Raw genomic sequence first — 57,671 nt, 5'->3', positions numbered from 1 at the left:
CGTTTGAATTCGGCTCCTTTGCGTCAAGATCATTCCTTATCAGATAATTCAAAGGCCAAAAAACGATGCTAGAATCTAAAGACCGTATTTATGTCAATTTGCATGGTCAGGATGACTGGAAATTGGCAGGTGCTCGTAAACGGGGTGATTGGGATAATACCAAGGCTATTTTAGCTTTGGGACGTGAAAAAATCGTCAAAGAGGTAATTGATTCAGGGTTAAGGGGACGTGGTGGTGCAGGTTTCTCTACAGGTCTAAAATGGTCGTTTATGCCCAAAGGGGATGGTCCCTTACCTCATTATCTGGTAATTAATGGGGATGAATCAGAGCCTGGCACTTGCAAGGACAGGGAAGTTTTACGTCATGAGCCTCATAAAATTGTTGAAGGTGCATTGCTTGCCTCTTTTGCGATAGGCGCGCATGTTGCCTACATATATATTCGTGGTGAATATTACCATGAAGCCAACAGACTGCAAGTTGCCATTGACGAGGCATATGAAGCTGGATTGATCGGTAAAAATGCCTGTGGTAGTGGTTGGGATTTTGATTTTTATATTCATCGCGGTGCAGGCGCATATATTTGTGGTGAGGAAACAGCCCAGCTTGAAAGTCTTGAAGGCAAAAAGGGGCAGCCGCGTCTGAAGCCACCTTTCCCAGCGGGTAAGGGATTATATGGTTGTCCGACCACGATCAATAATGTTGAAAGCATTTCGGTAACCCCTACAATAATGCGTAGAGGAGCCGCTTGGTTTTCAAGTATAGGGCGTAAAAACAATACTGGTCCAAAACTAATGGCGATTTCGGGTCATATTCAAACCCCCTGTGTATTTGAAGAGGCATTGGGATTGCCCTTGAAGGAAATTATTGAACGTCATGGCGGGGGTGTACGTGGTGGATGGGATAACCTTTTAGCTGTTATTCCGGGTGGCACGTCAATGCCTATGCTGAACAAGGAAGTGTGTGATACCGTTATAATGGATTTTGACGGTATGCGTGATGTTGGGTCCGGGTTGGGAACGGCTGGCATAGTTGTGATGGATAAGTCAACGGATCTTATTAGGGCGATTACACGTATTTCTCAGTTCTATAAACATGAAAGCTGTGGTCAGTGCACGCCATGTCGGGAAGGATCCAATTGGGTGCTGAAGGTCATGAAGAGAATGACAGAGGGACGTGCAGAAATAGAAGAAATTGATATGTTGATGGATGTAACTAAACAGATTGAAAACACAACAATCTGTGCAATGGGTATGTCTGTTGCCTGGCCCGTGCAAGCATTAATTCGTAATTTTCGTCCAATGATGGAACAAAGAATTATGGATTATAAGAAAACCCATGGTGGTGCTGTTCAGGTCCAGGTGCCTGTTGGAACGCCGGTATTGGGATAGGAAGGAATTATGGTAAAAGTTATCGTTGATGGTATTCCTGTGGATGTTCCCAATGGTTCTTCAGTATTACAGGCCTGTGAGGCAGCAGGAAAGGAAATCCCTCGTTTTTGTTATCATGAAAAACTTTCTGTGGCTGGAAACTGCAGAATGTGTATGGTTGAGATAACCGGTTCTCGTAAACCTCTGGTTTCATCATGCTCACAGCCAGTAATGAATGGAATGCAGGTTTTGACCGACACAGAAATGGTCAGGGCAGCGCGTCGCAGTACGATGGAACTGTTATTAATCAATCATCCCCTGGATTGTCCTATTTGCGACCAGGGTGGTGAATGTGATTTACAGGACCAGGCAGTAGGTTATGGACGTGAATGTTCACGATTCAGGGACGAAAAAAGAGCAGTTACTGATAAGTATCTCGGACCGTTGGTTCGCACTGTCATGACACGCTGCATTCAATGTACACGTTGTATTCGTTTTATGAATGAAATCGCTGGTACGGCAGAACTTGGCGGAATCAACCGGGGTACCAATCTAGAAATCACCCCTTTTCTTGAAGAGGGTATCAATACAGAACTTTCAGGAAATCTTATTGATGTTTGCCCTGTTGGAGCTTTAACGGCTAAACCAACCGCGTTCCGTTACCGTTCGTGGGAACTGAAAAATACTGATTCAATTGATGTGATGGATTCTGTGGGAACGAATATAACTTTACAAGTGCGAGGAAGTGAGGTTTTGAGAATTCTCCCCCGTCAAAATGATGATGTTAATGAAAGTTGGCTTGCTGATAAGGGTCGTTTCTCTCTGGATGGTTTGAAACGGCGGCGTCTGGATCGACCATGGATAAGGAAAGAAGGCAAACTTGTCGAAACTTCATGGAATGAGGTGGTCCAGGTTGTTTCCCAAAAATTAAAATCTACGAAAAAAGAGCGTATAGGCGTCATTGCAGGGGATTTATGTGATGCAGAAAGCATGTTCACATTAAAAAATTTGATGAACGATCTTGGAGTCAGCAATTTAGATTGTCGTCAAGATGGGGCATATTACGATACCTCTTATCGTGGACATTATGTTTTCAATAGTACGATTGCAGGAATTGAGCAGGCTGATGCTTTATTGATGATAGGTGCTTTTCCACGTCAAGAGGCACCTGTGTTGAATGCCCGTATTCGTAAAAGATGGTTGTCTCTTACCGAACAATTCCCAATTGCATTTATAGGTGAACTTATTGATGATCCTACGTATAAAATTGAGAATTTAGGAGAGGATCCAACTTTAATTGATTCATTGTTACGAAATGAGCTTGCCTTTAACGAAATTTTGAATAATGCGAAACGCCCAATGATTATTATTGGACATGGGGCATTGGTTCGTGAAGATGCAAAATTAATATTTGAAAAAACCTTGGCTTTGGCTCATAAAATTGGTGCCGTAACCGAAAATTGGAATGGATTCAATGTCCTTCATCATGCAGCCGCTCGTGTTGCGGGTCTGGATATGGAATTTTATCCTAAATCGGATTCACAAGATGCACGCTCGATGGTTACGGGTGGCACAGATCTTTTGTGGTTGCTTGATGCAGATGAAATTGATCTTTCAAAATTGGCTGCCGATTGCTTTGTGATTTATCAGGGACATCATGGAGATCAGTCTGCCAAACGTGCTGATATTATTTTACCTGGAGCCGCTTATACAGAAAAATCAGGTATTTATGTTAATACTGAAGGCAGAATTCAGCAGGGTAACAGGGCGATTTTACCTCCTGGAAATGCCAAGGAAGATTGGAAAATTATTTCAGAAATTGCCCAATCAATGAATATTGATCTTCCTTATTCCAATTTATATGAGTTAAGAACTTGCCTGGCACAGGCCTATCCTGTATTTAAGGAAAAGGGAGTAGTTAGAAACCAGATGTGTTCTTCCATAAATATTTCAGAAAAAAACATTGAAAAACAATCTTTTAGGGCGATTATTTCAGATTATTTCTTAACGAATTCAATCAGTAGAGCCAGCCTCACAATGCATGAATGTTCAAAAACACGTGGTGCCAATTCATCGGCAAAAGCTGCGGAGTGATATCATGGAACATTTCATTTTTCATACATTACTCGGATCAGTTATCCTGATTATATTAAAAACACTGGCACTATTGGTTCCAGTGCTTGTCGGTGTCGCTTATCTGACTTGGTTGGAACGTAAAGTTTTGGCTGCAATTATGCTTCGTAAAGGTCCGAATGTTGTTGGTCCTTTCGGTTTGCTGCAACCCTTTGCCGATGCGGTTAAAATGATTTTTAAGGAAACGATCATTCCTGCCAAGGCAAATCGGGTCTTGTTTTTTGTCGCGCCAATTCTAGTCTTTACATTGTCCCTATTCGCATGGGCGGTAATTCCCGTGAATGATGGTTGGGCTGTTGCAAATCTTAATATTGGTATCCTTTACCTATTGGCGATTTCCTCCTTGGGTGTTTACGGAACTTTGTTGGCCGGCTGGGCTTCGAATTCGAAATACTCTTTATTGGGGGCCATGCGTGCCACGGCACAGATGATATCATATGAAGTCTCAATTGGACTTGTTATCGTTTCCGTACTGTTGCTTGTTGGTAGTGCAAATATGAACGATATTGTCCTGGCACAAAAACATGTCTGGTTTTTTCTGCCAATGTTTCCCATGTTCATTATTTTCTTTATTTCATGTTTAGCTGAAACCAATCGTCCACCTTTTGATTTTTCAGTTGGTGAAAGTGAACTGGTGGCAGGTTTTTTTGTGGAATATTCCTCAATGGCCTTCGGATTATTTTTTCTGGCTGAATATGGTAACATGATTTTGATGTCTGCAATTACCAGCATCATATTTTTAGGTGGATGGTTGCCACCCTTTGATTGTGTGCCGTTTACCTGGATACCTGCACCTTTCTGGATGATAATTAAAGTTTTATTTTGTCTATTCTGTTTTATATGGGTAAGAAGCGCGTTTCCAAGATACCGTTATGATCAGTTAATGCGATTAGGCTGGAAAATATTCTTACCCTTTTCATTAATATGGGTTGTGCTTACCGCTGCGTTTGTAATGGTAACCGGCGTAGGGATATATGGAGGAGCTGGTTAATGGGTTTTATTGATAGAACCGCACGGTCTTTTTTATTATCAGAATTGTTGACTGGACTGGGAATAACACTACGTTATTTCTTCAAACCGAAGGCAACAATCAATTATCCTTATGAAAAAAGTCCTCTTTCACCACGGTTTAGAGGGGAGCATGCCTTACGTCGTTATGCCAATGGAGAAGAGCGTTGCATTGCGTGCAAATTGTGTGAGGCAACGTGTCCAGCAGAAGCAATTACCATTGAGGCTGAAGAGCGGAATGATGGTTCGAGAAGAACTACCCGGTATGATATAGATATGACAAAATGCATCTATTGCGGGTTATGTCAGGAAGCATGTCCTGTTGACGCGATTGTTCAAGGACCCAATTACGAATTCGCCACTGAAACCCGGGAAGAGTTGATGTACAACAAAAGCAAATTATTGTCTAATGGGGATCAATGGGAAAGTGCCTTGGCATTAAGACTGGAGCAGGATGCTCCATATCGGTGAGACAGGAAACATTTAAAATGAATAAATTAATTTATATATCGGGTCTTATAAAGATCTTTGATCAGGAATTAGGATAATGACACCGATTATTCTTTTCTATATTTTCGCAATAATTTTGCTACTATCAGCATCGATGGTTGTTTTTGTTCGAAATTCAGTTCATGCAGCCCTATTTCTAATTCTTGCATTCTGTAATGCCGCTGGATTGTTTATGCTGGCCGGTGCCGAATTTTTGGCTATACTTTTGATAGCCATATATGCTGGTGCAGTCATGGTTCTGTTTATGTTTATTGTAATGACAATGCAAATAGAGCTGGTCCAGTTAAAGGAAGGAATGCAACGTTACATGCCTGTGGGTTGTATCATTGCTTTTATTCTTGTCGTTGAATTTATTATGATTGCCATCCATTGGCATGTTGATCCTGAATTGATAAGCAGGGGTCAAAATTCTGCGTTGCATGATATTTCGAATACCAAAGCATTGGGGGATATTTTATATACGCATTATGTTTTGTTATTCCAGATTTGTGGATTAATCCTGCTTGTTGCAATGATCGGTGCAATTGTCTTGACCCTGCATAAAAATCCTAAAAACCGTAGACAGAACATTATGCGCCAACATATGCGCGAACCAAGCCAAACTCTGGAAATTCGTGATGTGCCCTTGAATAAAAGCATTCAGGATATTGGCGGTTTCCTTCGTCCCAAAGAGACTTATTATGGTATTGCACAAGAGGAATCCTTCGGTCCAAAACCTGGTGATAAAACCGATATTACTGAAAAAAGACAACAAAGGGAGCAAATGAAATGAATATTTTAAATTCTGTGGGGCTTGCTCCCTATATGATTGTCAGTGGTATTTTATTTTCAATTGGTCTGTTTGGTATTTTTGCTAATCGGAAGAATTTAATTGTTATATTGATGTCTATTGAATTGATGCTTTTATCTGCAAATCTTAATTTAATTGCATTCTCTTCTTTATATAGCAATTTAACAGGTCAGATTATGGTTATGTTTAGCCTTACAGTCGCCGCTGCAGAATCTGCCATCGGACTTGCCATTATTATGGTATTTTATCGTAATCGTCGGTCGGTGGAAGTGCAAGATACGATGATGATGAAGGGGTAAAGAAATGACATCATCATTATTTATTACAGCTGTTATCTCACCCTTGGCTGGTTTTTTATGCGCAGGGTTAATGGGGCGGATAATCGGTGATTCATTTGCAAAGTTTATTTCTATTCTTGGAATGTCCATATCGGTTACATGTGCATGGCTTGTAACTTGGCAATTTTTTGCCAATCATATGGATAGTCAAGTTGTTCATTTTATGGAGTGGATCAATGCCGGTAATTTTCATATTAACTGGTATTTGAAACTGGACAGTTTGTCTGTTGCCATGTTGACGATGGTATCAAGCATATCCTTGTTAATCCATATCTATAGTATGGGATACATGTCGCATGACACGATGCCAACTTATCGTTTTTTTGCATATTTATCTTTATTTACATTCAGTATGATTGCCTTGATTACCTCTAATAATCTGGTTCAATTGTTTTTTGGCTGGGAAGGGGTAGGTTTATGCAGCTATTTACTTATTGGATACTGGTATATGCGTCCAGAAGCTATATCAGCCGCAATCAAGGCTTTTGTTGTAAATCGTATTGCGGATCTATTTTTTCTCGTAGGCATTAGTTTGCTTTTTATCACGACCGGTTCGGTTTTTTATAATGAAATATTTCAAAAATTACCTGATTTAGTTCAACTGCATTATCATTTATTGGGTTTTGATTTCCAGATATATGAATTTATTGCATTCCTGCTATTTGTCGGGGCCATGGGAAAGTCTGCCCAATTGTTTTTTCATGTATGGTTACCGGATGCAATGGAAGGACCAACGCCAGTTTCCGCACTTATTCATGCCGCAACTATGGTGACAGCAGGTGTATTCTTGATGGCAAGAATGTCACCCCTGGTTGAATTGGCTCCACATGTTAAGATATTCATTATTGTTATAGGATCATTAACAGCATTATTTGCCGGTTCTGTTGCTTTGGTACAATCAGATATTAAGAAATCCATTGCTTATTCAACTTGTTCTCAGCTTGGATATATGTTTGTCGCAGTTGGTGTGGGAACCTATCAAATTGCAGTATTCCATTTAACGACACACGCTTTTTTCAAGGCATTGTTGTTTCTTGGTGCGGGATCAGTGATTGTCGCGCTTCATGATGAACAGGATATGTTCAAAATGGGTGGATTGTATAAAAAATTACCTTTGACTTGCATATTGATGTGGATAGGCTGTCTAGCATTGGGTGGAATATATCCATTTACAGGTTACTGGTCAAAAGATGCCATTCTGGAAGCTGTTTGGACAACCCAATCTTCCTTGGGATATGCGGCTTGGGTTGTATTGTTATTGACTGCGTTTCTTACAAGCCTATATAGCTGGCGGATGTTGTTTCTTGTGTTCCATGGAAAACCAAAACATAAGGAAAATTATGATCATGCAAAAGAATCTCCTTTCTCTATGACTTTACCCATGATCATACTTGGTGTTTTATCAATTATTGGAGGCATTATCCTATATCCTTATTATATAGGTTCTCAACAAGTTATATTTTGGGGAGGTTCAATTGTTAATGTTTCAGATAATTTGCATATGATTATTGAACAACATACACCTGCAATTATTGCATTAATGCCACTTATACTTGGTATACTGGGTATTTTAATTGCTTATTTATGTTATATAGTTAATCCGAATATCCCTATATCATTAGCTCAGTCAATGAAGGGGTTTTACCGTTTTCTATTAAATGCATGGTATTTTGATAAACTTTACGATGTAATAATTATCCGTCCTTATGCAGCTTTGTCTAAGGCATTATGGAAAATTGGTGAAAAAGATATTATCCAGGAATTTCCTGTCATACTGGCGCAATTTACAAATCGTTCTGCCAAAGGGATATCCTGGATTCAAAATGGTTCTTTTGCTTTATATGCTTTTACCATGGCAATTGGGTTGGTGGTTATCGTCGCCACTTTCCTGATCTATCAATGATATTAAGTTAAGTCAGGATAAATCCGATGAATTGGACGCTTGCTATTCCAGAAATTGTATTAACAATTGGTGGTCTTATTATATTGTTATTCGGGGCGCTGCAAAAAAAGGAAAATTCCTTTTTTCCCTCTGCCATTTTTTCTACGGCAATATTTATTGCCGCGGGATTTTTAACGTTAACCAATGCAAATGGGTTGGCATATTACGGGTTATTTGTAAATGATGAATTTTCCCGTTACATGAAATTGCTGGTTCTTATTGCAGGTTTATTAACAATTATTTTGTCTTTGGATTTTAATAAAAAAAATAAAACAACATATTTTGAATTTATAGCGTTGATCATTTTTTCCACGGTCGGTGCAATGGTTATGGTCTCCTCCAATAATCTTATGAGCCTGTATCTTGGACTGGAGTTATCTTCGTTATCTTTATATATTTTATGTGCAATTGATCGTAACAATCCGTTATCAGCTGAATCTGGGATAAAATATTTCATTTTGGGATCAGTCGCGTCTGCAATTTTACTTTATGGTATTTCAATGCTTTATGGCGCAGCTGGAAGTATGGAATATAACAATGTTCATAAAGCCATCGCAGCGGCAAATTATAATAATATGGGTTTTGTCGTGGGACTGGTTTTTGTTTTAATCGGAATATGCTTTAAAATTTCTGCAGTACCTTTTCATATGTGGACACCGGATGTTTACCAAGGTGCTCCAACGCCTGTTACAACCTTTCTTTCGACGTCGCCAAAATTTGCAGCTTTTGCATTATTTTTACGGTTGATGTCGGGGCCTTTTGGAACCCTATCCTATCAATGGCAGTTTTTGATTGAAGTTATATCATTGTTATCCATAATTATTGGAAGTATTGGTGCTATATCTCAATTAAATATTAAAAGAATGATGGCTTATTCTTCAGTTGCACATATGGGATATGCAATGGTTGGATTAGCCGCAGGAAATTCAAATGGCGTTTTGGGAACGATCATTTACTTGACAACTTATCTTTTCATGAATGTCGGAACTTTTGCCGTGATTACATCTATGACGCGAAAAGGTAAGGTTGTAGAAAACATAAATGATTTGGCCGGACTTGGTAAAAGTGATCCGGGCATAGCGGTTGCTATGGCAATTTTCATGTTTAGTATGGCAGGTGTTCCGCCACTTGCAGGATTCTTTGGTAAATTTATGGTTTTTTGGGCAGCTATTCAGGTTCATTTATATGTACTTGCAACAGTTGGAATTGTTGCCAGCGTTTTAAGCGCTTTTTTCTATCTTAGGATTGTCAAGATCATCTTCATGGATAAATCTCATGGACAACTTGATCATCGTTCATTATCAATTTCTTTTATGTCCTTTGGTATGAGCGCGTTAACGGTAATTTTTATCATATTTATGGGCCCAATGATGCATGTTGGACGCATTGCGGCTAAATCTTTGTTTAATTAATCATTTAAGTGTCTAAACGTGGAAAAAAGAAGGTTCTGGAAATTTGAACATTATTCCACGTTATCGTCTACCAATGATCACTGCATTGAGATGGCCAGATCAGGACATAAAACAGATCTGGCTGTTTTGGCTGACTCTCAGTCATCACCACGGGGAAGCCGTGGGCGCAAATGGATCGAGCCTCAGGGTAATTTAGCCTTTTCTTTATTATATTGGCCAAGATCATCGAATATAAAATTGAATTGGATTCCGTTTGTTGCAGCATTATCTCTTTATGATGCTGTAAGATTTTACAGCAAAGTCGATCATGAATTATTTATTAAATGGCCTAATGATCTATTGTATAAAAACAGGAAAATTGGTGGAATTCTAATTGAAAGCAATATTTCCAAGACCAGTCAATTAGAATGGTTGGTTATGGGTTTTGGTGTCAATATCAATAGTTATCCTGATTTGAATAGAAAATTGGGTTGTTTAAAAGATTTTGTAACTAAACCACCCTTAGCAAAAGAGTTATCAGAGAAAATTATATATTATTTTGATTACTGGATAAATTTTTTAACAAATGACCAGGAAAAAATTATACGTGAGGCATGGATAGAGAAATCAATACCTTTAAATTCAAAATTAACTGTAAATTTACAGCAAAATAGTTGGGAAGGAATTTATTGTGGTATTGATGAACATGGGTTACTATTATTACAAACTGTAAAGGAAATGCGAAGTTTCTCTACGGGTGAAGTTTTTTGGTTAGATAATTCTCAGGATTGTTAAAGCGTGTTAATGGTCATTGATGCGGGCAATACCAATGTTGTATTTGCTATACATAATGGTGAAAAATGGGTGGGTTCATGGCGAATGAGTACAATTCCCAACCATACATCAGATGAATACGCCGCGACATTACTTATTTTACTGCAAGCATGTGGGATAAAAACTGATCAGATTGACAACATTATCATTGGTACTGTTGTTCCCCCGATTTTATATCAATTGAGATTATTGTGTCGACAATGGTTTGGCGTCGAACCTCTTATTGCTTCATCTGATCTGGATTGGGGATTCAAAATTTTAATTGATAACCCTCATGAAGTGGGTGTTGATCGTTTGCTAAATGGCCTAGCAGCTCATACTCTATTTGGGGGTCCTTTAATTGTTGTGGATCTAGGGACAGCCACAACATTTGATGTTATTGATGAAAAAGGAAATTATTGCGGAGGAATTATTTCACCCGGCCTTACTTTATCTTTGGAATCTCTACATAAAGCCGCAGCTCGATTACCAAAGATCGGTATAATGAAACCCATTTCCGTGATAGGCAAAGAAACAGTTAACGCAATGCGATCAGGTATATATTGGGGATATATAGGTCTTATTGAGGGTATCATAAAAAGGATTGGAGCCGAAGCTAATTGTTCCTATCGCGTTATAGGAACAGGCGGATTGGCATCCTTATTGGCAGAAGGTACCGATATTTTTGAAAAAATTAGTCTGGAATTGACGTTAGAAGGTTTAAGATTGCTTGCAAATCGTAATAAAACATCATAGTAAAAATAATAAAAAGGATAAACATGAATGAAACTGCAAACGATTTTGCCTTTCTTCCCTTAGGAGGAACAGGTGAAATTGGTATGAATTTTAATTTATATCGTCTTAATGGGTCATGGCTTGCATTTGATTGTGGCATTGGTTTTAGTGGTAATGACATGCCGGAAGCCGATATTCTGGTGCCTGATCCTGAGTTCATCATTCGATATAAAGATAGTTTGTTAGGATTGGTTGTCACTCACGCACATGAAGATCATATCGGTGCGATAACATATCTTTGGGAAGCATTGGAGTGTCCAATCTATGCAACGTCTTTTGCCGCTTCAATTATTAGAAGAAAATTGAGAGAGGCTAACTTACTGAATGATGTCACAATTCATCTGATTGATATTGGAGCCCGTATCAGAATTGGGGAATTTGATCTGGAATTTATACCTGTAACGCATTCTATACCTGAAGCGCAAAGTGTTGTAATTCGCACTCCTTATGGAACAGTATTACATACAGGTGACTGGAAATTCGATCCTGATCCTGTGATAGGTCATCCAACAAATCTTTCAAAATTTGCCGAAATAGGTGATGAAGGTGTTTTGGCAATGATTTGTGATAGTACGAATGCGATTGTCAAACGTGCGCCTGAATCAGAGGGTGCCGTCAGAAAAAGCATGGTTGATCTTATTGCCAATATCAGGGGAAGAGTTGCAGTAACTTGTTTCGCAAGTAATGTCTCAAGGATCGAGACAATTGCTTATGCAGCAAAACAGGCCAATCGCCCTGTGGTAATTATTGGCCGCTCTTTGCAGAATATTGAAATTGCAGCACGTGAAAATGGATATTTTCGGGATATTCCTCCGTTTTATACGGAACAGAATATGAATGAAATTGATCAGGAAAATGTTGTATTCATTATTACGGGAAGTCAAGGGGAGGAAAGATCAGCCTTAACCCGTATTTCCTATGATACACATCAACATATATCTTTTGGTGTTGGAGATACTGTTATTTACAGCAGTCGTACAATTCCCGGTAATGAATTGGCAATCATGCGTGTACAGGATAATCTGGTGCGTCGCGGGGTCAGGGTAATAACATCCGTAGATCATTTGGTTCATGTTTCAGGACATGCCAGTCATGATGAAGTTACAGAATTATATAAACTTGTAAAACCAAAATACGGCATTCCTGTTCATGGTGAGTGGGTTCATTTGAATGCACAGGCGGAAATTGCAAAATCTTGTAACTCTGAACCTATCCTGCTTGAGGATGGAGATATCATTCAATTGGCACCAGGACCAACCAAAATTGTAAATAGTGTACCTTATGGCCGCTTGACGGTTGATGGAAACAGGCTTTTATCCATAGATGGGAACGTATTGGCGGCACGTCGACGCATGCTTTATAACGGTGTTATTGTTGCGAGTTTTGCAGTGGATGATGAGGGTATGTTGTTGAGTGATCCAAATATAAGCGCGCCCGGTTTACTGGATCAGTATGATGATTGTGATCTGATTATTGATAATTTTGCCGATGCAATTGAACAGTTGCCAAGAACAGTTCGGTTGAATGACGAAGAATTAATTGACAAATCGAAATCAATACTAAGACGTATTCTGGGGCGGAAGCTTGGTAAAAAACCGCTTATCGAGGTTCACGTCATACGGTTGTGATATTCTATTGATGTCGAGTAATATTGATCGATTGTAATGTTTCATAAAAATATGGTTTTAATAGGATAAATATGCGTCTATCGTCCAGTTTTCTTCCAACTTTAAAAGAAGATCCAGCTGAAGCTCAAATTATCTCTCATCGTCTCATGTTAAGAACAGGGATGGTTCGGCAAATGTCTTCTGGCATTTATGCATGGCTGCCCTTGGGATTGAGAGTTCTTGACAATATATCGAGAATTGTGAGGGAAGAACAAAATGCTATCAATGCACAGGAAGTTTTGATGCCAACTTTGCAATCGGCGGATTTATGGAAACGTTCTGGGCGTTATGATGCTTATGGACCGGAAATGCTTCGTATTGTTGATCGTCACAAACGTGATCTTTTATATGGTCCCACGAATGAAGAAATGATAACCGATATATTTGGACAATTTATAAAGTCCTATAAAGAACTTCCACAGCTTTTATACCAAATTCAGTGGAAGTTCAGGGATGAAATTCGTCCACGTTTCGGCGTGATGCGCGGGCGGGAATTCTATATGAAAGATGGATACAGTTTTGATCTTAATTATGAAGATGCCGTTGTAACCTATCATAAAATGATGCTTTCATATCTCAGGACATTTCAACGAATTGGTGTAAAAGCAATTCCAATGTTGGCTGATACAGGTCCGATAGGCGGGGACTTAAGCCATGAATTTATTATTCTGGCACCTACGGGTGAAAGCGGGATCTATTTTGATTCTGATTTCACGGAACAGAACTGGCTTGAAATGCCAGTTGATATAAATGATAAGGAATCCTTGGCCGCTTTTTTCCAACGTATGACACGATTTTATGCCGCCACTGATGAAAAACATGATCAGAATGAATGGCAAAAAGTTCCAGAATCCAGACGCTGTGAAGGGCGTGGAATTGAAGTAGGTCAAATCTTCTATTTTGGTACAAAATATACAGAAGCAATGAATGTTTCCGTGATAGGGCCTGATAGTGACAAAATAAATCCTCACATGGGTTCTTACGGTATTGGGGTTTCCCGTCTTGTCGGGGCAATAATTGAATCATCACATGATGATCAGGGGATAATATGGCCAGATGCTATTGCTCCTTTCAAAGCCGTGATTATTAATTTGGGATTGAAGAATCAAGCTTGTAAGGATGCTTGTGAAGCATTGTATAAAATGGATCAAGAACAGTTTTTATATGATGATCGTGATGAACGGGCTGGAGTGAAATTTGCAGATGCTGATTTGATGGGGCACCCTTGGCAAATCATTATCGGTCCAAGAGGGATAGGTAATAATGTTGTCGAAATTAAACGTCGTGAAACCGGCGAAAGAACGGAAGTATCTATAGAACAGGTGATGAATTATATTTCCTCTTATCAAGGGTAATGGATTTATGTTTGGCTCTTTTGAAAGAATGGTTGCAAAACGATATCTTCGTGCTAGAAAAGGCGAGCGTTTTGTTTCAATAATAGCTATTTTTTCATTAATAGGAATAGCCTTGGGTGTTGGAACATTAATAGTCGTCATGGCTGTCATGAATGGTTTCAAGGCTGATTTATTGGGACGTATACTAGGCTTGAATGGAGATTTGAGTGTATACAGTCAATCTTATGATGGGCCAACCTCTTTAAGGGAATATAATAATTTATCCAACAGAATTGAACAAATGCCCCATATTACATCTGCCATTCCCTTTATTGAAGGACAAGTGTTGATAAGTGCTGGAAATTTCAACTCTGGTGGAATGGTTAGGGGAATGACAGCTTCTGGTTTGAAAAAACTCAAGGTCATTAGTAAAACCCTTGATCCAACAGTTTTGAAACAATTTCAAGGCGATGATGTCATCATTATTGGTGAAACTCTTGCTGAGCAAGCAAATCTGGGAGTTGGTTCAAGGTTAACTTTAATTTCACCTAAAGGGTCCGCAACAGTAATGGGTAATATTCCCAGAATCAAATCCTATAGAATTATTGGTATTTTTGATTCTGGTATGCATGAATATAATTCCAGTTATGTTTTTTTAACGATGCGGGCTGCACAGAAATATTTTCAGCTTGATGATGAGGTAACAGGAATCCAGATATTCTCGAATGATTCAACCCATATTCAAGCTGTTACGCATCAACTTGAGAATTCGTTTAGAAATGATAATCTGAAATTTGTCGATTGGACTCAGAGCAACAATGCTTTTTTTGGAGCAGTGCAAGTTGAACAGAATGTGATGTTTCTTATTCTGGCGTTAATTATCTTGGTTGCTGCTTTTAATGTCATATCCTCTTTGATTATGATGGTCAAGGATAAAACACGTGATATTGCCATACTTAGAACCATGGGGGCATCACGTGGTGCGATAATGCGGATATTCCTGATGTGCGGGGCATCTGTTGGGGTAACAGGAACACTGATAGGTACTGTATTGGGAATTTTATTTTGTAAAAATATAGAACATATACGTCAGGGTTTGCAAAAAATCACGGGAACAAATCTATTTAATCCTGAGGTTTATTATCTTGAACATTTGCCGGCTAAGTTAGATTGGGCGGATGTGATACAGGTTGTGTCAATGGCTCTGTTTCTTTCTTTACTGGCGACATTATACCCATCTTGGAAAGCAGCAAAAACGGATCCAGTTGAGGCATTGAGAAATGAATAATCAAGTTGTCCTCCAGTTAGATAAAATTTCACATGCCTATAAAAGTGGTGATGAGAACCTTCAAATTTTGCACAATGCTGATTTTACGCTCAATCATGGTGAAATTGTTGCCCTGATTGCTCCTTCTGGTACGGGTAAATCAACCTTGTTGCATATTGCAGGATTGCTTGAAAAACCCCAAAAGGGCGAAATTATTATTCAAGGTCGAAAATCTTCCAGATTGAATGATCGGGAAAGAACGCAATTAAGATTAAATTCAATAGGATTTGTTTATCAGTTTCATCATTTGCTTGCTGAATTTACTGCCTTGGAAAATGTTTTGATACCACAATTGATAGCAAGGAGTTCTAAAACGAAAGCGGTAAATATAGGTAGGGACTGGTTAAAGAAATTTGGTCTTGGTCATCGTGTCGATCATTACCCAGGAAAGTTGTCTGGTGGAGAGAAACAGCGGGTCGCAATTGCACGGGCTCTGGTAAATTCACCAAAAATTCTATTGGCGGATGAACCAACGGGAGATTTAGATGAAAAGAATTCCGAGCATGTTTTTAATTTGCTGTTACAGGTTGTACGTAGTGAAGGTTTGACAGCTTTGATCGTTACTCATAATCATTGCCTAGCCACCAAAATGGATCGGGTTGTTACCTTGCATGAGGGCAAAATAATTCCTTGTCATTTATAATAAGGTATAAAAATAGATGTCTCTTGCCTCTTTTATCCATCTTCGTAGCCATTCTGCATATTCACTAAGTCAGGGGGCTATTCGCATACCTCAAATGGTTAAGCTGGCCAAGACAATGAACATGCCAGCTATCGCAATTACGGATACAGGAAATCTGTTTGGGGCATTAGAATTTTCAAAAACCTGTGTTGAAGCAGGCATACAGCCGATTATCGGGTCCCAGATCGGTATTCCCGTTTTAGGTGAGCAACCGCGTCATATTACAAATTGGCCAATTGTTTTGTTGGCTCAAAATGATATTGGATTGTTGAATCTACAATTTCTTTCATCAGAAGGTTTTCTAAATGGAGATCCATCGGATCCCTTTGTCAATATAGATACAATATGTGAACATTCAGAGGGTTTGATTCTTTTGACTGGTGGAACACGGGGGCCTATATTTCAATTATTATCTGAGGGTCAGGAAAAGCATGCATCCATGTTGCTTGAACAGTTTGCAAAAGCGTTTCCAGGGCGTCTGGCTGTTGAATTGCAACGTCATAATCTGGCTGAGGAAAAATCGGTTGAGCCAGGTTTAATCGATCTGGCAGACCGGTATGGCTTACCCCTTGTAGCAACAAATGAATGTTTTTTTCCGACTCCTGAATTGTACGAGGCGCACGATGCGCTAATTTGTATTGCGCAGGGATGCACTGTTGATATACAGGATCGTTGGAGAGTTACACCTGAACACTGGTTCAAGCCACCGGAAATGATGTGCGCTCTGTTTTCGGATCTTCCTGAGGCATGCGGTAACACGATTGAAATCGCAAAACGGTGTGCAGTTAAAATTGAAACCAGAAAACCTATGCTGCCACATAGTAGAAAAATAAAGGCGGGGACAACGGCCGAGGATACGCTTGAACAAATGGCAAAATCAGGTCTGGAAAAACGTTTGATATCCATTTGCGATCTTACACAAGATCATCGCCAGAAATATGTAGATCGTCTTGATTACGAAATAAATATTATCAAGAATATGGGCTTTTCAGGTTATTTTCTTATAGTTGCTGATTTTATTCAATGGGCCAAGGAACATGATATTCCTGTCGGACCGGGAAGGGGATCTGGGGCAGGATCCTTGGTGGCCTGGGCATTGACGATTACTGATTTGGATCCTTTGCGCTTTAATTTGCTGTTTGAGCGCTTTTTAAATCCTGAACGTGTTTCAATGCCGGATTTTGATATCGATTTTTGTCAAGACCGGCGAGATGAAGTCATTGAATATGTAAGACAAGCCTATGGAACCAACCAGGTGGCACAGATTATAACTTTTGGAAAATTGGCTGCGCGTGCTGCTGTTCGTGATGTTGGTCGTGTTCTTGGATTTCCTTTCGGAATGGTCAATAAGGTTGCTGAACTCATACCAAACAATCCCGCCCATCCAGTTACCTTGAAACAGGCCATTGAAACTGAACCTAGATTACAGGAAATGCAGGCAACAGATGAAAATATACATCGTCTTTTACAAGTGGCTTTGCAGTTGGAGGGATTATACCGACATGCAGGTACGCATGCAGCGGGTGTGGTCATAGGGGACCGTCCGCTGGTTGAACTTGTGCCGCTTTATCGTGATCCGAAAAGTGATATGCTTGTTACGCAATATAATATGAAATTTGTCGAACAGGTTGGGTTGGTTAAATTTGACTTTTTAGGATTAACCACCCTGACGATTTTGCAGCGAGCCGTTAAAATGCTGGAAAAGTTGGGACAACATATTGATCTTTCGAAAATTCCGCTTGATGATACCCTGACTTATGAAATGTTGAGTCGAGGTGAATCCGGAGGCGTTTTTCAATTTGAAGGCGCCGGGATGCGTGATGTTTTGCGTCAAATGCAGCCCAGTCGTATAGAGGATCTGATTGCTGCTGTCGCTTTGTACCGACCAGGCCCGATGGCCAATATTCCCGATTATTGTCGACGTAAGCATGGAGAGGAATGGCAATCACCGCATGAAAAAATAAGGGATATTCTTGAAGAGACTTATGGCATCATGGTCTATCAAGAACAGGTCATGCAAATTGCCCAGAGATTGGCTAATTATAGTCTTGGGGGGGCGGATCTCTTACGTCGAGCAATGGGTAAGAAAATTCGTTCCGAAATGGATAAGCAGCGTGAGATTTTTACTGAAGGTGCAACTAAAAATGGTATTGATCGGCAAAAAGCGATAGAGATATTTGATTTGATGTCGCGGTTTGCTGATTATGGGTTCAATAAATCCCACGCTGCTGCTTATGCTCTGGTTTCTTATCAGACAGCATGGATGAAAGCGAATTATCCAGTGGCTTTTTTTGCCGCATGTATGTCACTGGCACGAGAAAAAACGGATAAGTTAGCCATTCTTCGACAAGAGGCCAAAAGAATTGGTATTTCTGTCTTGCCTCCTGATATCAACAAATCCGGTGCTGATTTTGAAATTGAGAAACAACCTGATGGCAGTTTGGCTATACGCTATGCATTAGCTGCGGTTAAAAGAGCGGGTTTTAGCGCCATGGAAGCCTTGGTTCATGATCGGGATGGTCGAGATTTCAAAAATCTTGCAGATTTTGCCGAACGCATTGATTATCAGAATTTAAATAAGGGCCAACTTGAAAATCTTGCCAAGGCGGGTGTTTTTGATTCAATCGAAAATAACAGACATAAGGTTTTTGCATCAGCCGAAGTGATTTTACGGAGAGCCCATGCACGAAAAGAGGAAAAAGCAAGTGGCCAAATTGGATTATTTCAAAATGCCACGGCACAAATGGCAGAACCGTTAAAAATTAACAGTGTGGCTGAATGGCCCGAAATTGAACGGTTAACTTTGGAAGCTGAGGCAATAGGCTATCATATGACAGCTCACCCACTAGATTCGTTTAGGTCTTTACTGATCAAATTGGGAATACAACCGATAAATAATCTCGAAACAATTGCTCGTTCCGGAGAGGGAAGAATTAAACTTGCTGGCTGTATATTAAATTGTAAGGAACGTCCTACCCGTAAAGGTACCAAAATGGCTTGGGTTGGATTATCGGATAAAACTGGAGCCTGTGAGATAACTTTTTTTTCTGAAAGTTTGACCCGTTATCGTGATTTGCTTGTAGCTGGTAAAATGGTTATCGTAACGGTTGATTTAAGGTTGGATGCAGAAAATTTGCGTATAACGGCAAATCACGTGGAAGATCTTGAAACATCGATATCCGGTTTGGTCAAGGAACTCAAAATATGGATTGATGACGTCCAAGCTGTAGAAACAATTTCAAAATTGTTGGAAAATACGCAGAAAGGCAATGGTAAAATCATTTTAATTCCCAATCTTGTTCAGCAACAAGAGGTGGAAATTTTATTACCAGGATACTATAATGTATCACCCGTTCTCGCACAGCATATCAAAGTGATCAATGGCGTTGAAAAAGTAGATCAATTCTAAAAAATAAAAAATTATAATAAAGTTTTTTGAAATAATTTGTTAATCGGGCTGGTTAAAACATCATAAATGATAAATGGTCATTAATATTTTACAATAGGTTTAATCAGTTATAAATCATAGAGGTTTGAATGATAGAGAATAAAATCAAAAGAATTACTGTTCCCCAGATATTGGCAAAAAAAAATAAGGAACCAATTGTTTCCTTGACTGCCTATACTGCTTCAGTTGCACAAATTGTGGATCCTCATGTTGATTTAATACTTGTGGGTGATTCACTCGGGATGGTCATATACGGATTTGACACGACTTTGGCCGTGACAGTTGAAATGATGATCGAACATGGCAAGGCTGTTATGCGTGGATCAAAAAATGCGTGTGTTATGGTTGATTTACCTTTCGCCTCCTATCAGGAAAATCCGCAGCAGGCCTTTAGGAACGCAGCACGCATATTGCAGGAAACGGGTGCAGCGGCAGTTAAATTGGAAGGTGGGGAGGAAATGGCTGAAACCGTTGAATTTCTTGTCAAAAGAGGTATACCTGTTTGTGGACATGTTGGATTGATGCCTCAAGCTGTTCAAACCATGGGTGGGTTTAAAATTGCAGGAAAAAATGCCAAACAAATTGAAAAAGTCATGCGGGATAGTAATGCTATTGCCAAAGCGGGTGCTTTTGCAATTGTTTTGGAGGGAGTGGTTGAATCAGTGGCAAAAACAATTACTGAACAATTATCAATTCTAACAATTGGAATAGGTGCTTCTCCAGCCTGTGATGGACAAGTCTTGGTATGTGATGATATTTTTGGCGTTTTTCAGGGATTTAAACCAAAATTTGTTAAACGGTATGCCCAAATTGGTCAAACAATGGAAGAGGCAGTCAAATCTTATGCCATGGAAGTCAGATCCAGAACTTTTCCAAGCGCTGAATTCTGTTTTGAAAAATAGACCAAATATTTCTTGTTTAAGGTTTTGAAAAAGGCGAGCATTCATTGATGCATCGCCATTTTTGATATATCTAGGATTATGCTAATGCGGCTGCAATACGTTTTGCAAATAATGTTGGATCAGATGGCATTTCCCCATCCTGTATTTTTGCAAGATCAAGCAGTATAAATGCAGCTTCATCTATATTCTCGCCTGAATTTACCTTCTTGATTAAAGATTTGATTAAATTATGATTAGGATTAATTTCCAGCACAGGTGGGGCTGAAGGAATTGAGCGATCGTTACGACGCATTAAACGTTGCATCTGTAAATCGGGTCCGTCCTCTTTTGCAGCCAAAATTACAGGACTGTCAACAAGGCGTGTCGTCATGCGAGCATCCGTAATTTTGTCTTTCAAACTTTCCATCAAAGTTTTTAAAAGTTTTTCTTCTTCCTCGCTGTTGGATCTTTCCTCTTTTCCCATAAGTTTATCGAGATCTTCCTTGGCACGGGTAATGCTGCGTAAAGGTTTTTCCTCAAATTTTCCAAACCGATCAGGCCAGAAAGCATCCACGGGATCAGTGAATAATAGGACCTCGATTCCTTGTGCCTTGAAACCTTCAAGATGAGGTGAGGTTTTTAAGACTTCAAGGGAATCTCCAGCCAAGAAATAGATGGCCTCCTGATTTTCTTTCATACGTTCCACATAGTCGGAAAGACTTGTCAAACCATCAACGGTAGATGAATAGAATCTTGAGATTTTGGCTATTGTATCATTATTTTCATTGGGTTCCCAAAGTCCTTCTTTAAGAATTGCCCCGAAAAGTTCCCAAAACTTTGTATATTTTTCTTTATCTTCCGAAAGTTTTTTTAATTCACTTATCACACGGTTAACAAGGTTCTTACGAATACGTGCAAGAACGGGTGTGTTTTGTAGCATTTCCCTGGATACATTTAGGGGAAGATCTTCAGTATCCACAATCCCCTGAATGAAACGTAACCAAGATGGAAGCATGTCCGCTTCATCCGTAATAAACATACGGCGTACATGCAATCGTACCTTGCTTTTTCTTTCTTGATCGACTGGTGCGAATGGAGAAACCATTCCGGGAATAAATAACAAAGAAGTGAATTCAATCACGCCTTCAGCATGCCATAAAAGCGTAGCCAGTGGTTTGTCAAATAAATGGGTTACATGACGATAGAATTCATCTAGTTGTTCATCGGATATATCGCCACGTGGTTTTGTCCAGATTGCTTGACCTTCATTGGCGGATGTTTCTTTGTCATCCTGTTTAATCGTAATGGGCCAGGCAATATGATCTGCCCATTTACGGATAATATTCTCCAGTCGCATGCTTTCCAAATATTCTTCAGCATCTTTTTTAATATGAAGAATAACATCTGTACCAGGTGTATTTCTTGTTGAGGAAGCGATACTATACTTGCCTTTACCTTCAGAGTTCCATGCCCAGGCTTCATCCGATCCGGCACGTCGTGAAATTACCTCAACTTTATCCGCCACCATGAAGGCTGAATAAAATCCAACACCAAATTGACCGATGAGGTTAACACGATCTTCGGGTTTGGCATCCCTGAGCTGTTTTTCAAATGATCTTGTTCCTGATTTTGCAATGGTTCCGAGATTTTGGATCATCTCATCCTTACTCATACCGAGACCATCATCACTGATTGTTAATAAATTTCCCTTTTTATCAACGGTTAAAATTATTTGGGGTTTATCGGGCAAGGCAACTGTTTGATTGGTAAGCGATTCAAAACGTCTTCTATCCAATGCATCTGCAGAGTTGGCAATTAATTCTCTTAAAAAAATTTCTCTCTCTGAATAAAGTGCATGAACAACCAGATCCATAAGGCGTTCAACTTCTGCACTAAAATTGTGTTGTTCTTCAGCATGCGTAGATGTTGCATCACTCATTTTCACTTGTAAGCCTTTATCATATTTATGGGTTAAAATTAAATTTGAATTAATTATATAACAAAATAAACTGGAAATTAACGAAGACAATTAATAATTTTTTTTGGTAACAATTAAATTTTTAAAATTTCTTTCCATTGGCTGGTAATCATAATCAGAAATTCAGTCATAATTTTTTGAATTTTAAAAAAATTTTCATTGAGTTGGAAAGATTCTTCATTCAAATACAATTTTTTATTTATTTCAATTTGTAAAACATGAATATTTTTAAAAGGATTTCCATAATGACTGGTAATATACCCTCCTGCATAAGGTATATTTTTTTTCACTGTTAAGCCTTTTGATTGAAAATATCTAGCAGTCTGGTTTATTAATAGCGGGCAACAGCTTTTTGAAAAATTGTCCCCTAATATTATATCTGCAAAGGCAGGGGTTTGGATGCGTGGGGATGGCATTGAATGTACATCGAGGATAATGCCTCCATTAAAACGATTTTTAAAGTTATGAATGAAATTTTGAATTTGTTGATGATAGGAAAACCAATAATTTTGAACTAGTTTTTCAATATGAGTAAATGAAAGATAATATTTGAAAATAACTTTTCCTGAATTGCTGATTTTATGAACTGTTCCAATTCCGTTTTTTACCCGAGCGGATTCTGTATCACACCATGGGGGAAGTTGTTCTTTGAACATTTTTGGATCAAGTTCCCATGCCCATCGATTGAGATCACAGAAAATACGGGATAATTCTGCATTTAACAAACTTCCACCATAATTAGATACATGATGAAAAAGTTCATGGACAAAACTGTCTTCACTCTTGCGTAATTCATTTAAGGGTAATCTTGTTAGTTCAAGCAAATTCTTTGGATAGAATTGTCCAGAATGAGGTGAGCTGACTAAAAACGGTAAAACATTATTATCAGGTTTTTGTAAATGATATATTTTTGTTTTATGAATTGGCACAAAATAACCTTGCTAACGGAAAAAAAAGAATGATTATATTAAAATATTTTATTTTTTTGCATTTGACCACTTGCGCTTTTAAACTAAGATGTGTATCAAGCAGTTTATCAAACGTTAAGATGGGCGCATAGCTCAGCGGGAGAGCACTACCTTGACATGGTAGGGGTCACAGGTTCAATCCCTGTTGCGCCCACCATCTTATCCTAACCGTGAAAAAAAACTAATCATAATTCAAAAAATATTGTCTTTCGTTTGTACATATAATCATCATAATTTACCTGTATAATTAAAAAAATACCTAAAATTCCCTGTTTGTGTATTGGATGAAATGATGATTAATAATATTTATTGTGTCGGCAGAAATTTTGCTGAACATGCAAAAGAATTGGGAAATCAAATCGAATCTGTCCCCGTAATTTTTAGTAAACCCAACACCTCCTTGGTTGAGAGAGATACAATTATCCTACCTGATTTTTCACAGGATATTCATTATGAAACAGAAATGGTATTAAAGATTTCCCAGGATGGTTTTAAAATTTCGGAGAACAAAGCCGAGAATTATTATGATGAAATCGCTCTGGGCCTTGATTTGACGGCTAGAGATCTGCAAACAGAATTAAAAGAGAAAAAATTGCCCTGGTTTTTGGCAAAGGGTTTTAAAGATTCCTGTTACCTTTCCTCTTTTGTAAAAAAGGAACTGTTATCTCTTCCTATTTGCTTTTCAATGAAATTAAATGGAGAAGAGCGTCAGAGAGGAAATAGCAATAACATGATATTTAATTTCAGCAAGATTATATCCTATATTAGCCAGTTTGTTCCATTAAAAAAATCAGATGTGATTTTCACTGGTACGCCAAAGGGTGTAGGTAAACTGAAATCTGGGGATCAAATATCACTCTTTTTGCAGGAAAATGAAATTGCTATAGTAAAAGTGAAATAATTACATGATTTTAATTAAAATTATTTGGTAAGCCAATATATTTTAATCGACATAAAAGGGTAATAGCGATGAGGCGAAGACAATTTTTGGCAAATTCTATTGGCACAGCAGTTATGGCAGTTGGAAGTGGAAAATTTGTTTTTTCGAATATCACAGCTTTTGCGAGATCATCATCCGAATATAAATCCTTTCTTTTCAATATATATCAACAGGCTGTTCAGCTAGGATTGAATGCCTCTATTATGAGGCATGCTTTGAATTATTCTTTACCGAATAAAAAAGTGATTGAACTTGATCATAAACAGCCAGAATTTGTCATGACATGGCAACAATATTATAAAAAAGTCATAACAGTAGAAAAAATAGAACAAGGTCGCAATAAATTTCAGGAACTTCAAACGTTTTTGACTGCCCTTTGGCAAAGTTATGAAGTTGATCCTTCTATACTTGTTGGAATATGGGGAATAGAATCCTTTTATGGCAAATTTCTCGGAAAATTTAATGTTATTGATGCTTTGGCAACTTTGGCTTATGAAGGTAGAAGAGCTAAATTTTTCAAAATTGAGCTCATGAATGCATTAAGAATTCTTAATCATAGAAATATCAATCCCGAAAATATGATGGGCAGTTATGCTGGTGCAATGGGCCAGCCCCAATTTATGCCCAGTGCATATTTACGGTATGCGGTTGATTTTTCAGGAAACGGTCATCCAAATATTTGGACAAATGAAAAAGATGTACTGGCTTCAATTGCCAATTATCTGAAGAAAAATGGTTGGCATGGATCTGAACCCTGGGGACAAAAAATTTTATTGCCAAATGATTTCAATGGTTCATATATCGGACATCAGGTTTCAAAAACACTTGGTGAATGGAAATCAATGGGCGTTAAGCGATCAGATGGTTCGGAATTTTCCCGTCTGGATATTTATGGCAGTATTTTGAAACCGGATGAGAAAAATAATAATGGTTTTATGATTTATCATAATTTTAATGTAATACGCCGCTACAACCCTTCGGATTATTATGCACTTGCAGTCGGATTGCTGGGAGATGCGATGATTGCATAAAATGATTGTTTTTTTGTAATATAAATATAAAATAACAAAATATTAATTTCGTGAATTTGTATTATATCGTGAAAAAATATTTATTTTCTCTATTGTTGATAAGTATAGCCTGTTGTACCAAGGAAGAAAAACCGCTGCAACCAGCTCAGATTCACTACGTGGTTGGTCAACCTTATCAGGTTGGGGAACAATGGTATTATCCAGAGGAAAATTTTGCCTATCATGCAACAGGTTTGGCAGTTATATCCAAAAATCAGAAAAATAAAGTGACTGCTGATGGGGAATATTATGATCCGCAACGTATGACGGGTGCACATCCCACATTGCAATTACCAAGTATTATAAAAGTTCGCAATGTTGACAATGGTAGGGAAATTTCAATTCGTTTGAATGATCGTCCATCATCTTATTCTTCAAGATTGTTGGAATTGACGCCAAAAGCTGGTGAATTATTGGGAATTTCAAACGGTCAAACAGCGAAAATCGAAATTGTTGAGGATGAAAATCAAAGCCAAAATCTTGCTTTTGAAATGCCCAATGGTCCGCAAACGGAAATGAAAGTTAACACTGCGCCTTTGGATACAATCATGGTTGAAAATCTGAATGGCAAATCAAGCGAAAATAATGCGAAAAAAAAATCAGATCCCACTTTCCAAAAAGCATTAAATTCTTCATTAATATTAAAAGATTTGCCCGTCACTTTTACGCAGGGTCAAATTACAGGAGGGCAAATATGGATTGATTGTGGCTCTTTCACCTTGCGAATTTATGCTAATAAATTGGCGGCACGTATTGGTGGGAGAGTGACCTATAGTTTTGAAGGAGGGCGCAGAATATTGCATGTTCGTTCTGGTCCCTATCAATCAGTCGAAAGTGCAGATCAAAATCTTGATTATTTGTTAAAATCTGGCATTAAGGGTGCCAAAATTATAGTTGAATAGGAACAAGCGTGCATACTCGTAGATCAATATTGACTGGAATTAGTGGCGTAGCTGCATCTCTGGCTCTGATAGATTCAAATTCAGCAAGTGCCCGAAGAGCCATTCGTAAAGCGGCAAGCAGGAAATTCTCGTCAGCAACTCAAGAGGCGGTTTCGAATGGTCCACCAGCCGTAACACCAATAGGTCCTTTTGACACGTTGGCACAATACGCCTTTATCATGGATTATAATACAGGTACCGTTTTGATGGATAAATTGGCAGACCAACCTATGCATCCGTCATCTTTGACAAAAATCATGACCTGTTATATTGTTTTTGCCATGCTGCGAACCGGGCGTTTAAAGCTTGATCAGTTGCTTCCCGTAAGTGAGAAAGCCTGGAAAATGCAGGGATCAAAAATGTTTGTTCCCCTGAATGGACAAGTTTCTGTCCAGGATTTGATCCAGGGTGTTGTTATACAATCCGGGAATGATGCCTGTATTGTACTTGCCGAAGGAATTGCCGGATCTGAACAGCAGTTTGTATCCATGATGAATGAAATGGCGCCCAAGATGGGATTGCGGAATTCTCATTTTATGAACTGTACCGGATGGCCGGATAGCAATCATCTGATGTCTGCCCGTGATATTGCTCTGATAGCCTATCATCTTATTCATGATTATCCCGAATACTATCATTTTTTTTCCGAAAAAGAATTCACTTTCAATAAAATCACCCAGGGCAATCGAAATGTTTTGGTAGACAAAGGGCTTGCGGACGGTTTGAAAACAGGACATACAGATGCTGGCGGTTATGGATTATGTGCCAGTTCTGAACGGAATGGTCGTCGGGTCATAATGGTGGTCAACGGATTAACCTCGATGAATATGCGGGCCCATGAGAGTGAACGTTTGATAGAATGGTCTTTCAATCAATTTGAAAATGTTAAGTTATTCAATAAAGGGGATGTTGTTGAACAGGCACCAGTTTGGATGGGAGCACAAGAAACAGTTCCACTGGTTGCAGGTGAAAATCTTGTTTTAACCTTGCCTGTCGGGATGCGTGATAAATTGAAGGTAACCCTTGATTATAACGCCCCTTTGTCCGCACCTGTTATGAAAGGACAAAATGTTGAGGCCTCTCTGTCTGTAAAAAATGGTGGAATTACTGTACAAGTTCCCATAATAGCTGGTGAGACTGTTGAAAAAGCTAATATTATTTCACGTATGATGAAAAATGTAAGCTATCGTTTAACGAATAAAAATTAATCAACATTATTTTATTATTTATGTCAGGATATTTTATTACTTTTGAGGGCGGTGAAGGTGCTGGAAAATCTACACAAGCTCAATTATTGAAAGAAAAGCTGCAAAAAGATAATATAGATGTGCTCTTAACCCGTGAGCCAGGTGGAACAACGGGTGCCGAGGCCATTAGGAAATTATTGTTATTTGGGAATTGCGATTTTTCGCTTAAAGCTGAAATCCTGGCTCATTTTACCGCAAGGTGCGATCATGTAGATCAGGTCATAAAGCCAGCGCTGCAACAGGGTAAAATAGTGCTGTGTGATCGTTTTATTGATTCAACACTGGCATATCAAGGATATGGATTAGGTAAGGAAAATCCGGATATATTGGATTATATTCAAAAATTATCCAATTTGATAGATTTAATTCCCAATTTAACTTTGGTATTCGATGCCCCTTATGAAACGCTTATTGAACGTTGTCTAAAACGTCAAACAAAAATTGATGCTTATGAACAACTCGGGTATGATTTTCATTATCGTGTTCTGAATGGTTTTCAACTGATAGCTAAAAATAATAAAAATCGATGTAAAGTTATCAAAGCTCATAAATTATTGCATGAGGTAACCCGGGAAGTTTACAATCTCGTCACGCATAAACTATCTGAATCAAGATATATTAAAAACAATGACAGCAAAACTAGATGACTCTTTATGGGGACATGAAAAGGAATATGATTGTTTCAAACAAGCCATTTTCAAGAATAAGCTTCATCATGCATGGTTGATATGTGGTGAGGTCGGGGTAGGCAAAAAAACTTTTGTCAATCATGTCATTCGTTTGATTCTTGGTAGCTCTGAAAAAGTGTTGGCTAAGATAAAGGCGGGTAGTCATCCTGATTTATTAACGGTTAGTCGAAGAATAGATGAAAAGAAAAACCGTCTTCGTTCGGAAATTTTGATGGATGATATAAAAGCAGTTGGAACGTTTTTACGATTGACATCTGCAAATGACGGGTGGCGCATTGTCATTATCGAAGAGGCGGATTTGATGAATCAGAATGCGGCCAATAGTTTATTAAAAATTTTGGAAGAGCCTCCAGATGCTGCTTTAATTTTTTTGATCACTGCACATCCAAACCGTTTGTTGCCAACGATTTCAAGTCGTTGTCGTAAATTAATGCTTCACCCTTTATCAAATACTGTTTTATTAGAAGCCTTGATTAAATTAGCCCCCGAATATTCTGAGGCAGAATATCAAAAAATAATTACCCTGTCTCAGGGATCGATCGGTAAAGCATTATCATTATTGAATTCTGACGCCTCAAATTTGCAAAATATTGTTGATGCCTTTTTCGAGAATCCTTTCAAAGGAAGTGAGCTGAATGAAAAAGTTAAGTATATTTTACAAAAAGAAGATGGATTTTCTGTTTTTTTTAGCTTATTGACAGATAAATTCAATATGCTGATCGGTGAGGCTATAAAATCAAGGCAGGAACGATTTGGCAATCCATCTCGAACAGTAATGGAATGGATTGACATTTGGCAAAAAATTTTAAAATGGCATAAAGATACAGAATCTTTTAATTTGGATAAAAGACAAACCCTAATTTCCGATTTCGAACTAGTAAGTGAATTATGAAAAACCATTATATGATAACCACCCCGATTTATTATGTAAACGGGTTCCCCCATATTGGTCATGCCTATACCTCAATCGCTGCGGATGTTTTGGCCCGATTCAAACGATTGGATGGATATGATGTATTCTTTTTGACGGGTACTGACGAGCATGGACAAAAGGTAGAGCAGGCTGCCCACAATAATGAACAGACATCGGAAGTATTTGTAAATGAAATTTCTGCAAAATTCAGAAATATGGCTGATCAGTTAAACATATCATATAATGATTTTATACGAACGACCGAGGAACGTCATAAAAGAAGCTGCCAGACTTTATGGAAAAAAATCGCTGATGCTGGTCACATTTATCTTGGCGCTTATGAAGGGTGGTATTCACTCAGGGATGAGTGTTATTATAGTGAAGATGAACTAACTACTACAGCAGATGGACAAAAGATTGCGCCCACAGGGGCACAGGTCAAATGGTTAAAAGAACCATCCTATTTTTTTAGATTGTCTGCCTGGCAAGACAAGTTGTTGGAATTTTATGAATTGCATCCAGAATTTATCGGCCCAGAAAGTCGTAAGAATGAACTGTTAAGTTTTGTAAAATCTGGTTTACGTGATTTATCCATCAGTCGTACGAGTTTCAAGTGGGGTATTCCAGTTCCAGGCGATAAGGATCATGTCATGTATGTATGGTTCGATGCGTTGACAAATTATATTTCCGCATTGGGCTATCCTGATACGGAATTATCAGATCGGTGGCGTTTTTGGCCAGCAGATTTGCATTTGGTGGGGAAGGAAATTGCACGTTTCCATGCGTTGTATTGGCCAGCTTTTTTAATGGCGGCGGGTTTGGAAGTTCCCAGACGAATATTTTCGCATGGCTGGTGGACTGTTGAAGGTGAAAAAATGAGTAAATCAGTAGGAAATGTTGTTGAGCCTATTGAATTGATCAATGAGTTCGGACTGGATCCTGTCCGATTTTTTCTTTTGCGTGAAGTTCCTTTCGGTGGAGACGGAGACTATAGCAGACAATCCTTGATCAATCGCATGAATAATGAATTGGCCAATGATCTGGGTAATCTTGCACAGAGAACTTTGACTCAAATTACCAGAAATTGTGACGGTATTTTACCAGATACTGGAAAAAGATTGGATGTGGATATACAGTTGATAGCAAAAGCTAAACTGTTGCCGATTTTATTAAGGGAACAAATGGACCGTCAGGCTTTTAATGAATCTTTAGAGGATATTTGGAAGGTTATACGCGCTTCTAATGCATATATCGATCATCAGGCGCCATGGAAATTGAAAAAAACTGATTTCGAGCGTATGAAGACTGTTTTAAGAACCTTGGTTGATGTGTTGCGCGAAATTGCCACTTGTTTACAGCCATTCATGCCTAATAGTATGGATAAATTATTGACCCAGCTTGGGGTTGGTAAAAATGAACGTAATTTTTCAGATCTTGAAAAAGAAATTCATTCAGGAATAAAATTACCTTTACCTTCTCCTATTTTTCCTCGTTATACGGAAGCTGAACAAATCTGATGTATCTGGTTGATTCACACTGCCATCTTGATTTTTTTGATGATGATGAAAAAAAAGTCATTATTGATCGTGCAACACATGCAGGTTTGGGTGAAGTTGTAACAATAGGAACGCGTTTATCAAATGCGCGGCAGCAAATAGAAATAACTGATTATACAACTGATCATTTGAGTGTATGGTGCACGATTGGAACTCATCCTGAATATGTGATGGATGAACCTTTTTGTTCTGTTGACAGAATTGTTGAATTAACCAATCATCCCAAAGTTATAGGTATAGGTGAAACCGGACTTGATTATTTTTACGGTAAACAAGAGGCTTTTGAACGACAGAAAGAATCTTTTGAAAATCATATTCGTGCTTCGCAACAAACTGGATTGCCTGTATGTATTCATGCCCGGGATGCAGATGATGATATTGCCAAAATCTTAAAGAGAGAGACAGAAAAAGGGGGAGGATTTCCATTTTTAATTCATTGTTTTACATCTAGTATGAAACTGGCCGAAACAGTTCTAGATTTGGGTGGATATATTAGTATTTCAGGTATAATCACTTTTAAAAAAGCCCAGGATTTACGCGATATCGTTCTCCATTTACCTCAAGATAGAATTCTTGTTGAAACTGATTCTCCTTATCTGGCTCCCGTACCATTTCGGGGCAAACAAAATGAACCTGCATATGTTTATCAAACAGCAGAATTTATGGCAAAATTGTTAGCGGTTGATTTTGAAACGTTCAAAAAACAAACAATAGATAATTTTCATCGTCTTTTTAAAAAAGCGTCTTTTAAAAGGTAAATTGTTTAATGAAAATTACTATTCTGGGATGCGGAGGTTCGGGTGGTGTCCCATTGGTAGGAGGTGATGATGGTCAGGGGAATTGGGGAATATGTGATCCCCTGGAACAAAAGAATCAACGAACTCGATCCTCTATCGTTATTGAGTTGAATAATGGCAAAAGAATTCTAATTGATTCAGGTCCTGATATACGAACTCAGTTATTGAGAGAAAAAATTGGCAGGGTTGACGCTGTCATTTATTCTCATGCACATGCAGATCATATTGCTGGTCTGGATGAATTGCGTTCAATCAACAGAGTTTTGGGTAAAGCCTTACCAATATATGCAACGAAAGATACATTATCTGAATTGAAATCAAGATTTGCCTACGCATTTAAGCCATGGAAAACCCAACCATATTTTTTTCGTCCAGTTTTGGATGTTCATCAGATTGATTATTATGATAATTTCATGATTGAAAATCAATCTATTCAAACATGTGAACAGGTACATGGTTTTTGTAAATCCATGGGCATACGATGTGGTGATGTGGCATATTGTACCGATGTGGTTCGGATTCCGGAACAAGGGTTGAAAATTTTATCCAATCTTGATCTGTTTATTGTGGGATGTTTTCAACGGAATGAACATCCTGCCCATGCATGGATTGGCAAGGTTCTGGAATGGAAAAAAATTATCAAGCCTAAAAGAACGATTTTAACGCATATGGGACCTGATATGGATTGGAATTGGCTAAAGGCAAATCTGCCGCCGGACATCGAAGTTGCCTATGATGGACTAATTCTCTATTCTTCGTAATCATACAAATAAAAAATTAAAACATACAAGAGTATAATATGACTGCTGCATCTGACGGTTTAATCAAGGACGCTCCCTTTGCAAGGGCATTAAGTGAACGCTATCTGGCCTATGCCCTGTCAACAATAATGTCGCGTTCATTACCAGATGTAAGGGATGGATTGAAACCTGTTCATCGTCGTTTGATATATGCCATGCGTCAATTGAAACTTGATCCAAAATCAGGATTCAAGAAATGCGCCCGTATTGTTGGGGATGTTATTGGTAAATATCATCCCCATGGGGATGCCGCTGTCTATGAAGCGCTCGTTCGTCTCGCACAGGATTTTGCTGTACGGTATCCCTTGATTGAGGGACAGGGAAATTTTGGATCCATTGATGGTGATAATGCTGCGGCCATGCGTTATACAGAATCCCGTATGACAAGAATTGCCCAGTCTTTATTGCAAGGTATCGATGAAGATTGTGTTGATTTTCGTGATACCTATGATGGAGAGGAAAAAGAACCGATTGTTTTACCAGGTGCATTCCCAAATCTTTTGGCAAACGGTGCAAGCGGAATTGCTGTTGGAATGGCAACAAATATTCCCCCACATAATGTGGGTGAAATTTATCAGGCCGCTATAACCCTTATTAAAAATCCTGAAGCCTCTACACAGGATTTGTTGCATTTTGTAAAAGGTCCAGATTTTCCAACAGGTGGGAAAATTGTTGAAAATCAAAATGTTATTCAACAAACTTACGAAACTGGTCGAGGCTCATTAAGGCTCAGGGCAAAATGGGAAATTGAACATGGTCGATTTGGAACTTGGGTTATCGTTGTTAAAGAAATACCCTACCAAGTGCAGAAATCCAAATTGATTGAACAGATAGCCACTTTGATGGAAAAGAAGAGGCTTCCATTATTGGCAGATATAAGAGATGAAAGTACTGATGAAATACGGCTTATATTAGAGCCCAAAGTTAAAACAGTGCAGCCTGAAATTTTAATGGAATCCATGTTTAAACTGACTGTCTTGGAAAACCGGTTTGCTTACAACATGAATGTGCTTGATCGCAATGCCGTTCCTAAATTGATGGGATTGAAAGCCATTTTGAAATCATGGTTGGATCATCGTTATGAAGTTCTCAAACGTCGAAGTCAATATCGGTTAAATGTTATTGAACAGCGATTGGAAATTCTGGAGGGTTTATTAGCGGTATATCTAAATCTTGATGAAGTTATTCGTATAATTCGAGATGAAGATGAAGTAAAAACTGTTTTGATGCAAACTTTCAATCTGTCGGATGTTCAGGCTGAAGCCATTCTCAATATCCGTTTGAGAAGTTTGAGACGATTGGAAGAAAATGCAATAAAAAATGAATATGCACAACTCACCAATGAAAAATCTAATTTAAAAACGTTGCTGGCAAGTGAATCTCTTTGCTGGAAAGAAATCAACAAAGAATTGAAAGAGGGTTTGAAAACGTTCGGTCAGTCCGATGATGGTTTGAGAAAAACGGAAATTTCTGAAGCACCTAAAACAATAGATGTTATGGATATTCTGGAAGAGGTGGAACGTGAACCTCTGACAATTATTTTATCCTCCAAAGGTTGGATACGTGCTTTGAAAGGACATAATCTTGACAGTGATAAGCTGAAATTCAAAGAAGGGGATCATTTATTTAAAATATTGGAATGTCATAGTAATGATCGAATTTGCATTATCGGTAGTGAAGGTAAATCATTCAATATAAAGGCATTAGATTTACCAAGAGGCCGAGGTGATGGTCAACCCATACGTCTTCTTGCAGACATAGCAAATGATGCTGAGGTTATTGAATTTTTTATTTTAGATGAAAAAAAGAAATATGTTCTTGTTTCAACCTCAGCAAAGGGATTTGTCATTTCTGGGGAAAATCTTGTTACTGAACGGAAAACGGGTAAACAAGTTCTAACTTTAAAGGATAATGAAAAAACATTCGCTTGTCTTGAAGGTAATGGAAATTATATTGCCATTGCGAATTCATCCAGTAAATTTCTGATATTTCCACTAGAACAAATTCCTGAATTAAAAAAGGGTAGTGGTGTTCTATTACAGAAATTGGGTAAAGGAAAACTGAAACTGGTTATAGTTTTTGATTCTGAGATTGGTTTTACAATGCCTGGTCAAACAAAAGTCAGAATTTTTGAAATATTGGAAAATTATATAGGTAATCGTGCATCTGTTGGACATAAATCTCCTAATTGGTTGAGGATTTAGTCTTATTTTAGTCCAAAGGATATTTATAAAATAATTAATTAATTAATTAATTAATATTTAAAATACCCCTTTATAGATGAAAATTATAACTGTTTTAATAATTTTGCTGCTTCTGGAGCAAAATAAGTCATAATCGCATTTGCTCCAGCTCTCTTGAAACAGAGAAGCGTTTCAAGAATAGCCTGATTATTATCAAGGTAATCATGGTTAATCGCGTTTTTCAACATGGCATATTCACCAGAAACCTGGTAACTGACAATTGGAATATTGAATTTATCTCTTACCATTCGGATTATGTCCAAATAGGGCAATCCCGGTTTGATGATAACTGAATCAGCACCTTCTTGAATATCAAGTTCGACTTCAGAAAGAGCCTCTCGACTATTGGCAGGATCCATCTGATAAGTTTTTTTATCGCCTTTTAAAAGTTTTCCTGATTCCAGCGCATCTCTGAAAGGTCCATAATAAACACTGGCATATTTTGCGGCATATGACATGATTCGTGTATTAACAAAATTATCATTGTCCAATGCCTTTCGGATTGCCGCGACCCTACCATCCATCATGTCAGATGGTGCGATAAAATCCATACCTGCTCGGGCTTGATTAATCGATTGCCTGACTAGTATCTCTATGGTTTCATCATTGGCAACATAACCATTTTTTATTATTCCGTCATGGCCATGGCTGGTATAAGGATCAAGAGCTACATCCCCGATTAATAACATTTCTGGAAATCTTTTTTTAAGTTCTCTTGATGCACGGCAAATTAGATTATCGGGATTATAGGCTTCCTTTCCCTCTGGATCACGTTTATCGTTGGTGGTCACAGGAAATAATGCAAGCGCGGGGATATCCAGATTTGCAGCAGGTTCTATATATTCAGCCAGACGATCAACAGTAACCCGTTTAATTCCAGGCATTGAAGAAACTTCTGTTTCAATATTGTTGCCCTCAATAATAAAAATTGGCCAAATCAAATCATCTTTACTCAATTTATTTTCAGCTACCAGACGACGCGTTGCAGAATCAATTCGATTGCGTCGCATACGAGTCAGAGGAAAGCTTCCAATCATGGTATCAATCCTTAATTAATTATGAAATTTCTGTTGTAATTTACTGTGTTTATGACCATAAAGCCAATAAATAATTATACCTATGAACATCCATCCCCCAATGGTTAACCATGTTATATTGCTGAGGGAATACATCAGCACACAACAAACCAAAGTGCCAAGTATCGGTATGATATCGCCACCGGGCACCTTAAAACGCCGGGGGAAATCTTTATGGGTTCGACGTAAAATCATTACTGATATACATACGAAAAAAAAGGCGGATAATGCACCTATAGAGCACATTTCACTTAAAATTGAAATAGGAATAAAGGCAGATAGAATACAGATAAAAACCATAAAAAACATGTGTGATAGATGAGGAGTTTTATGGTCGGGATGAATAACAGAAAAGAATTTGGGAATCAAACCGTCTTTAGAAAGGGTAAAAAAGATACGTGTTTGACCTACAAGAAGTAATACAAGAACAGGAAAATAACCAATGATGATATTGAATTTGATTACGGGCTGTAACCATTTATAAGGAGTGTGATCAATGGCTGTTGCCACAGGTGCGCCATTGCCAAGCAATTGATGAAAATTGACAAGCCCAACAATAACAAAGGCAAACGTGACATAAATGAGTGCTGTAATTGTAATGATTATTAAAATAGCTTTCGGGATATCCCTTGATGGATTTTTAACTTCCTGTGCAGTAGAAGCTACGCTATCAAAACCTATATAGGCAAAAAAGATCATGCCGGCAGCTTGAAAGATTCCTGAAATGCCAAAATGACCAAATTGACCTGTATTTTCTGGGATAAAAGGCTTGAAATTGTCAAAATCAACATAGGAAAATCCAAAAGCGATAACAGCAAATACAACAAACAACTTGATCAAAACAATCATATTGTTCATTCGAAAGGATTGTTTAATCCCTTGTATCAGATAAAGAGACAGAAATATGATGACAAATGTGGATGGAAGGTTCAATATCCCAGAAATATTCTGGCCGTTTATATTTATTTTCTCTAGTGGTGAAGCGAAAAATTGATAGGGTAGGTGTAAGTGAAAACTTATCAGAATTGACTTTAAATATTGTGACCAACTTACCGCTACCGCTGCTGCTCCGACAGAATATTCAAGCACCAAATTCCATCCAACAATCCAGGCTATAAATTCTCCCATAGCGATATAGATATAACTGTAAGAACTGCCCGATTCTGTAATCATTCCAGCAAGTTCACTGTAACATAATCCTATGAATGAACATGCCAATGCTCCTATTAGGAAAGAAAGAAGTACAGCGGGACCAGCATGTTCTGATGCAGCAATACCTGTAACCGTAAAGAGTCCGGTTCCAACAATTCCACCAACGCCAAAAAAAATCAGACTAGGCATGCCGATTACGCGCGCCAAACCGTTTTCATGCTGGTTATTTTCTATGGATTTTTTTCTAAATAGTGATTTTCTCTTGGATAGATCCATAGAATAGCCCTTTTTTAAAATTTATCACAATATCGTGTAAAGTTCTTAAAATAAATCATATTTTTTTGGAATTTATTTTTTCAGTAATAGCGTATTATCTTACATATTTAATTGCAGAAAATCACAAAATTGAATATTTAATAGAGAGTCTCTTAAATATGTAGTTTTCTAGGAATCCATGAATGTCCGAAAATAATTTATATCATCAATTTTTTCAATCTGATGTTTCTCAAACAGATCCTGAGGTTTACGCAGCTTTGCAAAGCGAACTTACCCGTCAACAGGACGGTATTGAGTTAATAGCAAGTGAAAATATTGTTTCCAAGGCAGTTTTAGAGGCTCAGGGTAGCGTATTGACGAATAAATATGCTGAAGGATATCCCGGACGTCGTTATTATGGCGGATGTGGCGAAGTTGATAAGGTGGAAGTTCTGGCAATTGAACGTGTCAAGAAAATTTTCAACGCGCAATTTGCCAATGTTCAACCACATTCCGGTGCGAATGCCAATCTGGCTGCATTTATGGCTACTGTCAAACCTGGTGAAAAAGTATTGGGAATGAATTTGGCAGCGGGTGGACATTTAACCCATGGTGCGGCACCTAATTTTTCTGGAAAATGGTTCCATGCATTGCATTATGGAATTCGAAAAGAGGATGGCTTGATTGATTATGACGAGCTCGAGGCGACTGCGAGAAATGAAAAACCACGTTTGATCATTGCAGGTGGATCTGCATATCCCAGAATTATTGATTTCGCCCGTTTCAGAAAAATTGCCGATGAAGTTGGTGCTTTTCTGATGGTTGACATGGCTCATTTTGCAGGATTGGTTGCAGCAGGCCTTTTTCCAAATCCAATGGATTACGCTGATATTGTCACCAGTACAACGCATAAAACTTTACGTGGACCTCGTGGAGGAATCGTTTTAACAAACAGTCCCGATTTGGCTAAAAAAATCAATTCAGCAGTATTTCCCGGATTGCAGGGTGGTCCATTGATGCATGTCATCGCTGCAAAAGCGGTGGCCTTTGCTGAAGCAATGCGTCCGGAATTCAAGACCTATCAAAAAGCGGTGGCAAACAATGCCCGTGTATTGGCAGACACCTTGATTGAATGTGGATTTGATATTGTTACAAATGGTACGGACAGTCATTTGTTACTTGTTGATTTACGTCCCAAGAAAGTAACGGGAAAACAGGCGGAAGAAAGTTTGGAAAGAGCGGGAATAACCGCAAATAAAAATGCGGTTCCTTTTGATCCGGAAAAACCGGCCATTACTTCCGGTATTCGTCTAGGTAGTCCAGCAGGGACAACTAGAGGGTTTGGTGAAGCAGAATTTCGTGAAATTGGTCTCTTGATAAATGAAGTTCTAACCCCATTGGCAAATGCCAAAGATAATGATAACAGTTTTGCGGAAAAAGCTGTTCGCGATAAAGTCATGGCTTTATGTAAACGCTTTCCCATATATAAACAGTAATTATTTCAAGGGTATTGCAGATTCAGCCATTTCATAAATTATGGCGTTTATTGCCCCCATATCAGCGAAGATTTTATCTAAGCAAAGTGGGGGGGATATTAGCACCTTCTATATCATTAGAACCCTTTTGTGATCAAAGCGTAATTATAATTGGTGAGTTTTCAAAAGCTTCTGGTTTGGGTGAAGGTGCGCGTATAATGTATAATGCACTTAAAAACGAAAATGTTACCGTTCAGAAAATTGATATTGACCCCTATGGTTTTTCTTATACAAAATATAAGGAAGCGTGTAGAATTTTATCAGTTTATCCATACGCATCATTGATTTTTCATATCAATGCCCCACAATTGGCATTTGCATTATTGAATTTACCTCGTTTTTTATTGAAAAACAGAAAAATAATAGGTTATTGGGCATGGGAGCTTGAAATTTTGCCAAAAGAATGGGAGGTGGGTTTCAGATTTGTTCATGAAATATGGGTACCCTCTCGTTTTGTCGCAAAAGCCGTTAAACATTGGGCTAATAAATATCAAAAAAAGATTACGGTTGTTCCTCATCCTATTGCAGCATATCCTGTAGCAATTGCGTCAAGTCTAACTCGTGAAAGTCTTGGTTTACCCCAAGCAACTTTAAATATATTAACATCTTTTAATCTTTCTTCATCTTTTGTTAGAAAAAATCCTATAGCCGCAATCAGGGCTTTTAGAAAAGCGTGTGAAACAATAGCGCATGATAAAATTAGCCTTATTCTCAAGGTTTCCTATATTAATGATTTCCGTCAGGATTTTAATGAATTAAAGAAAGCAATAGATGGACAAAAAAATATCATTCTTTATACTAATTTATTGACAACAGAGGAAAATAGGGCGCTTATATTTCATTCTGATATTATTTTGTCACTTCATCGCAGTGAAGGTTTTGGGTTGGTGCCAGCAGAAGCTATGCAATACGGAAAAGCTGTTATTTCCACTAATTGGTCTGCAACTAGTGAGTATATTGATGAAAACTGTGGTGTTCCTGTTAATTACAAACTGATACCTGTAAAAGACCCACGAAAAGTATATGAATTGCCGAATGCCTTGTGGGCTGAACCTGATATTGAATTCGCCGCTAAAAAAATTAATGAATTGTTTTACAATGAAAACTATCGTAATAATTTAGGTGTTTTATCTAAAAATAAAATTAAAACGATATTTAATTCAAAATTTTTAAAAAAAAGATTTAATAATTATTTGGTAAGAAATAATGGATAAATCATTTAATATTTTAGTATGGCAATGGGGTAGAAAGGGAGCGGGACCAAAAATTGCTGTTGAATTGTCAAATGCTTTAAGATCTATTAAAAATTTAAACATTCTACTATCCTTATCCGATCGGGCTGAAATTATTGATTATAATCCGGAATGTCAAATTGGTATAAAGTTTAAAACATATTCATCAATATTGGGATATTTAATACGATGGATAGAGTCTCCTTATTGGATATTGTATTTGATATATCATCTTAAAAAAAATAAGGTAGACTTGGCCATATGCACAATGCCGGGATTATTAGATATGATTATGATTTCGGCCTTGAAAATATTGAAAATCCCATGTGTTGTAATTATTCACGATGCTTATCCTCATCCAGGGGATGGATATCTTTTTCAACATTTTTTGCAAAGACAGTTGATTAAAAATTCAGATTTGATCGTAACTTTTACTCAATACGTATACAATCAATTAAATAAAAGGAATTTTTTATCAAAATCAAAATTTATAAGGGTATGGCATCCCCCTTTAAAATATGATTATGAAAATATTTCTGTTTCAAAAAACAAAAATGAAATACATCTTTTGAATTTTGGTCGTCTTTTGCCTTATAAAGGGTTTGATCTGTTAAATGACGCTTTAAAACTAGTCAAATCGGATAGGTCTTATATAGTTCGTATAGTAGGGCAGGGTCCAAAAAGCAAGGTTTTAAAACTGTTAAATCGTAGAAAAAATGTATATGTCGAAAATAGATGGGTTCCGGAAAATGAAATTGCATCCATTTTTGAATGGGCGGATGCTATAATCTTGCCATATGAGGAGGCCAGTCAAAGTGGTGTTTTGGCCATTGCCCTGGCATTTTCAAAACCCGTTCTAATAACAAGGGTAGGAGGATTAATGGAGCAATGCAATCATAAAGACCTTGTTTTTTTATGCGATCCCAATCCTGAAGATATAGCCAAAAATATTGAGAAAATTCTGGAGTTGCCTTTTCCGTTAAAAAGAGAACATATGGATACGTCACATGAATGGAAAAAAATGGCAAAGGATTTAATTTCGCAAATAAACGAGAAATTCAATTTTCATTTAAAGTTAGATACTCGATGACAGAAGTTTCAATTTTGACAGAAAATTTTGCTGGAATGAAAACGCAAGCCCTTGGGTTTGTTAAAAGGGCACAATTCGATTACAGTTTTCATCAGTTAAAACCTAGATTTCCCTGGAAATTTATTTCAGCACCCTTTTGGCCCAATCCTTTGAAAGCGGTATTTCCTTTTAAACCAAAAGATAATTCTGTAATTGTAAGCGTAGGAAGTGTGGGGGGTGTTGTAAATGCCGACTTACGCAAGAAAAATCATATAGCCATACATATACAGAATCCGCGTATCGCATTAAATAAATTCGATCTTATCATTGCCAATCCTCATGATAATATTAAAGCGGATAATGTTCTTGTATCGCGTAATGCATTGCATCATATAACTCCCTCATTGCTGTCTGAAAATTTGCATTATTGGAATTCCATTCTTCATGATTCGGTAAAACCATTGATAAGTGTTTTGCTGGGCGGAAATAATGGCAGATTCAAATTTGGTGTAAAAGAAGCTGAACAGATTGCTTATCAATTAAAAAGGGTTATTACTAAAAACAATATTTCACTTGCGGTGACTCCTTCAAGAAGAACGAATCCTTCAGCTTTAAAAAGATTGAAAGAGATATTATCACCATTTAGTGTATATATTTGGAATGGTGAGGGAGAAAATCCCTATTTAGGATTACTGGCATGTGCTGATTATATATTGGTTACAATTGATAGTGTTTCAATGGTTTCTGAGGCTATTGCCACTTCTGTACCAGTAATGATCTTGCCATTGCCCGGTAAATCAAAAAGAATTTCTTCCTTCATCAATTCAATGATTAATGAAAAACGAATCAGGATGTTTGAGGGGAAACTTGAAACATGGCGTGTCACTTCGATTGATGATACAGATGAGATCATCAATCAAGCAAAGTTAAGACTAAAATTATAAAATTTTATTAATAATTTACTTTTATTTTTTCTTAAAAAGAGTATATTGAATACATCTTTAATGATTTATCTTAGTTGTAACAGGGTTTATTAAGATTTTTATTAAAGATGTATTTTAAATATATTATTTAATTAAAATTAAGGGTCACTATAAATGCTAACCGAAGCTCAAAAAACGCTTGTTAAAAATACAGTGCCAGTTTTAAGAGAGCATGGCATTGAACTAACTTCCTATTTCTATAAACGGATGTTGAATAATAATGCTGAACTTAAACAGATTTTTAACCGTGGACATCAAGAAGCCGGAAAGCAACAGCATGCACTTGCTACGGCTGTCCTGGCATATGCAGAAAACATCGATAATCCAACCATATTAGAAAATGCTTTCATTCATATTGCCAATAAACATGTAAGCCTGAATATTCGGGCGGAACATTATCCTATTGTTGGGGAACATCTTCTGGCATCTATTAGTGAGGTATTGGGTGAAGCCGCTACAGATGATTTGATCGAAGCTTGGGGAGCTGCCTATCAACAATTGGCTCAACTGTTAATTGATATTGAATTGGGCATATACAAAGAACAGATCAGGGAACATGCATGGACAGGTTGGAGAGGATTTAAAATAGTCAAGAAAATTCCTGAAAGCGAACAAATCACGTCGTTTTATCTACAACCGGTTGATGGGGGCAAGCTTCCGGAATTTTATCCTGGACAATATGTTTCAGTTCGAATTTATGTCCCGGAATGGAATTTAATTCAGCCGCGTCAATATACATTATCTGATTCTCCTGGAAAAGATACGTTGCGTATTACGGTTAAACGTGAAGATGGTAAGGGGAAAACTCCGGCAGGTAAGGTTTCCAATCTACTTCATAAGAGTTATGATGTTGGGGATATCATAGATCTGTCTGCACCAGCAGGAGAATTCTATCTAAATCAGCAAGGGAAAAATCCGATTATTCTTATGAGTGCCGGGGTTGGAATTACTCCCATGTATTCAATGCTGTCTTTTCTGCATGAAAAACAAAGTGATCGTTCTGTCCATTTCATTCACGGAACACATAATGGTAAACAACATGCCTTACGTGAAAAAGTAAATGAAATTGTTGAAAAAAGTCCCACTTTTAATCGCTTTATTTTTTATTCAAAACCTGATGGTGAAGATAGACAGGGAATAGATTATGACTATCAAGGACGTATGGACATTAATAGGATAGATCAGTCAATTTTTGATAAAGATGCTGATTATTATCTTTGTGGACCTGTTGAATTCATGAAAGATGAGGGTAAAAAATTGAAGGAAAAAGGTATTCCACCTGAAAAAATTCATGTTGAGGCTTTTGGAACAGGGGCTTTTAGCATTTAATCAATTAAATGTTTTACCATGATATTTATATACTTTTTTTAGAATATTCTGTACTCTGTCTATAGAAGACATCTTTTGAAAGAGAGTAGTCATGGTAAAATATTATAAAATGTTAATATTGTGTATTTTGTCATGGATATTTTTTGATAATTCGCTTGTAAAAGCACAAAATAATTTGAATATTCCTAAACCGGTTAACTTGATATTCGATGTGTATAACAAGAATTTACATGTTATTGTTATAAAGGCATCATACGTATTAACATCGGACAATTATTTTGCAAAAGCTCATTTTAATTCTGCAGGTGTTATAAGTCTTTTCATAAATCTGGATATGATGTCATCAGTTCAAGGGGAAATCAATAATAGTAATTTGTTACCAAATGAATACCAATCATCTGGAAAATCCAAAGGTAAGAAATTCGTTGCTAATATAGATTTTAACCATAAACAAAATGTAAAGATAGAAAAACTTGATCCTGCAATTGAAGACAATCGTGATGTTGTGACTGAAAGTCAAAGGAATAACAGTATAGATATCTTAAGTGCAATGTTGCAATTGATTCAGCGGGTCAGAGCGAATAAAAACTGTAACGACCAATTCAAGATTTTTGATGGCACTCGTATATTCACGTTTCAAAGTAAGGCGGCTGGTACAATGCCTATACCATCTTCGTGGACAAGCCCCTATAAGGGGGAAGCATTATTTTGTAAGGCGGTGGCTCAACAAACGGCTGGTCTCAAACGTTCACGTCACCGCGCTCTATCAGCACAACCCCAACCTGGATATTTATGGTTTAAAGAGATTGACAATATAGGAATGTTACCTGTCCGTTTTGAATTTAACAATCCAAAAATGGGAAATGTAATAGTAATTCTGAGACAGGCTACAAAATGATCAAGGTTTTTTATCAATCATTTTCTCAGCAATTATCGGCACATCCTTTATGGAGCGGGCACGCATGGTTGCTTCTTTTCCAATACACAAATCACCATAGCCCCATTCAGCAAATATGCTTCCCGTAATGTGGGCGTTCCTGGCGACAAGAATATCGTTTAGGTGATCACCTACCATTACAGTTTTAGTTGGTGAAACTTGAAGATAGTTGATTATTCCTAAAAGATGAACCGGATAAGGTTTTTTATCTGCAAAACAATCACCTCCAGCGATAAAATCAAAATATGATTGCAGATTGAGTTTTTCCAAAATATTCTTGGCTGCTTGCGTAATTTTATTGGAACATAAAGCTATTTTCCAACCATTTTTTTTAAATTTTATTAGAACTTCTTCCGCCCCTTCAAAGGGTTTGGAAAGATCGGCCGCATGTGGGACATAATCCTTGATAAATCTTTCAATAGCCTCATTTCTGTCAATAAAACTTGCCTCTTTTCCTGCATTATCTAGAATTTTTTCAACTGTCACCTTAATTCCGTCACCCAATGTAGAACGCACTGATTGTGTACTGATAGGAGGCAATCCATAGGATTTCAGCAAAGTCTGACAACTGCGATCTATATCTGGAAGACTGTCAATTAAGGTTCCATCCATATCAAATACGATCAAGGGATAAGGTTTTATATTCATAATTTTTGTTTTAAGCCTCATTTGGGATATAAAAAGTGTAAATATTTTGATAGTATGACATAAATTTTTACAAATATCATGACAAACAATGCATAAATTATCAAATTCCACCACGGAAACCGTTGCAGTTATTCTGGCTGCAGGAATGGGAACCCGTATGAAATCTTCAAAACCAAAGGCAATGCACCCCATTGCAGGGCTTCCAATGATACGTTTATTATTAAATCAGGTCGAAAAGGTTTTTGATCGAATTATTGTGGTTCTCGGTCCGCATATGGAGACTCTTGCCGATCTTGTAAAACCGCATCAGGTTGTAATCCAGAAGCACAGATTGGGAACCGCCCATGCTGCATTGCTAGCAGAGGCCTATTTTGGAAAGGGAATTGTCACTGTTCTAAACGCTGACAATCCCCTGATACGGGAAAATACATTACAGCGACTTATTGATGAGAAAAAAAAACCAAAAACTGATTTGGTTTTATTAGCTATGGAATGTAATGATCCCAAGGCTTATGGACGTGTGATTGAAAATAATGGTCATGTAATAAAGATTGTGGAAACACTTGATGCCTCTGACGCAGAAAAAAAAATAAAATTGTGCAATTCTGGGGTAATATGTGCGGACGCACTGTTTTTTTCCAAATGGCTGAAAGAAATTGAAAATCATAATGCAAAAAAAGAATATTATATTATAGATATTGTTTCTTTAGCAGTTAGGGAACATAAGGTGGTAAAGGCTCTAAGGGCTTCAGAAACGGAACTTACAGGGATCAATTCGCAATCTGAATTGGCTTTTGCTGAATCCATAATTCAAAAAAGATTGAGAAAACAGGCGATGGATAACGGGGTGACAATGATTTCACCGGAAACTGTTTTTATGTCTTATGATACCAAGATTGAAAATGATGTAATTCTTCATCCCAATATTGTTTTTGGCAAAAATGTGGTCATTCGTTCAGGGGTTGAAATCAAATCATTCAGTCATCTTGAAGGCTGCGAAATTAAACAAAATGCCATAATTGGCCCATATGCTCGTATCAGACCTGATACGGTGGTGGGTCAGGATGCGCATGTCGGTAATTTTGTGGAATTGAAAGCTACAGCTTTAGGTGACGGGGTGAAAGCAAATCATCTTTCCTATCTTGGTGACAGCATTGTTGGTAAAAAGACAAATATTGGTGCAGGAACGATAACCTGTAATTATGATGGGTCGAGAAAACATAAGACGGTTATTGGAGATGAGGTATTTGTCGGTTCTGATGCCATTCTTGTTGCTCCTGTAGAAATTGGTAATAAAAGTTTAATTGCGGCAGGAAGCGTGATTACGGATGATGTTCCTGATAATGCCAAAGCATTTGGTAGGGCCAGGCAGGTAAATAAAAATAGCAAGGTTACATTAAAAAACTGATATTAAAGGGAAGTTTATGTGTGGGATTGTTGGAATACTAGGGAACCAATCTGTTACTCCTCTGATTATGGAAGCTTTGCGTCGTCTTGAATATCGGGGATATGATTCTGCAGGGATTGCAATATTGGATCATGGCCTGTTAAATCGTCGTAGAGCTCCTGGAAAACTTGATAATTTATCGAAATTACTTCTGTCTTCCCCAATAAGCGGCAATCTGGGCATTGGTCATACGAGATGGGCAACACATGGAGCTCCCACGGAAAACAACGCGCATCCTCACATGACGGATCGTGTGGCTGTTGTTCATAATGGAATTATTGAAAATCATGTCGCATTAAGAAAAGAGTTGACAGAGCTAGGACAAGTGTTCAAAAGTGAAACGGATAGTGAAACAATTGTGCAGCTTGTCGATTATTATCTGAAACAGGGATGTGCACCCCAAGAAGCTGCCTTCAAGGCTTTGAAAAGGCTTGAGGGAGCTTATGCCATTGCGATGATTTTTTCCTGTGATGATAATCTTATAATCGGGGCTAGACATGGTGCCCCACTGGTTGTCGGATATGGTGATCATGAAATGTTTGTGGGGTCTGACAGTCTGGCAATCGCACCTCTTACCACAAAAGTTGCCTATATGCCGGATGGCGTATGGACTGTTTTGACACGAGAAGGTGCTGAATTTTTTGATATGGAAGGTGGAAAAGTTGAATGTCCAATTCAAAAAACGGCGTTGATGTCAGGGGTTGTCGGTAAAAATGGTTACCGTCATTATATGGAGAAAGAACTTCATGAGCATCCAATTGTCATAGGGCAGACTTTAAGGCGGTTTGTCGATCCATCATCCCATAAAATAGTATTGCCTCATATGCCATTCGATTTATCAACGTTGAAAAGGGGTATAATTACGGCATGTGGATCAGCATTTTATGCAGGTCTTATTGGACGTTATTGGTTGGAGGAATATGCCAGATTGCCCATTGATATAGATGTTGCAAGTGAAATGCGCTATCGCAATCCTCCTGTTGAAAGTCAAGGGATGGGATTGGTCATATCGCAATCAGGAGAAACGGCCGATACCTTGGCAGCCTTGAGAAATTTAAAAAATGAACATCAAAAAATAGTTTCTATTTTAAATAATGAATTCAGTACTATAGCCAGAGAAAGTGATGTTGTTCTCGGTACGGATGCTGGTGTGGAAATTGCTGTCGCCTCTACAAAAGCGTTTACAGCCCAATTGACAGTATTATCATGTCTTACCCTTGTTATCGCTCGTGAGAAAAATAAGATTACCCCTGAAAATAAAAAAGTATGTTTGACTGCATTGATGGATCTCCCCAGTCGTGTTGCTGAAGTTTTGCAAATGAAAGATAAAATTCAGGAAATTGCCCATAAAATTGCCGATGCTCAAAGTGTGATTTATCTGGGAAGAGGGATAATGTATCCTGTTGCAATGGAGGGAGCATTAAAACTGAAAGAAATCTCGTATATTCATGCTGATGCCTATGCCGCAGGTGAAATGAAACATGGCCCGATTGCCCTGATTGATCAAACGGTTCCAGTCATTGCGGTTGTGCCTTCCGGTTTTTTATTTGAAAAAACACTTTCAAATTTACAGGAAGCAAAAGCAAGGGGTGGACATATTATTGCTTTCACTGATGCAAAGGGTGCAGAGGCATTGTCAACCATTGCAGAACAGATCATTGTTTTGCCTACAGTTCATGCTTTTGTAGCGCCAATCCTTTATACGGTACCCGTTCAGATGCTTGCTTATGAAGCTGCCATTTTAAAAGGCACGGATGTTGATCAACCCAGAAATCTTGCAAAATCCGTAACTGTTGAATAATTAAGATCAATAACAGATAGATTGAGTTATATGTTCCTAAAATTATTAAATATCATTTATTTTGGGAGCATATAAAATACATATTTCGATACAAAATCACTGCGTAATCGTAACTGATATATTTTTCATATTTTCCAATTTTCCTGCGAGGGAGAGTTAAATAATAATTTTGAAATTTTTTTTTATCCGATTTATAAAGCGTTAATCATACTCAATCATAAAAAAGTAAAGCTTTAATGAAAAATAATCAAATTTTAGATAAAATGCCCAAATGGCGTTCAAGTGATACAATTTGGATGTTGAGTCTTTATGGAACGGCGATCGGTGCAGGAGTACTTTTTTTACCGATTAACGCTGCGGCTGGTGGATTAATTCCTTTACTTTTATTGACTATTCTTGCCTTTCCAATGACATTTTATGCACATCAGGCTTTATGTAGGTTCGTATTGTCGGGATCCGAAAATGATTATGGTGATATTACCGTTGTCGTTGAAGAAAAATTTGGAAAAAAAATTGGGTATTTAATCACATTATTTTATTTTTTTGCAATATTTCCTATTTTATTGGTTTATGGTGTAAGTCTTGTTAATACTGTTCAAAGTTTCATGCAACATCAACTTGGATTGACACCACCGCCCAGAGCGTTGACTTCGTTTTTTTTAATCAGTTTTTTGATAATGATCGTTCAGTGTGGTGAAAATCTTATAGTCAAAATAATGTCGACCCTGGTCTATCCATTTGTTGCAATTTTAATATTGATTTCTTTATTTCTTATTCCGCATTGGAACCTGAATCTTTTCAGGGATATAAGTTTATCTGGAGCATCACGGGAGGGAGGTAATGGAATGTTTCTAACATTATGGCTGACGATACCTGTTGCGGTTTTTGCATTTAATCACTCACCGATTATTTCTTCCCTAGCTGTTACCAAAAGCAAAGAGTATGGTAGATGGGTTGAACCAAAATGTTCACAGATTATTAAATACAGTAATTTGATGATGGTAGTTACAGTATTATTTTTTGTATTTAGTTGTGCTTTATGTCTGAGCCCAGCCAATTTAATTGAAGCGAAAAAGGCAAATATCACCATTCTTTCCTATTTGGCTAACCACTTCCATACCCCATTTTTAAAATTTATAGCGCCAATCGTTGCTTTTGTAGCAATTTGTAAATCCTTTCTTGGCCATTATCTTGGGGCGAAGGAAGGATTTAATGGGGTTTTGGAAAAATCATTATATCATTTTTTTGGGAAAAACATTTCCCGTAAAACTTTGGATCGATGTGCGTTATTTTTTGTATATGTAGTTACATGGTTTGTTTCAAGCAATAATCCCAGTATTTTAGGTATTATTGAATCCATTGGTGGACCAGTTCTTGCTGTTATTTTATTTATTCTTCCTATGGTTGCCATTCACAAATTACCTGAATTGGCAAAATTTAAAGGAAAATCAAGCAATATTTTTATAACCATAATGGGATGTATAGCTATATCAGCCGTTATTTACCAATTTTTTATTTGAACGGATTTCATCAAGGCGATCTATTATAAAATGCTGATTATAAAAAATCTATCTGCCAATTTTTCTTAAGGGTTGACCTTCCATTAAATTTTCTTCGATTTGCTCCAGACTAATATTTGACGTTTCAGGTACAAATGCGAAAATGAAAACGATAAATATCAGATTTAGGCAGGCATATAACAAAATGGTATGTGAAGCACCGAATGTATTGATCAATGTCAAGAAAGTGAATCCCACCCAAAAATTTGCCAACCAATTTACCACTGTTGAAACAGCAATACCAAAATCACGTCCTTGCAAAGGTTGTATTTCGGAACATATCGTCCAGATTAAAGGCCCTGCAGACATGGCAAAACCGATAATAAACATTAATAGCATTGTAACACAGCAATATTGAAGATAAGAATTTGTTTGGATATTATTATCTAAAAGAAAACTGACAGACCCTAATCCAATCGCCATCATCGTAAAACCGATATACAATATTGGTTTTCGACCCGATTTATCACATATTCCGATGGCAAGAAAGGTTGCGAAAACATTTACCAGACCAACTAAGGCTGTAAACCATAACCGTGCATGACCGTGATATCCCATATTGGCAAATATGCGAGGGGCATAATACATAATAACGTTCATGCCTGTAAATTGCTGTATAATCTGTAAACAAATACCCAATAGAACAGAACGTTTGAAATTTGAGTTATAGAGAAATAAATAAAATCCTTTTTGGGAATTTTCCAGTTGCATTTCAATATTTTTAATTTCTCTCTTTATTAGGGTATTATCGTTATTTCTAATAGAGGATAAAACATTATAGGCTTCTTTTCTTCGACGATGCATTAATAACCATCGTGGGCTATTTGGTAAGATTAGAAGACCCAGTAAAAATATGGTTGCGGGAACGGCCAAAATTCCCAGCATCCATCGCCATGCTCCATAATATCCGAATATAGTGTCGGAAATGAATGCCATGAATATTCCTACTGTAATCATTAATTGATAGGTTGATATCATTGCACCCCTTTTTTCTTCCGGTGCAATTTCAGCCAGATACAATGGGGCAGTCATACTGGCGATACCGATTGCAAATCCTAGAACAAATCGCCACATGATGAGGTCAGAAACACTGTTGGACAAGGAACAACCTATCGAAGCGGCGATAAAAAAGGTTGCACTTACGATCAAACAGCGATTTCGTCCAAATTTGGCTGAGGCCCAACCGCATATTAAAGCACCAAAAGCGGCTCCAAACATCATGATACTAACTATTTTTTCAATATCATGGTCATTTGCTGAAAATTCAATTTTAATAAAATCATTTGCGCCAGCCATAACACCAATATCTAGGCCAAATAAAAGTCCAGCCAATGAAGCAAATAGATCAATTATAAAAAGGTTGTTAGGAGAAAAAAAATTCGTTTTGTTTTTTTTTAAGGAAAGATCCGAGGGTTTCATTTTTCCTCCCGAAAAATTTATTTGTTCCTTTTTATTTAAAAACTTGTTTGACAATCATCACAATTCACATAAATGTGAATGTGATTTATTTAATACATCAATACAACAAAACCTATTATACCTAATGCACAACAATAATATCCAAATGGTGTTAGAGCCCATTTCTCATTATTTTTGAAATATTTCATAAGAAATGCTGTACTTAGAAGTGCTGTAATACATCCGATGATTGTCGCAATACCCATATGTAAAATATTGTCAAAAGGAATTTGCTGTTTGTAGATTTTCCAGCTTTGATGAGCAGAAGCCGCCAAAATTACCGGAAGAGCCATTAGAAAGGAAAATCTTGCAGAATTTTCATGAGATAAATTTCGAAGCAATCCAGACACAATGGTTGACCCCGAACGTGATATACCTGGAAAGAAAGCCAGACATTGAAATAATCCAATAAATAAAGCATCTTTTACTTTTAAGTCAGCTATTGCAATCGTTTTGTCTACCGATATATTTTTTCTGAGTTTATCAACTATAAAAAGCATTATTCCGTTACATACCAAGAAAATTGACACTATATCGGGTGTCGAAAAAAGGTTTCTGATCAATTTTTCAAAAAAGGCACCGATGAATATTGCGGGTAAGGTGGCAACAATAAGAAGAGAAAAAATATAAAAACTTTGACGTTGTATTTCTTTTCCATCCTTACCTAATGCACCCTTGAAAAGGGCACTCCAATCTTTCCAGAAAAATATTAGAAGAGCGAAAGCGGTGCCGAAATGAAGCATCACCATAAATGGCAAAAACGTTGGATCTTGAGCGTGAATTTGCCATCCTAGCAGAGCGGGAACTAAAACGGCATGACCAAGGCTGCTGACAGGAAAAAGTTCCGTTGCACCTTGTAGAATGGCAATAAAAATGGCCTGAAGAAAAGACATGAAGTAACCTTTTTTCGATATTATAAATCGTTTAATATATTTTATCAGGCATTTTAAAAAATTAAATCATATAGTTATTGATCAATACGTATTATTAGAAAATAATAATTCAGAGATTTAAGGGATCATGACAATTTCAAACATTGAAAATTAATAGTGTATTTTGACGTTTTATTTTATTTTTTAAAATTATATTATTTATTGATGTTAGGTTGGAATGATAAAGGGTAGATGTTAATGATTAAACAAAGAAATGTTAGTGCATATATGGCTAGCACTTTTGTTTTGATAATTGCTATCGGATTTTATGCATATTCTAGATTTATATTATTTGGAACCGGAGAGGATCGATATACTATTGAAGCTCAATTTTTTTCTTCCAATACGGTTAACCCTGGTGGAAAGGTTATTTTATCGGGTATTCCAGTTGGGGTTATAAAATCCATCAATCTTAATAAAAAGACATTCATGTCCGAAGTTAAAATGGATATTAACAAAAATATTCATTTGCCCACTGATAGTCAGTTTGTCATTTCATCAATTAGTATGACGGATGATGGCGTTATAATCATTAAACCAGGAAAAAACAGAGATTTTATCAAGGCTGGAAATAAAATCAGTAATACAATGCCTTATGTTAGTCTGGAACAGCAAATCAGTAATTATATTTTCGGAAGTATGAGTGTCGCATCACAATAATAATGAATTGAATATTATTACTTGCAATGCGACGAATTTTGAATTTATTTCTTGAGTTGATTCAATAAATCAAAATCTGTTCTTTCATATGTCAGAGGAGTGATTGAAATTGATTTATTATTGATGGCTTGTGTTTCCGTTCCTATTTTATCTTCCTTGATTGGTCTGTCAAAATTAAGCCAGAAATATTCGTTTTGTCGTAAATCTTTTCTTTTAACTGGAACAATATTCTCAATATATCCCAATCCTTGTGTCGTGTATTCTATTGTATTCACTTCATCATATTGGCAATCGGGAAAATTGATGTTGATACACCCATTTTTTAAATTCTTTTTATGTTCTAAAATTTGTTCTATAATTTTTGCACCGAAATACTCCGCTGTATTCCATTGAACAGGATACCCATCTCTGAAATTCTGACTAAGAGCAATTGAAGGTATTCCCAATAAGGCACCTGTCATTGCTGCGCCAACAGTACCTGAAAATATGGTTTCAATACCAAGATTGCTTCCCCGATTCACGCCAGATAAAACCAGATCAGGACGTTGGGGTAAAATTTCTTGAATCCCCATTACAACACAATCACCCGGTGTACCGGATATTGCAAAATGATTATTTGATTTTTCCATTATGCGTAAAGGGTGATGAATACTTATAGATTGAGCAGTCCCGCTTTGATCCCGCTCTGGAGCAATAACCCAGATTGTCTTGGCAATTTTCGATGCTATGTTTTCCAGAATTTTTAAGCCAGGTGCATCAATGCCATCATCATTTGTTAAAAGAACATTATTTAATAGTTGAAAATTCATTTTTAATCCGATTATTATCTATTCAGTTTGAATGAAATATTAACGGTAAAGGGTAAATTATTTTATGGGTAAAAACCATACCCATAAAATGAATAGATCAAATTACAGTCTGACACCGACATTGAAAAGTGCAACCCATCCTTCTGGAGGAAGACCTGCCGTTGTGAGTGCGTGTGTAAGGGAGGCGTTCCAGAATATATTGCCTGAGGATTTGCGAATACCGAAACCTGCACCGGCAAGGTTGCCTCCTTTTTCTGTTTTTGGCATATCGCTGTATGTAAATACACCCCGTGTCATTCCGACATCGAGAATACCGTAGAGTTCGGTATTTTTTATCAGGGCGTTGCAGAAGAATTGATATCCGCCACAATCCATATTTTTTGTGGGAATGAACCATGAGAGGTCATTACGCATGTAAATTCCTGCATTTCCGATCATGGTTTGTTGCATAAAACCTCTGACCGTATAGGGTCCGCCAATTTGCATTTGCTCATTCGCATATTGGTTTTTAGTGCTATATTCCCCGTGGATGGAAGTATGCCACATAAAATTATCAACGATAGGTTGATATCCATCGATATCCAAACTTGGCTTTACATATTGCGTATGGGGATTATATCGACCTGAGTTATCGATCCAGGACTTTCCTCCCATTGCCCCCCCCAAACCGATTTTCATTCCGACACTGACATACCATGTTCCACCCCAAAGATGCATTGACTCACTGGCATTAAGATTCAGGAATGAGAGTTTTGCACTTTGCGTGTTCATTTTGGAATGATTGAGATAACTGTCAAAGGATTTCAGCTCATAGGTAGCTTGTAATGTTGTAACACCGATGGAATTACGAGCGACAACTCTCGAGGCACCGATATGGAAATCTTTTTGGGTCGTATCGTATCGTCCTTGTCCTGGCCAGTTGAAATGTAGACGATAGAAATCGTCATAGCGATACCATCCTCCGAAGAATGTCCATGGTCCCAGAGGGATTGAGCCTTCAGCGGTAAAAAAGGAATTGTGTCCATCTCCCTGACGTGAATTGAGTGAATGATCATATTCTACAGTCCACATATCCAATAATCCGAAAAGGTCTTCGGCAGTAACCATGGTTCGTCCGATAGTTCTTCCCGAATAGCTTTGTCCATTATTGTCAACTGTCAGCTGACCATGAAGAATGCCAGGATCATGGGCATTGATTTTAACCACTGATGTGCCCGGTTTTTGCCCAGGTGCAATTTTCATTGTGGCAGCCCAGTCAGGCAGACGGTTCATCTGATCCATTCCCTGTTCCAGATCCCGCAGGTTTAGAATTCCGCCCTTAACCCATGGAAAAGCCATGGTTTCATGGTTTTTTGCAGACACTCCCTCGAATTGGAAGTCTGAAATTTTTCCATCTACCACAACAATATGCAATTGACCTGACTTGAGATCTTGTTGAGGCAGATAGGCCCGAGTTGTTACAAATCCATGATCAATATAGGCCTTGTTGAGCTTGTTTAGGACAGTATTCATATCATCAAGTGACATGCATTTGTTTTGCCATGGTCTGGTGATATGTTTGACTGGCAGTTGTGAGAGGTTTTGTGTATTAACGACGATGATGGAATTGATATGCACACATGCCTTACCATGCAATGCAGGGGCCTGATCCTGGTTTACCTGTACATTGCTGGAGGGTGGAGGTAGGGTCTCCATTAAATGTTGTCGTTCTTTATGTTGCAGATATTGTTGATATTGATTAAGATTTTGTGCAAATCCCTGTATGTTTATAAAAAAAGTACAGGGAACGACGATTAAGAATAATCGTAGATATACAGTCTTAAAATTCATTTATCTTGTATCTGGACGGAATTACGGATTTTTCTTGTTAACCATCTCATCCATTGTTTTAAGAATGGAAGGAACATTATCAATATTAAAATTAATGGTTAATGTTGTTCCGTTGACGCGATGAATGACCAGATGGGCAAGTTTGTTTTTGGTCAATAGCTGTTGAAGGTCATTATCAATAGCTTTGGTTGCGATACATCCGTTTGTCGTACAGGCAGCCCAAGGCAATTCGACAGGTTTTGCACGATCGAAAGTTAAATTGGCTGGACTTTGTAAAGAGAATCCAAGGGGAACAACCACTGTAAATTGAAAGGGTACAGGTTTTGACAAATCGTTACTTTGCTTAACTTTTTCCAACAAAAGAGAGGCGATAGGGCTTTGGCTGTTGTTGGGCCCTTTGGTTAATAGGTTTTGTTGAGCGATACATCCCTGGGACACGGTTTTATTATTCTGTTCCGTGGCGTTTGGATAGGCACAATGAATATCCCAGCTGCCTATTCTTTGATTTACGGTAATGGGGGAAATTGCAGAACTATTTTTACTATCAGATGCTTGTTTACTTGTTTTTTCTGCAGCGAATCCATGAGTGGAATTTAACAAAGCGATTGTAAGAGCGCTTAATAAAAGCAATTTTTTCATAAAAAACCCTAACCTTAAAATATTGACCGCTATTCCCATAATTATTTATGGAAAATTGGTTTAAATAAAAAATAATAAACACTGAGTTATATTAAAAAAATAAAATTTTCATGGTTTAAAATTAAATAATACTAAAACTTATCAACGGTTTTCGATTATATATAAAATTATTCTTTTTAAAATACATTTTTAATAATTTTAAATAAAAAATTATTGTTGCTTCGATCTAAATTATATATATCATATCAAGCTTTGATTAATTCTTAGAATTTATTTTTAAATATTTATTTTAGTATTCCTATTAGGTACCCTATGTTTAAAACTAAATATAATCCCTTTTATATTTCTCGGATTTTGCTAATAAAACGTCTAAAATACACGATTGTGACGGGATTATTCTTGGGAGGGAACCTTTTTTCTACCTTTCCGGTTTATGCCGGGCCCAGGCCCGCTTCTAACATAGTGGTTGATCCGACAGCCCCGGTAAATAAACGGCCATCTATTGATGTAACGAATAATGGAATTGATCAGATCAATATTGCACATCCCAATAATGCTGGTGTTTCACATAATCTTTTCAACCAGTATAACGTTAATGAATCTGGTCAGATTTTAAATAATTCGTCCACAATAACCAAGACAAAACTGGCTGGACAAATCACGGGCAATCCCAACCTGAATGATAATCATAACGCTAATTTGATTATTAATGAAGTGACTGGCCGTTCTCCAACCAGATTGCTTGGATATACTGAAATCGCGGGTAAACAGGCTGCCCTGGTTATTGCGAATCCCAGTGGAATCACTTGTGCGGGGTGTGGATTTGTCAATACGACAAGAACCTCTCTTGCAACAGGTAAGACCCAGTTTGATCAGGAAGGCCACCTGCAGTCTATCAATATAAATGATGGAGAAGTGGCATTTGAAGGAAAAGGCGGGAATTTTGCCGAAGTTCCCGTTTTGGATATTATCAGCCGTAAAGTTAGGATTGAAGGACCTGTAAATGGTCAGGATATTAAAATCACCGCAGGACGCAACATTTATGATTATGTAAATGGAACTGCAACGGCGCAAGAACCAGATAACAGTCAAAGACCAGAATTTGCTATTGATACATCTGTGTTGGGCGGGATGACGGGCAATCATATTCAAATGATGGTTAACGAAAAGGGAGCCGGAGTCCGTGTAGATGGCCGTATGGCATCTACGGCTGGCGACATGCAGCTGACTGCTGATGGAAAATTGCTTATTAATGGTGAAATGTCAGCCCGCAACAATTTACATGCCAAAATTGATATTGTTGAAAATACAGGGACGATAGGGGCCGACAAACAGCTCTCTTTGCAGGCGAATTCGTTGACAAATTCTGGAAAGATTATTGCCAATGGAAATGATAGGAATCAACTTTCAATCCGAGATAATCTAACAAATTCCGGATCGATTCTAAGTCAGGCAGAATTACAATTGACTGCGCAAAACATCAATAATACCCAATCAGGTATGATTAACTCCCAACAAAATCTTTTCCTGTCCGGCCATGATGTAGTGAATAATGGGCAAATGAATGCTGTGAATGGATCTTTACAGGGAAATTTTCAGGGGAATGTAACTAATCATGGCACCCTTGTTTCCAACAATATGGTAAATCTTTCCGCGGCTGGTCGTTTTGACAACAGTTCAGGCCAGATTGGCTCTCTGAACAAAGGGGATGTAACGGTTCGTGGCGGGGATATCAATAACCAGTCCGGCCTG

General features: G+C 37.6%; 48 protein-coding genes and 1 tRNA gene (1 of these 49 only partly in view). 39 read left to right on the top strand and 10 right to left on the bottom strand.

Annotated elements, in window-relative coordinates; genetic code table 11:
- The 17 genes from H3T57_RS03735 to panB form a co-directional block, all read left to right on the top strand.
- Nucleotides 1–72, top strand: partial view of an NAD(P)H-dependent oxidoreductase subunit E gene (locus tag H3T57_RS03735; RefSeq protein WP_198193240.1) — the final stretch only. 564 nt of this gene lie to the left of the window's left edge; the window shows 72 of its 636 coding nt (coding positions 565–636); its start codon lies off the left edge, out of view; its stop codon occupies nucleotides 70–72.
- Nucleotides 66–1,388: an NADH-quinone oxidoreductase subunit NuoF gene (gene nuoF, locus H3T57_RS03730; RefSeq protein ID WP_198193239.1), complete on the top strand. Its 1,323-nt coding sequence runs from the start codon at nucleotides 66–68 to the stop codon at nucleotides 1,386–1,388. The genes H3T57_RS03735 and nuoF overlap by 7 nt, the downstream gene beginning before the upstream one ends.
- A gap of 9 nt (nucleotides 1,389–1,397) precedes the next feature.
- Nucleotides 1,398–3,461 carry an NADH-quinone oxidoreductase subunit NuoG gene (gene nuoG / locus H3T57_RS03725; RefSeq protein ID WP_198193238.1) on the top strand — a complete coding sequence of 688 codons (2,064 nt, stop codon included), beginning with the start codon at nucleotides 1,398–1,400 and terminating at the stop codon, nucleotides 3,459–3,461.
- A 4-nt stretch (nucleotides 3,462–3,465) separates the two neighbouring features.
- Nucleotides 3,466–4,491 carry an NADH-quinone oxidoreductase subunit NuoH gene (nuoH, locus tag H3T57_RS03720; protein WP_198193237.1) on the top strand — a complete coding sequence of 342 codons (1,026 nt, stop codon included), beginning with the start codon at nucleotides 3,466–3,468 and terminating at the stop codon, nucleotides 4,489–4,491.
- A complete protein-coding gene (nuoI, locus tag H3T57_RS03715) occupies nucleotides 4,491–4,979 on the top strand; it encodes an NADH-quinone oxidoreductase subunit NuoI (protein WP_155566732.1) in 489 nt (162 codons plus the stop codon). The genes nuoH and nuoI overlap by 1 nt, the downstream gene beginning before the upstream one ends.
- A gap of 76 nt (nucleotides 4,980–5,055) precedes the next feature.
- Entirely contained in the window at nucleotides 5,056–5,790 is a 735-nt protein-coding gene (locus H3T57_RS03710; RefSeq protein WP_198193236.1) for an NADH-quinone oxidoreductase subunit J, read from the top strand.
- A complete protein-coding gene (nuoK, locus tag H3T57_RS03705; protein ID WP_110438948.1) occupies nucleotides 5,787–6,107 on the top strand; it encodes an NADH-quinone oxidoreductase subunit NuoK in 321 nt (106 codons plus the stop codon). Before H3T57_RS03710 ends, nuoK begins: the two co-directional genes overlap by 4 nt.
- A 4-nt stretch (nucleotides 6,108–6,111) precedes the next feature.
- Nucleotides 6,112–8,049: an NADH-quinone oxidoreductase subunit L gene (nuoL, locus tag H3T57_RS03700; RefSeq protein ID WP_198193235.1), complete on the top strand. Its 1,938-nt coding sequence runs from the start codon at nucleotides 6,112–6,114 to the stop codon at nucleotides 8,047–8,049.
- 26 nt (nucleotides 8,050–8,075) lie between these two features.
- Nucleotides 8,076–9,500, top strand: a complete 1,425-nt coding sequence (gene nuoN / locus H3T57_RS03695; RefSeq protein ID WP_198193234.1) for an NADH-quinone oxidoreductase subunit NuoN — start codon at nucleotides 8,076–8,078, stop codon at nucleotides 9,498–9,500.
- A gap of 18 nt (nucleotides 9,501–9,518) precedes the next feature.
- Nucleotides 9,519–10,274 carry a biotin--[acetyl-CoA-carboxylase] ligase gene (locus H3T57_RS03690; protein ID WP_198193233.1) on the top strand — a complete coding sequence of 252 codons (756 nt, stop codon included), beginning with the start codon at nucleotides 9,519–9,521 and terminating at the stop codon, nucleotides 10,272–10,274.
- Nucleotides 10,275–10,277: 3 nt separating this feature from the next.
- Nucleotides 10,278–11,048 (top strand): type III pantothenate kinase, encoded by a 771-nt coding sequence (locus tag H3T57_RS03685; RefSeq protein ID WP_122123507.1) that lies wholly within the window; start codon nucleotides 10,278–10,280, stop codon nucleotides 11,046–11,048.
- Between the two features lie 23 nt (nucleotides 11,049–11,071).
- Nucleotides 11,072–12,715 carry a ribonuclease J gene (locus H3T57_RS03680; protein ID WP_198193232.1) on the top strand — a complete coding sequence of 548 codons (1,644 nt, stop codon included), beginning with the start codon at nucleotides 11,072–11,074 and terminating at the stop codon, nucleotides 12,713–12,715.
- Nucleotides 12,716–12,786: 71 nt separating this feature from the next.
- Nucleotides 12,787–14,109 carry a proline--tRNA ligase gene (gene proS / locus H3T57_RS03675; RefSeq protein WP_155571868.1) on the top strand — a complete coding sequence of 441 codons (1,323 nt, stop codon included), beginning with the start codon at nucleotides 12,787–12,789 and terminating at the stop codon, nucleotides 14,107–14,109.
- A gap of 7 nt (nucleotides 14,110–14,116) precedes the next feature.
- Nucleotides 14,117–15,376, top strand: a complete 1,260-nt coding sequence (locus H3T57_RS03670; RefSeq protein ID WP_198193231.1) for a lipoprotein-releasing ABC transporter permease subunit — start codon at nucleotides 14,117–14,119, stop codon at nucleotides 15,374–15,376.
- Nucleotides 15,369–16,058: an ABC transporter ATP-binding protein gene (locus H3T57_RS03665; RefSeq protein WP_198193230.1), complete on the top strand. Its 690-nt coding sequence runs from the start codon at nucleotides 15,369–15,371 to the stop codon at nucleotides 16,056–16,058. The genes H3T57_RS03670 and H3T57_RS03665 overlap by 8 nt, the downstream gene beginning before the upstream one ends.
- 16 nt (nucleotides 16,059–16,074) lie before the next feature.
- A complete protein-coding gene (gene dnaE / locus H3T57_RS03660; protein ID WP_198193229.1) occupies nucleotides 16,075–19,506 on the top strand; it encodes a DNA polymerase III subunit alpha in 3,432 nt (1,143 codons plus the stop codon).
- Between the two features lie 128 nt (nucleotides 19,507–19,634).
- The gene (gene panB, locus H3T57_RS03655) at nucleotides 19,635–20,447 is read left to right on the top strand and encodes a 3-methyl-2-oxobutanoate hydroxymethyltransferase (RefSeq protein WP_198193228.1); all 813 of its coding nucleotides are present in this window, start codon (nucleotides 19,635–19,637) and stop codon (nucleotides 20,445–20,447) included.
- Between the two features lie 76 nt (nucleotides 20,448–20,523).
- Here panB and htpG read toward each other — a convergent pair whose 3' ends face one another.
- Both htpG and H3T57_RS03645 read right to left on the bottom strand, forming a co-directional pair.
- Complete coding sequence (gene htpG / locus H3T57_RS03650) at nucleotides 20,524–22,365, bottom strand: molecular chaperone HtpG (protein WP_198193227.1); 1,842 nt, start codon at nucleotides 22,363–22,365, stop codon at nucleotides 20,524–20,526.
- A 113-nt stretch (nucleotides 22,366–22,478) separates the two neighbouring features.
- On the bottom strand, nucleotides 22,479–23,333 hold the full coding sequence (locus H3T57_RS03645) for an N-formylglutamate amidohydrolase (protein ID WP_198193226.1): 855 nt from the start codon (nucleotides 23,331–23,333) through the stop codon (nucleotides 22,479–22,481).
- Nucleotides 23,334–23,454: 121 nt separating this feature from the next.
- Here H3T57_RS03645 and H3T57_RS03640 point away from each other — a divergent pair.
- From H3T57_RS03640 to parC, 11 genes are all read left to right on the top strand, one after another.
- Nucleotides 23,455–23,529: transfer RNA gene (locus tag H3T57_RS03640), tRNA-Val, on the top strand.
- A 132-nt stretch (nucleotides 23,530–23,661) separates the two neighbouring features.
- Nucleotides 23,662–24,273 (top strand): fumarylacetoacetate hydrolase family protein, encoded by a 612-nt coding sequence (locus H3T57_RS03635; RefSeq protein WP_198193225.1) that lies wholly within the window; start codon nucleotides 23,662–23,664, stop codon nucleotides 24,271–24,273.
- Between the two features lie 68 nt (nucleotides 24,274–24,341).
- The gene (locus H3T57_RS03630; protein ID WP_198193224.1) at nucleotides 24,342–25,343 is read left to right on the top strand and encodes a lytic transglycosylase domain-containing protein; all 1,002 of its coding nucleotides are present in this window, start codon (nucleotides 24,342–24,344) and stop codon (nucleotides 25,341–25,343) included.
- A 68-nt stretch (nucleotides 25,344–25,411) separates the two neighbouring features.
- Nucleotides 25,412–26,284 (top strand): SPOR domain-containing protein, encoded by an 873-nt coding sequence (locus H3T57_RS03625; protein ID WP_198193223.1) that lies wholly within the window; start codon nucleotides 25,412–25,414, stop codon nucleotides 26,282–26,284.
- An 8-nt stretch (nucleotides 26,285–26,292) separates the two neighbouring features.
- The gene (locus H3T57_RS03620; protein ID WP_198193222.1) at nucleotides 26,293–27,531 is read left to right on the top strand and encodes a D-alanyl-D-alanine carboxypeptidase family protein; all 1,239 of its coding nucleotides are present in this window, start codon (nucleotides 26,293–26,295) and stop codon (nucleotides 27,529–27,531) included.
- Nucleotides 27,532–27,551: 20 nt separating this feature from the next.
- A complete protein-coding gene (gene tmk, locus H3T57_RS03615) occupies nucleotides 27,552–28,217 on the top strand; it encodes a dTMP kinase (protein ID WP_198193221.1) in 666 nt (221 codons plus the stop codon).
- On the top strand, nucleotides 28,198–29,151 hold the full coding sequence (locus H3T57_RS03610; protein WP_198193220.1) for an AAA family ATPase: 954 nt from the start codon (nucleotides 28,198–28,200) through the stop codon (nucleotides 29,149–29,151). Before tmk ends, H3T57_RS03610 begins: the two co-directional genes overlap by 20 nt.
- Complete coding sequence (gene metG, locus H3T57_RS03605) at nucleotides 29,148–30,689, top strand: methionine--tRNA ligase (RefSeq protein WP_198193219.1); 1,542 nt, start codon at nucleotides 29,148–29,150, stop codon at nucleotides 30,687–30,689. The genes H3T57_RS03610 and metG overlap by 4 nt, the downstream gene beginning before the upstream one ends.
- Nucleotides 30,689–31,486, top strand: coding sequence for a TatD family hydrolase (locus H3T57_RS03600; protein ID WP_198193218.1), 798 nt, complete (start codon nucleotides 30,689–30,691; stop codon nucleotides 31,484–31,486). Before metG ends, H3T57_RS03600 begins: the two co-directional genes overlap by 1 nt.
- A gap of 8 nt (nucleotides 31,487–31,494) precedes the next feature.
- The gene (locus H3T57_RS03595; protein WP_198193217.1) at nucleotides 31,495–32,286 is read left to right on the top strand and encodes an MBL fold metallo-hydrolase; all 792 of its coding nucleotides are present in this window, start codon (nucleotides 31,495–31,497) and stop codon (nucleotides 32,284–32,286) included.
- Nucleotides 32,287–32,324: 38 nt separating this feature from the next.
- Nucleotides 32,325–34,529 (top strand): DNA topoisomerase IV subunit A, encoded by a 2,205-nt coding sequence (gene parC, locus H3T57_RS03590; RefSeq protein ID WP_198193216.1) that lies wholly within the window; start codon nucleotides 32,325–32,327, stop codon nucleotides 34,527–34,529.
- Nucleotides 34,530–34,612: 83 nt separating this feature from the next.
- On the opposite strand, the gene hemB is transcribed toward parC, so the two are convergent.
- Nucleotides 34,613–35,605: a porphobilinogen synthase gene (hemB, locus tag H3T57_RS03585; protein ID WP_198193215.1), complete on the bottom strand. Its 993-nt coding sequence runs from the start codon at nucleotides 35,603–35,605 to the stop codon at nucleotides 34,613–34,615.
- Nucleotides 35,606–35,620: 15 nt separating this feature from the next.
- Nucleotides 35,621–37,072: an APC family permease gene (locus tag H3T57_RS03580; RefSeq protein ID WP_198193214.1), complete on the bottom strand. Its 1,452-nt coding sequence runs from the start codon at nucleotides 37,070–37,072 to the stop codon at nucleotides 35,621–35,623.
- A 182-nt stretch (nucleotides 37,073–37,254) separates the two neighbouring features.
- Here H3T57_RS03580 and glyA point away from each other — a divergent pair, with 182 nt between their 5' ends.
- The 6 genes from glyA to H3T57_RS03550 all read left to right on the top strand — a co-directional run bounded on the left by glyA (nucleotide 37,255) and on the right by H3T57_RS03550 (nucleotide 44,097).
- The gene (gene glyA / locus H3T57_RS03575) at nucleotides 37,255–38,547 is read left to right on the top strand and encodes a serine hydroxymethyltransferase (protein WP_155568053.1); all 1,293 of its coding nucleotides are present in this window, start codon (nucleotides 37,255–37,257) and stop codon (nucleotides 38,545–38,547) included.
- 14 nt (nucleotides 38,548–38,561) lie between these two features.
- The gene (locus tag H3T57_RS03570) at nucleotides 38,562–39,800 is read left to right on the top strand and encodes a glycosyltransferase family 4 protein (RefSeq protein ID WP_198193213.1); all 1,239 of its coding nucleotides are present in this window, start codon (nucleotides 38,562–38,564) and stop codon (nucleotides 39,798–39,800) included.
- Nucleotides 39,793–40,908 (top strand): glycosyltransferase family 4 protein, encoded by a 1,116-nt coding sequence (locus H3T57_RS03565; RefSeq protein WP_198193212.1) that lies wholly within the window; start codon nucleotides 39,793–39,795, stop codon nucleotides 40,906–40,908. The genes H3T57_RS03570 and H3T57_RS03565 overlap by 8 nt, the downstream gene beginning before the upstream one ends.
- Nucleotides 40,905–41,831 (top strand): mitochondrial fission ELM1 family protein, encoded by a 927-nt coding sequence (locus tag H3T57_RS03560; RefSeq protein WP_198193211.1) that lies wholly within the window; start codon nucleotides 40,905–40,907, stop codon nucleotides 41,829–41,831. The genes H3T57_RS03565 and H3T57_RS03560 overlap by 4 nt, the downstream gene beginning before the upstream one ends.
- 153 nt (nucleotides 41,832–41,984) lie before the next feature.
- The gene (gene hmpA / locus H3T57_RS03555) at nucleotides 41,985–43,199 is read left to right on the top strand and encodes an NO-inducible flavohemoprotein (RefSeq protein ID WP_198193210.1); all 1,215 of its coding nucleotides are present in this window, start codon (nucleotides 41,985–41,987) and stop codon (nucleotides 43,197–43,199) included.
- 91 nt (nucleotides 43,200–43,290) lie between these two features.
- Complete coding sequence (locus tag H3T57_RS03550; RefSeq protein ID WP_198193209.1) at nucleotides 43,291–44,097, top strand: DUF3108 domain-containing protein; 807 nt, start codon at nucleotides 43,291–43,293, stop codon at nucleotides 44,095–44,097.
- On the opposite strand, the gene H3T57_RS03545 is transcribed toward H3T57_RS03550, so the two are convergent.
- Complete coding sequence (locus H3T57_RS03545) at nucleotides 44,098–44,784, bottom strand: HAD family hydrolase (RefSeq protein WP_196424123.1); 687 nt, start codon at nucleotides 44,782–44,784, stop codon at nucleotides 44,098–44,100. It lies immediately after the preceding gene.
- An 88-nt stretch (nucleotides 44,785–44,872) separates the two neighbouring features.
- On the opposite strand from H3T57_RS03545, the gene glmU reads away from it, so the two are divergent.
- The 3 genes from glmU to H3T57_RS03530 all read left to right on the top strand — a co-directional run bounded on the left by glmU (nucleotide 44,873) and on the right by H3T57_RS03530 (nucleotide 49,552).
- Nucleotides 44,873–46,192: a bifunctional UDP-N-acetylglucosamine diphosphorylase/glucosamine-1-phosphate N-acetyltransferase GlmU gene (gene glmU, locus H3T57_RS03540; RefSeq protein ID WP_198193208.1), complete on the top strand. Its 1,320-nt coding sequence runs from the start codon at nucleotides 44,873–44,875 to the stop codon at nucleotides 46,190–46,192.
- Between the two features lie 16 nt (nucleotides 46,193–46,208).
- Entirely contained in the window at nucleotides 46,209–48,032 is a 1,824-nt protein-coding gene (glmS, locus tag H3T57_RS03535; RefSeq protein ID WP_198193207.1) for a glutamine--fructose-6-phosphate transaminase (isomerizing), read from the top strand.
- 236 nt (nucleotides 48,033–48,268) lie between these two features.
- The gene (locus H3T57_RS03530) at nucleotides 48,269–49,552 is read left to right on the top strand and encodes an aromatic amino acid transport family protein (RefSeq protein ID WP_198193206.1); all 1,284 of its coding nucleotides are present in this window, start codon (nucleotides 48,269–48,271) and stop codon (nucleotides 49,550–49,552) included.
- A 48-nt stretch (nucleotides 49,553–49,600) separates the two neighbouring features.
- Here H3T57_RS03530 and H3T57_RS03525 read toward each other — a convergent pair whose 3' ends face one another.
- Nucleotides 49,601–51,010, bottom strand: a complete 1,410-nt coding sequence (locus tag H3T57_RS03525; RefSeq protein WP_198184969.1) for a sugar porter family MFS transporter — start codon at nucleotides 51,008–51,010, stop codon at nucleotides 49,601–49,603.
- Nucleotides 51,011–51,099: 89 nt separating this feature from the next.
- Nucleotides 51,100–51,942 (bottom strand): undecaprenyl-diphosphate phosphatase, encoded by an 843-nt coding sequence (locus tag H3T57_RS03520; RefSeq protein ID WP_155566763.1) that lies wholly within the window; start codon nucleotides 51,940–51,942, stop codon nucleotides 51,100–51,102.
- Between the two features lie 237 nt (nucleotides 51,943–52,179).
- Here H3T57_RS03520 and H3T57_RS03515 point away from each other — a divergent pair, with 237 nt between their 5' ends.
- Nucleotides 52,180–52,641: an MlaD family protein gene (locus H3T57_RS03515; RefSeq protein ID WP_196424695.1), complete on the top strand. Its 462-nt coding sequence runs from the start codon at nucleotides 52,180–52,182 to the stop codon at nucleotides 52,639–52,641.
- Between the two features lie 44 nt (nucleotides 52,642–52,685).
- Here the strand turns inward: H3T57_RS03515 and surE are convergent, their stop codons facing one another.
- From surE to H3T57_RS03500, 3 genes are all read right to left on the bottom strand, one after another.
- Nucleotides 52,686–53,450, bottom strand: coding sequence for a 5'/3'-nucleotidase SurE (gene surE, locus H3T57_RS03510; protein ID WP_155569203.1), 765 nt, complete (start codon nucleotides 53,448–53,450; stop codon nucleotides 52,686–52,688).
- 102 nt (nucleotides 53,451–53,552) lie between these two features.
- On the bottom strand, nucleotides 53,553–55,280 hold the full coding sequence (locus tag H3T57_RS03505) for a ShlB/FhaC/HecB family hemolysin secretion/activation protein (RefSeq protein WP_198184971.1): 1,728 nt from the start codon (nucleotides 55,278–55,280) through the stop codon (nucleotides 53,553–53,555).
- Between the two features lie 21 nt (nucleotides 55,281–55,301).
- Nucleotides 55,302–55,919, bottom strand: coding sequence for an invasion associated locus B family protein (locus H3T57_RS03500; protein ID WP_110438987.1), 618 nt, complete (start codon nucleotides 55,917–55,919; stop codon nucleotides 55,302–55,304).
- 312 nt (nucleotides 55,920–56,231) lie between these two features.
- On the opposite strand from H3T57_RS03500, the gene H3T57_RS03495 reads away from it, so the two are divergent.
- Nucleotides 56,232–57,671: filamentous hemagglutinin N-terminal domain-containing protein (locus tag H3T57_RS03495; protein ID WP_198193205.1), on the top strand; the 1,440-nt coding region annotated here is incomplete at its 3' end.

Origin of the sequence: Commensalibacter sp. W6292M3, assembly GCF_016101315.1 — a bacterium.
Taxonomy (GTDB): domain Bacteria; phylum Pseudomonadota; class Alphaproteobacteria; order Acetobacterales; family Acetobacteraceae; genus Commensalibacter; species Commensalibacter melissae.
Note: the sequence above shows the minus strand (reverse complement) of the source record. Positions and strands in the feature narration are given on the sequence as shown.

Bases quoted from the DNA above. Each gene is read 5' to 3' on its own strand.
- H3T57_RS03545 (WP_196424123.1), bottom strand. From the start codon at position 44,784: ATGAATATAAAACCTTATCCCTTGATCGTATTTGATATGGATGGAACC.
- tmk (WP_198193221.1), top strand. From the start codon at position 27,552: ATGTCAGGATATTTTATTACTTTTGAGGGCGGTGAAGGTGCTGGAAAA.
- hmpA (WP_198193210.1), top strand. From the start codon at position 41,985: ATGCTAACCGAAGCTCAAAAAACGCTTGTTAAAAATACAGTGCCAGTT.
- H3T57_RS03565 (WP_198193212.1), top strand. From the start codon at position 39,793: ATGGATAAATCATTTAATATTTTAGTATGGCAATGGGGTAGAAAGGGA.
- H3T57_RS03550 (WP_198193209.1), top strand. From the start codon at position 43,291: ATGGTAAAATATTATAAAATGTTAATATTGTGTATTTTGTCATGGATA.
- nuoL (WP_198193235.1), top strand. From the start codon at position 6,112: ATGACATCATCATTATTTATTACAGCTGTTATCTCACCCTTGGCTGGT.
- H3T57_RS03530 (WP_198193206.1), top strand. From the start codon at position 48,269: ATGAAAAATAATCAAATTTTAGATAAAATGCCCAAATGGCGTTCAAGT.
- dnaE (WP_198193229.1), top strand. From the start codon at position 16,075: ATGTCTCTTGCCTCTTTTATCCATCTTCGTAGCCATTCTGCATATTCA.
- H3T57_RS03600 (WP_198193218.1), top strand. From the start codon at position 30,689: ATGTATCTGGTTGATTCACACTGCCATCTTGATTTTTTTGATGATGAT.
- H3T57_RS03610 (WP_198193220.1), top strand. From the start codon at position 28,198: ATGACAGCAAAACTAGATGACTCTTTATGGGGACATGAAAAGGAATAT.
- nuoK (WP_110438948.1), top strand. From the start codon at position 5,787: ATGAATATTTTAAATTCTGTGGGGCTTGCTCCCTATATGATTGTCAGT.
- H3T57_RS03500 (WP_110438987.1), bottom strand. From the start codon at position 55,919: ATGAAAAAATTGCTTTTATTAAGCGCTCTTACAATCGCTTTGTTAAAT.
- H3T57_RS03580 (WP_198193214.1), bottom strand. From the start codon at position 37,072: ATGGATCTATCCAAGAGAAAATCACTATTTAGAAAAAAATCCATAGAA.
- nuoN (WP_198193234.1), top strand. From the start codon at position 8,076: ATGAATTGGACGCTTGCTATTCCAGAAATTGTATTAACAATTGGTGGT.
- glmU (WP_198193208.1), top strand. From the start codon at position 44,873: ATGCATAAATTATCAAATTCCACCACGGAAACCGTTGCAGTTATTCTG.
- H3T57_RS03665 (WP_198193230.1), top strand. From the start codon at position 15,369: ATGAATAATCAAGTTGTCCTCCAGTTAGATAAAATTTCACATGCCTAT.
- surE (WP_155569203.1), bottom strand. From the start codon at position 53,450: ATGAATTTTCAACTATTAAATAATGTTCTTTTAACAAATGATGATGGC.
- hemB (WP_198193215.1), bottom strand. From the start codon at position 35,605: ATGATTGGAAGCTTTCCTCTGACTCGTATGCGACGCAATCGAATTGAT.
- nuoG (WP_198193238.1), top strand. From the start codon at position 1,398: ATGGTAAAAGTTATCGTTGATGGTATTCCTGTGGATGTTCCCAATGGT.
- htpG (WP_198193227.1), bottom strand. From the start codon at position 22,365: ATGAGTGATGCAACATCTACGCATGCTGAAGAACAACACAATTTTAGT.
- H3T57_RS03595 (WP_198193217.1), top strand. From the start codon at position 31,495: ATGAAAATTACTATTCTGGGATGCGGAGGTTCGGGTGGTGTCCCATTG.
- parC (WP_198193216.1), top strand. From the start codon at position 32,325: ATGACTGCTGCATCTGACGGTTTAATCAAGGACGCTCCCTTTGCAAGG.
- H3T57_RS03710 (WP_198193236.1), top strand. From the start codon at position 5,056: ATGACACCGATTATTCTTTTCTATATTTTCGCAATAATTTTGCTACTA.
- metG (WP_198193219.1), top strand. From the start codon at position 29,148: ATGAAAAACCATTATATGATAACCACCCCGATTTATTATGTAAACGGG.
- H3T57_RS03505 (WP_198184971.1), bottom strand. From the start codon at position 55,280: ATGAATTTTAAGACTGTATATCTACGATTATTCTTAATCGTCGTTCCC.
- H3T57_RS03515 (WP_196424695.1), top strand. From the start codon at position 52,180: ATGATTAAACAAAGAAATGTTAGTGCATATATGGCTAGCACTTTTGTT.
- nuoF (WP_198193239.1), top strand. From the start codon at position 66: ATGCTAGAATCTAAAGACCGTATTTATGTCAATTTGCATGGTCAGGAT.
- nuoI (WP_155566732.1), top strand. From the start codon at position 4,491: ATGGGTTTTATTGATAGAACCGCACGGTCTTTTTTATTATCAGAATTG.
- H3T57_RS03560 (WP_198193211.1), top strand. From the start codon at position 40,905: ATGACAGAAGTTTCAATTTTGACAGAAAATTTTGCTGGAATGAAAACG.
- H3T57_RS03630 (WP_198193224.1), top strand. From the start codon at position 24,342: ATGAGGCGAAGACAATTTTTGGCAAATTCTATTGGCACAGCAGTTATG.
- H3T57_RS03635 (WP_198193225.1), top strand. From the start codon at position 23,662: ATGATGATTAATAATATTTATTGTGTCGGCAGAAATTTTGCTGAACAT.
- H3T57_RS03525 (WP_198184969.1), bottom strand. From the start codon at position 51,010: ATGAAACCCTCGGATCTTTCCTTAAAAAAAAACAAAACGAATTTTTTT.
- H3T57_RS03520 (WP_155566763.1), bottom strand. From the start codon at position 51,942: ATGTCTTTTCTTCAGGCCATTTTTATTGCCATTCTACAAGGTGCAACG.
- glyA (WP_155568053.1), top strand. From the start codon at position 37,255: ATGTCCGAAAATAATTTATATCATCAATTTTTTCAATCTGATGTTTCT.
- H3T57_RS03670 (WP_198193231.1), top strand. From the start codon at position 14,117: ATGTTTGGCTCTTTTGAAAGAATGGTTGCAAAACGATATCTTCGTGCT.
- H3T57_RS03680 (WP_198193232.1), top strand. From the start codon at position 11,072: ATGAATGAAACTGCAAACGATTTTGCCTTTCTTCCCTTAGGAGGAACA.
- panB (WP_198193228.1), top strand. From the start codon at position 19,635: ATGATAGAGAATAAAATCAAAAGAATTACTGTTCCCCAGATATTGGCA.
- glmS (WP_198193207.1), top strand. From the start codon at position 46,209: ATGTGTGGGATTGTTGGAATACTAGGGAACCAATCTGTTACTCCTCTG.
- nuoH (WP_198193237.1), top strand. From the start codon at position 3,466: ATGGAACATTTCATTTTTCATACATTACTCGGATCAGTTATCCTGATT.
- proS (WP_155571868.1), top strand. From the start codon at position 12,787: ATGCGTCTATCGTCCAGTTTTCTTCCAACTTTAAAAGAAGATCCAGCT.